The organism is Rhodococcus sp. NPDC058532 (assembly GCF_042719255.1).
Classification (GTDB): domain Bacteria; phylum Actinomycetota; class Actinomycetes; order Mycobacteriales; family Mycobacteriaceae; genus Rhodococcus_G.
This window is the reverse complement of record NZ_JBHXNU010000005.1, coordinates 1-57,671: the sequence shown is the minus strand read 5'-3', so window position 1 is coordinate 57,671 and position 57,671 is coordinate 1. Positions and strand designations below refer to the sequence as shown.

The 57,671-nt window shown below is 70.6% G+C and carries 46 protein-coding genes, 1 tRNA gene and 2 pseudogenes (1 of these 49 running past the window's edge); 25 read left to right on the top strand and 24 right to left on the bottom strand.

What is annotated here, in order from left to right; translation table 11 throughout:
• Positions 1 to 376 carry the 3' portion of a nuclear transport factor 2 family protein gene (locus tag ACFWQG_RS08160; RefSeq protein WP_378507093.1) on the top strand. The gene continues 122 nt to the left of window position 1, outside the view, so only the last 376 of its 498 coding nucleotides appear in the window; the start codon falls outside the window, past its left edge; the stop codon is at positions 374 to 376.
• 80 nt (positions 377 to 456) lie between these two features.
• Here the strand turns inward: ACFWQG_RS08160 and ACFWQG_RS08155 are convergent, their stop codons facing one another.
• Positions 457 to 1,308, bottom strand: coding sequence for a tRNA (adenine-N1)-methyltransferase (locus ACFWQG_RS08155; RefSeq protein WP_378507092.1), 852 nt, complete (start codon positions 1,306 to 1,308; stop codon positions 457 to 459).
• Between the two features lie 99 nt (positions 1,309 to 1,407).
• On the opposite strand from ACFWQG_RS08155, the gene ACFWQG_RS08150 reads away from it, so the two are divergent.
• Both ACFWQG_RS08150 and ACFWQG_RS08145 read left to right on the top strand, forming a co-directional pair.
• Positions 1,408 to 2,268 (top strand): RecB family exonuclease, encoded by an 861-nt coding sequence (locus ACFWQG_RS08150; RefSeq protein WP_378507277.1) that lies wholly within the window; start codon positions 1,408 to 1,410, stop codon positions 2,266 to 2,268.
• 11 nt (positions 2,269 to 2,279) lie between these two features.
• A complete protein-coding gene (locus ACFWQG_RS08145) occupies positions 2,280 to 3,098 on the top strand; it encodes a thioesterase family protein (RefSeq protein ID WP_378507091.1) in 819 nt (272 codons plus the stop codon).
• Between the two features lie 49 nt (positions 3,099 to 3,147).
• Here ACFWQG_RS08145 and hisG read toward each other — a convergent pair whose 3' ends face one another.
• The 12 genes and pseudogenes from hisG to metH all read right to left on the bottom strand — a co-directional run bounded on the left by hisG (position 3,148) and on the right by metH (position 17,320).
• Positions 3,148 to 3,999, bottom strand: coding sequence for an ATP phosphoribosyltransferase (gene hisG, locus ACFWQG_RS08140; RefSeq protein ID WP_378507090.1), 852 nt, complete (start codon positions 3,997 to 3,999; stop codon positions 3,148 to 3,150).
• An 81-nt stretch (positions 4,000 to 4,080) separates the two neighbouring features.
• Positions 4,081 to 4,344, bottom strand: a complete 264-nt coding sequence (locus tag ACFWQG_RS08135) for a phosphoribosyl-ATP diphosphatase (protein ID WP_142100658.1) — start codon at positions 4,342 to 4,344, stop codon at positions 4,081 to 4,083.
• Between the two features lie 45 nt (positions 4,345 to 4,389).
• A complete protein-coding gene (locus ACFWQG_RS08130; RefSeq protein ID WP_378507089.1) occupies positions 4,390 to 6,042 on the bottom strand; it encodes a dipeptide ABC transporter ATP-binding protein in 1,653 nt (550 codons plus the stop codon).
• Positions 6,039 to 6,850: pseudogene (locus tag ACFWQG_RS08125) on the bottom strand (ABC transporter permease). The gene ACFWQG_RS08130 and the pseudogene ACFWQG_RS08125 overlap by 4 nt, the downstream one beginning before the upstream one ends.
• A 43-nt stretch (positions 6,851 to 6,893) precedes the next feature.
• Positions 6,894 to 7,841: an ABC transporter permease gene (locus tag ACFWQG_RS08120; protein WP_378507088.1), complete on the bottom strand. Its 948-nt coding sequence runs from the start codon at positions 7,839 to 7,841 to the stop codon at positions 6,894 to 6,896.
• A 3-nt stretch (positions 7,842 to 7,844) separates the two neighbouring features.
• A complete protein-coding gene (locus ACFWQG_RS08115; RefSeq protein WP_378507087.1) occupies positions 7,845 to 9,344 on the bottom strand; it encodes an ABC transporter substrate-binding protein in 1,500 nt (499 codons plus the stop codon).
• On the bottom strand, positions 9,341 to 10,267 hold the full coding sequence (locus ACFWQG_RS08110; RefSeq protein WP_378507086.1) for a pseudouridine synthase: 927 nt from the start codon (positions 10,265 to 10,267) through the stop codon (positions 9,341 to 9,343). The genes ACFWQG_RS08115 and ACFWQG_RS08110 overlap by 4 nt, the downstream gene beginning before the upstream one ends.
• Positions 10,268 to 10,269: 2 nt before the next feature.
• Positions 10,270 to 11,121 carry a rhodanese-related sulfurtransferase gene (locus tag ACFWQG_RS08105; protein WP_378507085.1) on the bottom strand — a complete coding sequence of 284 codons (852 nt, stop codon included), beginning with the start codon at positions 11,119 to 11,121 and terminating at the stop codon, positions 10,270 to 10,272.
• A gap of 8 nt (positions 11,122 to 11,129) precedes the next feature.
• Positions 11,130 to 11,822 (bottom strand): HAD family hydrolase, encoded by a 693-nt coding sequence (locus ACFWQG_RS08100; RefSeq protein WP_378507084.1) that lies wholly within the window; start codon positions 11,820 to 11,822, stop codon positions 11,130 to 11,132.
• Between the two features lie 30 nt (positions 11,823 to 11,852).
• The gene (locus ACFWQG_RS08095; protein WP_378507083.1) at positions 11,853 to 12,326 is read right to left on the bottom strand and encodes a hypothetical protein; all 474 of its coding nucleotides are present in this window, start codon (positions 12,324 to 12,326) and stop codon (positions 11,853 to 11,855) included.
• Positions 12,326 to 13,645 (bottom strand): AAA family ATPase, encoded by a 1,320-nt coding sequence (locus tag ACFWQG_RS08090; protein WP_378507082.1) that lies wholly within the window; start codon positions 13,643 to 13,645, stop codon positions 12,326 to 12,328. Before ACFWQG_RS08090 ends, ACFWQG_RS08095 begins: the two co-directional genes overlap by 1 nt.
• A gap of 105 nt (positions 13,646 to 13,750) precedes the next feature.
• Entirely contained in the window at positions 13,751 to 17,320 is a 3,570-nt protein-coding gene (gene metH / locus ACFWQG_RS08085; protein ID WP_378507081.1) for a methionine synthase, read from the bottom strand.
• Between the two features lie 87 nt (positions 17,321 to 17,407).
• On the opposite strand from metH, the gene ACFWQG_RS08080 reads away from it, so the two are divergent.
• Positions 17,408 to 18,280 carry a PAC2 family protein gene (locus ACFWQG_RS08080; RefSeq protein WP_378507276.1) on the top strand — a complete coding sequence of 291 codons (873 nt, stop codon included), beginning with the start codon at positions 17,408 to 17,410 and terminating at the stop codon, positions 18,278 to 18,280.
• 13 nt (positions 18,281 to 18,293) lie between these two features.
• On the opposite strand, the gene ACFWQG_RS08075 is transcribed toward ACFWQG_RS08080, so the two are convergent.
• Entirely contained in the window at positions 18,294 to 19,841 is a 1,548-nt protein-coding gene (locus ACFWQG_RS08075) for a DUF222 domain-containing protein (protein WP_378507080.1), read from the bottom strand.
• A 311-nt stretch (positions 19,842 to 20,152) separates the two neighbouring features.
• Between ACFWQG_RS08075 and nirB the strand changes: the two genes are divergently transcribed.
• The 7 genes from nirB (at position 20,153) to ACFWQG_RS08040 (ending at position 30,700) form a co-directional block, all read left to right on the top strand.
• Positions 20,153 to 22,651: a nitrite reductase large subunit NirB gene (nirB, locus tag ACFWQG_RS08070; protein WP_378507079.1), complete on the top strand. Its 2,499-nt coding sequence runs from the start codon at positions 20,153 to 20,155 to the stop codon at positions 22,649 to 22,651.
• A complete protein-coding gene (gene nirD / locus ACFWQG_RS08065) occupies positions 22,648 to 22,965 on the top strand; it encodes a nitrite reductase small subunit NirD (protein WP_378507078.1) in 318 nt (105 codons plus the stop codon). Before nirB ends, nirD begins: the two co-directional genes overlap by 4 nt.
• 113 nt (positions 22,966 to 23,078) lie before the next feature.
• On the top strand, positions 23,079 to 26,753 hold the full coding sequence (locus ACFWQG_RS08060) for a nitrate reductase subunit alpha (protein ID WP_378507077.1): 3,675 nt from the start codon (positions 23,079 to 23,081) through the stop codon (positions 26,751 to 26,753).
• Positions 26,754 to 26,795: 42 nt separating this feature from the next.
• A complete protein-coding gene (gene narH, locus ACFWQG_RS08055) occupies positions 26,796 to 28,433 on the top strand; it encodes a nitrate reductase subunit beta (RefSeq protein WP_378507275.1) in 1,638 nt (545 codons plus the stop codon).
• On the top strand, positions 28,433 to 29,158 hold the full coding sequence (narJ, locus tag ACFWQG_RS08050) for a nitrate reductase molybdenum cofactor assembly chaperone (RefSeq protein WP_378507076.1): 726 nt from the start codon (positions 28,433 to 28,435) through the stop codon (positions 29,156 to 29,158). The genes narH and narJ overlap by 1 nt, the downstream gene beginning before the upstream one ends.
• Entirely contained in the window at positions 29,155 to 29,889 is a 735-nt protein-coding gene (gene narI / locus ACFWQG_RS08045) for a respiratory nitrate reductase subunit gamma (RefSeq protein ID WP_378507075.1), read from the top strand. Before narJ ends, narI begins: the two co-directional genes overlap by 4 nt.
• Positions 29,890 to 30,058: 169 nt before the next feature.
• Entirely contained in the window at positions 30,059 to 30,700 is a 642-nt protein-coding gene (locus ACFWQG_RS08040; RefSeq protein ID WP_378507074.1) for an MspA family porin, read from the top strand.
• A gap of 60 nt (positions 30,701 to 30,760) precedes the next feature.
• Here the strand turns inward: ACFWQG_RS08040 and ACFWQG_RS08035 are convergent, their stop codons facing one another.
• The 3 genes and pseudogenes from ACFWQG_RS08035 to ACFWQG_RS08025 all read right to left on the bottom strand — a co-directional run.
• A complete protein-coding gene (locus tag ACFWQG_RS08035; protein ID WP_378507073.1) occupies positions 30,761 to 32,557 on the bottom strand; it encodes a molybdopterin-dependent oxidoreductase in 1,797 nt (598 codons plus the stop codon).
• A gap of 31 nt (positions 32,558 to 32,588) precedes the next feature.
• Positions 32,589 to 32,888 carry a hypothetical protein gene (locus ACFWQG_RS08030; protein ID WP_378507289.1) on the bottom strand — a complete coding sequence of 100 codons (300 nt, stop codon included), beginning with the start codon at positions 32,886 to 32,888 and terminating at the stop codon, positions 32,589 to 32,591.
• Positions 32,889 to 32,931: 43 nt separating this feature from the next.
• Positions 32,932 to 33,108, bottom strand: a pseudogene (locus ACFWQG_RS08025) (MgtC/SapB family protein); the annotation flags it as partial.
• A 203-nt stretch (positions 33,109 to 33,311) separates the two neighbouring features.
• On the opposite strand from ACFWQG_RS08025, the gene ACFWQG_RS08020 reads away from it, so the two are divergent.
• Genes ACFWQG_RS08020 through ACFWQG_RS08010 form a run of 3 tightly spaced genes read left to right on the top strand, consistent with a single transcriptional unit; the run spans position 33,312 to position 40,361 of the window.
• Positions 33,312 to 34,769: a TIGR02677 family protein gene (locus tag ACFWQG_RS08020; RefSeq protein ID WP_378507274.1), complete on the top strand. Its 1,458-nt coding sequence runs from the start codon at positions 33,312 to 33,314 to the stop codon at positions 34,767 to 34,769.
• A gap of 11 nt (positions 34,770 to 34,780) precedes the next feature.
• Positions 34,781 to 36,160, top strand: coding sequence for a TIGR02678 family protein (locus tag ACFWQG_RS08015; protein ID WP_378507273.1), 1,380 nt, complete (start codon positions 34,781 to 34,783; stop codon positions 36,158 to 36,160).
• Positions 36,161 to 36,173: 13 nt separating this feature from the next.
• Positions 36,174 to 40,361, top strand: coding sequence for a TIGR02680 family protein (locus tag ACFWQG_RS08010; protein ID WP_378507072.1), 4,188 nt, complete (start codon positions 36,174 to 36,176; stop codon positions 40,359 to 40,361).
• Positions 40,362 to 40,377: 16 nt separating this feature from the next.
• Here the strand turns inward: ACFWQG_RS08010 and mshC are convergent, their stop codons facing one another.
• The 5 genes from mshC to ACFWQG_RS07985 form a co-directional block, all read right to left on the bottom strand.
• Positions 40,378 to 41,619, bottom strand: coding sequence for a cysteine--1-D-myo-inosityl 2-amino-2-deoxy-alpha-D-glucopyranoside ligase (mshC, locus tag ACFWQG_RS08005; RefSeq protein WP_378507071.1), 1,242 nt, complete (start codon positions 41,617 to 41,619; stop codon positions 40,378 to 40,380).
• 47 nt (positions 41,620 to 41,666) lie between these two features.
• The gene (locus ACFWQG_RS08000) at positions 41,667 to 42,494 is read right to left on the bottom strand and encodes an SCO1664 family protein (RefSeq protein ID WP_378507070.1); all 828 of its coding nucleotides are present in this window, start codon (positions 42,492 to 42,494) and stop codon (positions 41,667 to 41,669) included.
• A gap of 3 nt (positions 42,495 to 42,497) precedes the next feature.
• Entirely contained in the window at positions 42,498 to 43,082 is a 585-nt protein-coding gene (locus ACFWQG_RS07995) for a DUF3090 domain-containing protein (protein WP_378507069.1), read from the bottom strand.
• Positions 43,083 to 43,147: 65 nt separating this feature from the next.
• Positions 43,148 to 43,858: a histidine phosphatase family protein gene (locus tag ACFWQG_RS07990; protein WP_378507068.1), complete on the bottom strand. Its 711-nt coding sequence runs from the start codon at positions 43,856 to 43,858 to the stop codon at positions 43,148 to 43,150.
• 52 nt (positions 43,859 to 43,910) lie between these two features.
• On the bottom strand, positions 43,911 to 44,753 hold the full coding sequence (locus ACFWQG_RS07985; protein ID WP_378507272.1) for an undecaprenyl-diphosphate phosphatase: 843 nt from the start codon (positions 44,751 to 44,753) through the stop codon (positions 43,911 to 43,913).
• Between the two features lie 173 nt (positions 44,754 to 44,926).
• On the opposite strand from ACFWQG_RS07985, the gene ACFWQG_RS07980 reads away from it, so the two are divergent.
• The 8 genes from ACFWQG_RS07980 to ACFWQG_RS07945 all read left to right on the top strand — a co-directional run bounded on the left by ACFWQG_RS07980 (position 44,927) and on the right by ACFWQG_RS07945 (position 52,312).
• On the top strand, positions 44,927 to 45,844 hold the full coding sequence (locus tag ACFWQG_RS07980; protein ID WP_378507067.1) for an aldo/keto reductase: 918 nt from the start codon (positions 44,927 to 44,929) through the stop codon (positions 45,842 to 45,844).
• Positions 45,845 to 45,876: 32 nt separating this feature from the next.
• Complete coding sequence (locus ACFWQG_RS07975) at positions 45,877 to 46,314, top strand: TIGR03668 family PPOX class F420-dependent oxidoreductase (RefSeq protein WP_378507066.1); 438 nt, start codon at positions 45,877 to 45,879, stop codon at positions 46,312 to 46,314.
• A gap of 73 nt (positions 46,315 to 46,387) precedes the next feature.
• Positions 46,388 to 47,065, top strand: a complete 678-nt coding sequence (locus ACFWQG_RS07970; RefSeq protein ID WP_378507065.1) for a heme oxygenase (biliverdin-producing) — start codon at positions 46,388 to 46,390, stop codon at positions 47,063 to 47,065.
• Positions 47,062 to 48,096, top strand: coding sequence for a hemin ABC transporter substrate-binding protein (locus tag ACFWQG_RS07965; RefSeq protein ID WP_378507064.1), 1,035 nt, complete (start codon positions 47,062 to 47,064; stop codon positions 48,094 to 48,096). Before ACFWQG_RS07970 ends, ACFWQG_RS07965 begins: the two co-directional genes overlap by 4 nt.
• Complete coding sequence (locus ACFWQG_RS07960; RefSeq protein ID WP_378507063.1) at positions 48,093 to 49,172, top strand: FecCD family ABC transporter permease; 1,080 nt, start codon at positions 48,093 to 48,095, stop codon at positions 49,170 to 49,172. The genes ACFWQG_RS07965 and ACFWQG_RS07960 overlap by 4 nt, the downstream gene beginning before the upstream one ends.
• Entirely contained in the window at positions 49,169 to 50,017 is an 849-nt protein-coding gene (locus ACFWQG_RS07955; RefSeq protein WP_378507062.1) for a heme ABC transporter ATP-binding protein, read from the top strand. Before ACFWQG_RS07960 ends, ACFWQG_RS07955 begins: the two co-directional genes overlap by 4 nt.
• Before the next feature lie 88 nt (positions 50,018 to 50,105).
• On the top strand, positions 50,106 to 51,206 hold the full coding sequence (locus ACFWQG_RS07950; RefSeq protein WP_378507061.1) for a hypothetical protein: 1,101 nt from the start codon (positions 50,106 to 50,108) through the stop codon (positions 51,204 to 51,206).
• A gap of 32 nt (positions 51,207 to 51,238) precedes the next feature.
• Complete coding sequence (locus ACFWQG_RS07945; protein ID WP_378507060.1) at positions 51,239 to 52,312, top strand: quinone-dependent dihydroorotate dehydrogenase; 1,074 nt, start codon at positions 51,239 to 51,241, stop codon at positions 52,310 to 52,312.
• A gap of 51 nt (positions 52,313 to 52,363) precedes the next feature.
• Here ACFWQG_RS07945 and ACFWQG_RS07940 read toward each other — a convergent pair whose 3' ends face one another.
• Positions 52,364 to 52,897 carry a YbhB/YbcL family Raf kinase inhibitor-like protein gene (locus tag ACFWQG_RS07940; RefSeq protein WP_378507059.1) on the bottom strand — a complete coding sequence of 178 codons (534 nt, stop codon included), beginning with the start codon at positions 52,895 to 52,897 and terminating at the stop codon, positions 52,364 to 52,366.
• Between the two features lie 31 nt (positions 52,898 to 52,928).
• Positions 52,929 to 54,275 (bottom strand): M20/M25/M40 family metallo-hydrolase, encoded by a 1,347-nt coding sequence (locus tag ACFWQG_RS07935; protein ID WP_378507271.1) that lies wholly within the window; start codon positions 54,273 to 54,275, stop codon positions 52,929 to 52,931.
• A gap of 167 nt (positions 54,276 to 54,442) precedes the next feature.
• On the opposite strand from ACFWQG_RS07935, the gene ACFWQG_RS07930 reads away from it, so the two are divergent.
• From ACFWQG_RS07930 to ACFWQG_RS07920, 3 genes are all read left to right on the top strand, one after another.
• Positions 54,443 to 54,528: transfer RNA gene (locus ACFWQG_RS07930), tRNA-Leu, on the top strand.
• 152 nt (positions 54,529 to 54,680) lie between these two features.
• On the top strand, positions 54,681 to 56,147 hold the full coding sequence (locus ACFWQG_RS07925; RefSeq protein ID WP_378507058.1) for an SDR family NAD(P)-dependent oxidoreductase: 1,467 nt from the start codon (positions 54,681 to 54,683) through the stop codon (positions 56,145 to 56,147).
• A 127-nt stretch (positions 56,148 to 56,274) separates the two neighbouring features.
• Positions 56,275 to 57,513, top strand: coding sequence for a saccharopine dehydrogenase family protein (locus tag ACFWQG_RS07920; protein WP_378507057.1), 1,239 nt, complete (start codon positions 56,275 to 56,277; stop codon positions 57,511 to 57,513).
• Positions 57,514 to 57,671 lie beyond the last annotated feature (158 nt).

The window sequence follows — 57,671 nt, the reverse complement described above, 5'->3', positions numbered from 1 at the left end:
CGACGCGACCACCAGCGCGAACACCGCAGCCGCAGCGGCCGCTCCCGGCGCCGAGACGCTGAACGCGACGCTGGCGACCTTCTTCGACCCCGCGGTTCCCGCTGCCGACAAGGTCGTGCTGATCGAGGACGGCGAGAAGCAGGCCGCGGTCCTCGAACAGTTCAACGGCGTGCTGCAGGGCTACCCCCTGACCGCCGACGTCACCAAGGTGGTCGCGGTCGACGACGACACCATCACCGCGACGACCACCATCGCGGGTCCGCACGGCGGCGCCCCCGTCGAGGTCACCTTCGACGAGCACGACGGCGCCTGGATCATCTCCGACGACGCGGTCTGCACGATCCTCGGCATGGGCCAGCTGACCTGCGTGAAGTAGTCGCCTTCGGCAACTGTGCGTGAGTTTTACCCCGACCGGGGTAAAACTCACGCACGGGCGCGCAGCGCAGCGCAGCGCAGCTAGCCCTTGCTGGGGCGGCGCTGCGGCTTCGGGGTCACCGTGCCCTCGGCGAGTCGCCGGGCGCTGACGAGGAAGGCTGTGTGCCCCTGCATCCGGTGTTCGGGGCGCACCGCGAGGCCGACGACGTGCCAGCCGCGCACGATCGACTCCCAGGACCGCGGCTCGGTCCAGCACTCCTGTTCCCGCATCGCCTCGACCACCTTCGACAGCTGCGTCGTGGTCGCGACGTAGACAATCAGGACCCCGCCGGGGACCAGCGCCTTCGACACCGCGGGCAGCACGTCCCATGGCGCGAGCATGTCCAGCACCACCCGGTCGACCTGCCCGTGCACGTCGGCGTCATAGTCGGCGAGATCGCCGATGGCCAGCTCCCAGTTGTCGGGGCGGCCACCGAAGAAGGTTTCGACGTTGCGGACCGCGTGTTCGGCATGATCCTCGCGGACCTCCCACGAGGTGACCTTGCCCTCGGGCCCGACGGCGCGGAGCAGCGAGCAGGTGAGCGCACCGGAACCCGCGCCCGCCTCGAGCACTCGGGCACCGGGGAACACGTCCCCCTCGTGCACGATCTGCGCGGCATCCTTCGGGTAGATGACCTGGGCTCCTCGCGGCATCGACAGCACATAGTCGACGAGCAGCGGGCGCAACGCCAGGTACGGGGTGCCGTTGGTGGAGGTGACGACGCTGCCCTCGGGCGTGCCGATCAGGTCGTCGTGCAGGATGCCGCCGCGATGTGTGTGGAACTCCTTGCCCGCCTCGAGCACGACGGTGTACTTGCGCGCCTTCGCATCGGTGAGTTGGACCCGGTCCCCGACCCGGAACGGTCCGGTCGGTCGACCCTGCAACGCTGACATCTCGCTTGCTCCTCTGCGGTTGTTCCCGGCGACCCGTGCACCGGCCCCGACGGCGTGTCGGACCCCGCGCATACCCTGCCAGGTGTGAGCAGCCCCCCGATGACGCACCCCACCGAACCAGCGCCCGCGCCCGCACGCTCACGGCCCGCGCTGTCCCCGTCACGCGCAGGCGACTTCAAGCAGTGCCCCCTGCTGTACCGCTTCCGGGCCATCGATCGGCTTCCCGAGAAGCTGACGACCGCGCAGGTCAGGGGCACGCTCGTGCACGCGGCCCTGGAGTCGCTCTACGGATTGCCTGCTGCCGGGCGCGGTCGGGAGACGGCGGTGACGCTCGTCGAGCCTGCCTGGGACCGGATGCTCGAGCAGTCCCCGGAACTCGCCGAGGTGGTCCCTGCCGACGACCGCGACCGGTTCCTTGGTGACGCCCGGCGCATCGTCGAGGACTACTACCGACTCGAGGATCCGACGGCGTTCGACCCCGAGGCCTGTGAGCTGCGGATCGAGACCGCTCTCGCGGACGGGGTCCCGCTCCGCGGCTTCGTCGATCGGGTCGATGTCGCACCAACCGGCGAGGTCCGGGTGGTGGACTACAAGACCGGTCGGGCCCCGCGGGAGGGGTTCGAGCGGACCGCCCTGTTCCAGATGAAGTTCTACGCGCTGATGCTGCTGCAGACCCGCGGCGTCGTCCCGACCCAGTTGCGCCTGCTGTACCTCACGGAGGGCGAGGTCCTCACCTACACACCGGATCACGACGAGCTGCGTCGGTTCGAGCGCACGTTGAGCGCGATCTGGCGGGCCATCCTCGACGCCGGGCGCACCGGCGATTTCGAGCCGAGTCCCGGACGCATGTGCGGGTTCTGCGACCATAGGGACCGCTGCCCCGCGTTCGGTGGTTCACCGCCGCCCTATCCGGGTTGGCCCGATCCGGGCGACGGCGGGGTGGTCGACACGGCAGAGTGAGGAGTCCCCCTGTGAATGACACCGCCCCCGGTGCCTATTTCGTTCCGCTGGAACCGCTTCCGGACGGCACGGCGCGGTTCCGGCCGACCGGGCACACGCTGAGCACCTGGTCCGGCGACATGCAGCACGGCTCGCCGCCGTCGGCCCTGCTCGTGCACGCGCTGCGCCGCCACCAGGCGCGACCGGACACGCGGCTGACCCGCGTGGTCGTGGAGATCCTCGGGCCGGTGCCGTTGACCGAAATCCGGGTGCGGGCGTGGACCGAACGCCCCGGACGCCGAATCGAACTCGTGGTCGCCGAGCTGTCCGCGGAGGGGCCGGACGGCAGCTGGCGCGCCGTTGCCCGCGGCACCGGGTGGCGGCTGCAGACGGCCGACACCGCGGCGATCGCGCATGCCGCCGACCCGGCGATCCCGCCGCGGACGGCGGACCCGTCACCGCTGCCCGACAACAGCTTCTGGCACACCGGGTTCATCGACTCGGTCGACTGGAACTGGCTGACCCCGCTCGGTGCGTCGGGCCTCTCCCACGCCTGGGGCAGGCCGACCCCCGTCCTGGTGGAGGGACTCCCGCTCGACCCGATCGAGCGGCTGTTCCTGATCGCCGACACCGCGAACGGCGTCGGCAGCAAGCTGGACCCGGCAGCGTGGACGTTCCTCAACACCGATGTGACGGTGCACCTGTTCCGGATCCCGGACGGGGACTGGATCGGGGTGTCCGCCGAAACCTCCTACGGCCCGGACGGGGTCGCGATGTCCTCGGGTGTCCTGCACGACGATGCGGGTCCGGTGGCCCGGGTGACGCAGACGGTGCAGGTACGCGCCCGCTGAACCCGCCGACGGCCCGCACCGGTAGCGGTGCGGGTCGTCGAGGGCGCCGTCAGAATCCGCGGCAGGTGCGGATGTCGGTGGCGAGGATCGCCTTGGCTCCGATGTCGGCGAGCCGGTCCATCATGTCGTTGCTGCCCTTGCGCGGCACCATCGACCGGATTGCCACCCACTGCTCGTCGGCGAGCGGGGCGACGGTCGGCGATTCCAGGCCGGGGGTGATGGCGACGGCCTCGGCGAGCCGGTCCCGCGGGCAGTCGTAGTCGAGCATCACGTACTGCTGGGCGCGGACCACACCCTTGACGCGGGCGATCAGCTGGTTGCGAGCCTTGTGGTCCTGGTCGGAGCCCGCCCGCTCGATCAGCACCCCCTCGGAGTCGCACAGCGATTCGCCGAACGCCGCCAGGTTGTGCTGACGCAGGGTGCGGCCGGAGCCGACGACGTCGGCGATCGCGTCGGCGACACCGAGCTGGATGGAGATCTCGACGGCACCGTCGAGCCGGATCACGGTGGCCTCGATGCCGCGGCGGGCCAGGTCGGCGCGCACCAGGTTCGGGTAGGAGGTGGCGATGCGCAGGCCCGCCAGATCCTGCGGCGTCCAGTCCTTCCCAGCAGGGGCGGCGTATCGGAAGCTGGAGCGGCCGAATCCGAGCGACAGCCGCTCGGCGACCGGCGCACCCGAGTCGAGCGCGAGGTCGCGGCCGGTGATACCGAGGTCCAGTTCACCGGATCCGACGTAGATCGCGATGTCCTTCGGGCGGAGGAAGAAGAACTCCACCTGGTTGGACGGGTCGAGCACGGTCAGGTCGCGGGAGTCGGTGCGCCGCCGGTAGCCGGCCTCGCTGAGGATCTCGGCGGCCGATTCGGACAGGGAGCCCTTGTTGGGCACTGCAACGCGCAGCATGATGGTCCTTCCTTCGAAGGCGAGAGGTGTGATGCGGGGAGTCGCGGCGGTGCCGCGCACGAACAACAGCGGCGGTGCCGCTCACAGATGTCGGTAGACGTCCTCGAGCTTCAGTCCGCGGCCGACCATCAGGACCTGCACCCAGTACAGCAGCTGCGAGATCTCCTCCGAGAGTTCCTCGTCGCTCTGGTACTCGGCGGCGATCCACACCTCGCCGGCCTCCTCGATCACCTTCTTGCCCTGGGCATGGACGCCGGCGTCCAGTGCGGCCACGGTGCCGGAACCCTCGGGGCGAGTGGCGGCACGGTCGGACAGCTCGGCGAACAGCGAATCGAAGGTCTTCACGGGTCGCCATTGTTTCACAGCGTCACCGGGTCGCCGCTGCCGCACTCAGCGTTCGGGACGGGTCAGCGTCGGTGCGCTGTCGATCAGCGTCCGCGTGTACGGCTCGAGTGGTCGCTCGTAGACGTCGGAGGTGGGCCCGCACTCGACGATCCGGCCGCGGTGCATCACCGCGACGACGTCGCAGACGTGCCGGATCACCGCGAGATCGTGGGAGACGAGCAGCAGGGTCAGGTCGTGCTCGGTGACCAGCCTCGCCAGCAGGTCGAGGACCTGCGCGCGCACCGACACGTCGAGGGCGCTGACCGGCTCGTCGGCGATCAGGAGCCGGGGCCGGGTGATCAGGGCCCGGGCGATGGAGATCCGCTGGCGCTGACCGCCGGAGAACTGGTGCGGGTAGCGCTGCGCGGCGTCGGGGTCGAGTCCGACGTCCGCGAGCATCGTCGCGACCAGTGCGGCGACGTCCGCGGCGGGCCTGCCGCGTCCGCTCATCGGCTCCGCGACGATGTCGCCGACCCGCATCCGGGGGTCCAGGGAACCCATCGGGTCCTGGAACACGATGGACACGTCGCGGCGCAGGCCGCTCAGGTCGCGTTCGGCCGCGCCGACGAGTTCGGTGCCTGCCACCCGGATCGACCCCGATGTCGCGGTATCCAGCGCGCACAACAACCGAACCAGCGTCGACTTGCCGCTGCCGGACTCGCCGACGATGCCGAACCGTTGACCGGCGGCGACGTCGAACGAGACGTCGACGAGGGCGGGCACCGGCGCGGGCCGACGCACCAGCGACGCCCGGGTGCCGCGGTAGGTGCGGCTCACCGCGCGGGCCGCGATCAACGGGACGGCCTGCTCGTTGAACACCGGCGCCGACGACGCGTGGACGGTTGCCGCGGACTCACCGTGCTGCAGCGTCGACGCGTCGAGCAGGGACCGCGTGTACGGGTGGGCCGGGTCCGCGAACACCCCGGCAACCGGACCCGACTCGACGACGACGCCGTCCCGCATCACCAGCACCCGCTCGCACAGGTGCGCGACGACCGCCAGGTCGTGGGTGATCATCAGCAACGCGGTGCGGTGCTCGCGGACCGTGCTGTCGATCAGGTCAAGGATCTGCGCCGCCGTGGTCACGTCGAGTGCGGTGGACGGTTCGTCGCAGATCAGCAGCCGCGGCGTGTTCGCCATCGCGATCGCGATCAGCACCCGCTGCCGCTGCCCGCCGGACAGCTCGTGCGGGTACGACCGCGCGATCCGTTCCGGATCCGGCAGGTTCACCGACACGAGCAGGTCGTGGACCGCGACGCGGCGGTCCACCCGACGCAGACCGTCCCGGTGCAGCGCCAACACCTCGCCGACCTGGTTGCCGATCCGCATCAGGGGATTAAGCGCACTCATCGGTTCCTGGAACACCATCGCCACGTCGTCGCCGCGCAGTCGCGTCCACCCGCGTTCGGGCCGGTCGAGGAGATTGCCATCCACCCCACCCAGGCGCACCGACCCCGTCGCGGTCAGCTGGTCCGGCAGCAGACCCATCAGGCTCAGCGCGGTCAGCGACTTGCCCGACCCCGACTCCCCGATCAGCCCGACCCGCTCCCCCGCGTCGAGCCGGAACCCCACCCCGGACAGCAGGTCCCGATCGTCGATGCGGACCCCCAGCCCGGACACCTCCAGCAGCGGTGCACCGGCTCCGCTGGCCCCGTTCATCGCGCCACCTTCGGATCGAACCGGTCCCGCAGACCGTCACCGAGCAGATTGAACCCGAGCACGGTCAGCGCGATCGCCAGTCCCGGCCACAGCATCACCATCGGCTGTTGGTACAGGTACGGCTGCGTCTCCTGCAGCATCCGCCCCCACGACGGGGTCGGCGGCGGGGTGCCGAAACCGAGATACGACAGTGCCGCCTCGGCGAGCACCGCCAGCGCGAACGTCACCGACGCCTGCACGATCAGGTCACTGGAGATGTTCGGCAGCACGTGCCGCCGCGCGATCGCGCCGCGGCCGAGACCGCTCGCGCGGGCCGCGAGAACGTAGTCCTGCGCCATCACCTGCCTGGTCCCGGCGCGGGTGATCCGCGCGAACGCCGGCGCCGACCCGATGCCAAGGGCCACCATCGCCGTCACCGTCGACCCGCCCGCGATTGCCGCGAACACGATCGCGAGCAGCAGCGCGGGAAACGCGAGCAGGACGTCGACCCCGCGCATCAGCACCTCGTCCGCCGCACCGGGACGCATCCCCGCCGCAACCCCGATCGGGATGCCGATCACCGCGGCCACCGCCACCGCGACACGCCGACGAGCAACGTCGTGCGGGCACCGACCAGCAGGATGCTGGCGATGTCGCGGCCGAAATCGTCGGTGCCCAGCCAGTGCGCCGCGCTCGGCGCCGCCAGGCGCGCGGACGGATCCACCACGGTCGGGTCGAACGGCGTCCACACCATCGACACCAGCGCGGCGAGCAGCACCACGCCGACGAGTAGGCCGCCGACGACGAGCGTTCCGGGCGGCCGTCTCATGCATTGCTCCGCAATCGCCTCATGCATTGCTCCGCAATCCGTCTCATGCATTGCTCCGCAATCGTGGATCCACCAGGGTGTGGACGACGTCGACGACCAGGTTCACCACGAGCACCAACAGCACCAATACCAGCACGATCGACTGCACCGCGCCCATGTCCCGCTGCCCCACCTTGTCCAGCAGCAGGCTGCCGAGCCCCGGCACCACGAACACCCGCTCGATCACCACCGCCCCGATCAGCAGCGTGCTCAACTGCACACCCGCGACGGTGATCACCGGGACCGCCGCGTTCCGCACCCCGTGCCGGAGCAGCGCCCGGGTGCGGGTCAGGCCCTTCGCCCGTGCCGTCCGGAGGTAGTCCTCCCCCAGTTCGTCGAGGACCGCGGACCGCACGTACCGCGTCAACACCGACCCCTGCACCAGCCCCAACGCCAGCGCGGGCAGCGCCAGGTACGACAGGAATCCGCCGACCCCCTCGATCGGGGCCTGCCAGCCGCTGGACGGCAGCCAGCCGAGCTCGACCGCGAACACCGTCGACAGCAGCACCCCGGCGAGGAAGGCGGGAATCGCGATGCCCACCTGGCTGATGCCGCCGATCGCGACCCCGTCCGGCTTCCCGGCCCGCACCGCCGACACGACCCCGAGGGGCAGCGCGATCGCCAACGCGACCACCATGCCCGCGCCGACCAGCCACAGCGTGACCTGCAGGCGGTCCAGGACCTCGGGCCCGACCGGCTGCCTGGTCAGATAGGAGTCGCCCATGTCGCCGCGCAGCATCGCCCACATCCACATCGCATACCGCTGCGGGAGGGACACATCCAGACCCATCGCCGCCCGCTCCCTGGCGACCGCCTCCTCGGATGCCTGCACCCCCAACGCGATCCGCGCGGGATCGCCGGGGAGGACGGCGAGCAACGCGAAGACGAGTACCGATGCTGCGGCGGCGGTCACCGCGAAGATGCCCAGCCTGCGGGCGATCGTCACCAGCATGCGCTACCCCCGCCGCACCCGGGTCAGGTCCATCGCGAGACCCGTCGCGTTCCGCGGCAGACCGGTCAGGTCCGAATCCGCCACCACCAGCAGCGGAAACAGGAACAGCCAGTCCGCGGCCGCGTCGTCGGTGATCGTCCGGGCCACCTCCCGCATCCGGGTGAGGTACCCCGCGTTGTCGGCGGCGTCCGCCTCCGCGAGCAGCGTGGTCACCGCGGGGTTGTCGTAACCCCAGTAGTACTTCGGGTTCCCGAACGTGGCGATGTCGTGCGGTTCGACGTGCTGCATCACCGACATCTGGTAGTCGTGCCGGGTAAACACCCGATCCAGCCACACCGCGGGAAACTCGACCGGATCGATCCGGACCCGGAATCCGACCTGCTGCAGTTGCGACGCGACGACCTGGGCGGCGGCGCTCGCGTACGGCAGATTCGGAACGTCGAAGCGCACCACCGGGTTCGGGGTTCCCGCCTCGGCGAGCAGGGCCCGAGCCCGGTCCGGGTCGAACGGGTACGCCCCGGTCAGGTCCTCGAACCACGGATCGGTCGGCGGCACCATCGACCCGATCAGCTCCCCGTAGCCGGCGTACGCGGTGGCGCGTACCGCGTTCCGGTCAACGGCGTGCAGGACGGCGCGGCGGACCCGGATGTCGTCGAACGGGGCGACGGCACCGTTCATCGACAGCACCACCTCCCCGTTGGTGGTTCCCTCGGTGACGGTGAACCGGGGATCGCCGGTGAACTGGCCGAGCAGTTGCGGCGCCCCGAGGCTGAAGATGGCGTCGACGCCGCCGCTGCGCAGCGCGTTCGCCTGCGCGGTCGCATCCGCGAAGTAGCGCAGTCGGACCGTCGTCATCGCAGGCGGTCTGCCCCAGTAGCGGGGATTGGCCCGCAACTGCAGCTCGGACCCCGGGTTCCAGCGGGCCACCGTGTACGGGCCGGTGCCGATCGCGGTGGATGCCAACTGGGTGACGCCGGTCGGGCTGAACATCGCCCCGATCGGTCCGGTCATCGCGAACAGCCACTCGTTGCTCGGCCTGGTCAGCACCACCCGGGCAAGATCCGGGCGCGGCGTCTCGACCCGATCCACCACGGCCATCGCGGCCGGCGAGTTCGCGGTCCAGTCCGTCTGCACCCGCTCGATGCTGAACTTCACGTCGTCGGAGGTGAACGAGGCGCCGTTGCTGAACGTGACGTCGCGGTGCAGCGTGAACTCGTAGACGGTCCGGTCCGGGCTCACCGTCCACGATGACGCGAGCAGCGGAACGATCGCGCCTGCATCGTCGACCCGGACGAGACCCTCGTACACGTTGCCCAGCAATGCCTGTGGGATCGCGGCGCCCGCGGTGCGGGTGAAGTCGAGGTTGTCGGGCTTGGCGGTCAACGCCACCGTCAACGTGTCCGGACCGCCGCTGCCCGACAGCCCGGCCCCCGCCGCGCACCCGGCGACCACCAGCACGGTGACCGCGCCGAGCGCGGCGGCCCTGCCGAGGCGGGAGATCATGACCGCGATCCTGCCACGGCCGGGCCGTCGGTCAGGGTTCTGCGGCTGGTGAACACGCGGGGCGCGCCGGTGACCGGGTCGGTGAACCGGATGCTGCGGGCGAGCAGCCGCAACGGGTCGGTGAAGTCGTCGGGCGCACGGTCCCGCAGCGTCGGGTAAAAGTCGTCGCCGACGATCGGTGCCCCCAACGAGGACAGGTGCAGGCGCAGTTGGTGGGTGCGCCCGGTCGTCGGCACCAGCCGATACCTGGCGTGGTCGCCGACCCGCTCGATCACCTCGATGTCGGTGTGCGCGTTGGGATCTCCGGCGACCTCCCGCGCCGTCGGCTCGCCGTGCCGCTTGTCGATGCGGCTGCGGACCGTCATCGGGAAGTCGTGTCCCGGCAGGAACGGGGCGAGCGCCTCGTACTCCTTGACCACCCGGCGCTGCTCGAACAGCTGCTGGTACGGCCCGCGCAGTCGAGGGTCGTAGGTGCAGACCAGGACCCCCGCCGTCATCCGGTCCAGTCGATGGACCGGCACCACGTCGGGCAGGTCCAGTGCACGACGCAGCCGCACCACCACCGATTCCCGGATGTGCCGCCCCCGCGGGATGGTGGCGAGAAAATGCGGCTTGTCCACGACGAGCAGCCCGTCGCCGTGATGCAGGATGTCCACCGCGAACGGCACCGGCACCTCGGCGGGCGGCTCCCGATAGAAGTACGCCAGCAGTCCGGGCCGAGCCGGGGCCGAGGGCGGTAGCGGCCTGCCGGTCCGGTCAACGACCTCCCCTGCGACGAACCGGGCGTCCCAGTCGTCGTCGGGGGCGAGCGCACGCAGGTGGTCACCGACCGTCGGGTACGCACCGGTCAGCCGAATCCGGTCGGGGCCGAGGCCGTCCCGCAGCGGCAGGGGTGGCGGTGCCGCCGTCCGCCGACGTCCCATCGTCAGGCGTCCGGGGCGCAGACCGCGCAGAGCAGCGTCTGCGCGCGGCCCTCGGCGGTGGCATGGTCGACGTGCCGTGCGGTGGGTGCGCCGCACCCCGTGCACCGGCCGAGAACCGCGGCATGGTCGGAGAAGTCGACCGTCTTGCGGCCGTCGAACACGTACAGGGAGCCGTCCCACAGCCCGTCGTCGCCGAAGGCCTCGCCGTACCGCACGATGCCGCCATCGAGTTGGTACACCTCCTCGAATCCGCGCCTGCGCATCAGCGCGGACAGCACCTCGCAGCGGACCCCGCCGGTGCAGTAGGTGACGACCGGGCTGGACTTGAGATGGTCGTAGCGTCCGCTGTCGAGTTCCGACACGAAGTCGCGGGTGGTGGCGACGTCCGGAACGACGGCGCCGCGGAACCTGCCGATCTCGGCCTCGAACGCGTTGCGACCATCGAAGAACACCACCTCGTCGCCGCGGCGCTCCACCAGGTCGTGCACCTGCTGCGGCGACAGGTGAGTGCCGCCGCCGACAACACCGTTCTCGTCGACGGTCAGCTCATCCGGGGCACCGAACGTGACGATCTCCGGACGCACCCGCACCGACAGCCGCGGGAAGTCGTTGCCCTGCCCGTCCGACCACTTGACGTCGGTGTCGGCGAACGCCGCGTACTCGCGGGTGCCGCGGACGTACCGCTTGACCGCGGCAACGTCGCCCCCGACGACACCGTTGATGCCGTGCTCCGACACCAGGATTCGTCCGGTCAGCCCGTTGGCCGACGCCAGCGCGTGCTGCCACAACCGGATCGCGTCCGGGTCCGGCAGCGGCGTGAACCGGTAGAACAAAACAATCTTCGGGATCGCCACGTGCGCCCCTACACCGGGGCGAGGGCGTGCAGCGCGGTCAAGTCCGCGGCGGTGAGCCCGACCAGCGTCTCCCGGAAGACCCGCCGCGGACCGGCGGGCACCGCGACCAGCGACGGCACCACCAGCACGGCGCACCCCGCCGCCTCGGCGGCCGCCGCGCCGGTCGGCGAGTCCTCCACCGCAAGGCAGTCCCGGGGCCGGAGCCCGAGCAACTCCGCCGCCCGCAGGTACGGTGCCGGATCCGGCTTGCCCGCCGCGACCTCGTCGCCGCAGACGGAGTGGTCGAAATGCTCGCGTCCGAGGGTGTCGAGCGCGTACTCGCACAGCACCCGCTCGGTGTTGGTGACCAGCACCGAACCCAGCCCGCTCGCGCGGACCAGGCCGAGCGCTTCCCGCGCCCCGGGCCGCCACGGCAGCCCGTCCGCGAACATTCCCGCCATCCGGGCGTACAGCCAGGACTTGGCCTCCGCCAACGCTTCCGGACTCCGGTCGAGTCCGAGCGAGTCGAAGATCGTCGCCAGCGCGAACGGTGTCGACGAGCCGATCGTCGCGATCCGGGTCTCCTCCGACATCGGGCCACCGAGGTGCTCGGACAGTTCCCGGACCCCGATGTCCCAGAGGTTCTCCGACTCGAGCAGCGTGCCGTCCATGTCCCACAGGACGGCACGCAATGCCGATCCCGTCACCGTCTCAGTCACCATCGTTCGAACTTCACCTTCTGATGTTCCATCTCAGCCATACGCGCCCAGCTGTGTGTCCCGTGTCCAGATTCCGACGTCATCGACCTGCCAGTTCATCCGCCTGCAGTAGATGCGTCGTTCCGTGAGGATCAGGCTGTCACCGGTTCCCATTCCCCGCGACAGTCGGTCGAGCAAGGATTCGTCGGCACCACCGACCAGCTCGCTGATCAGGCGGGAATTCCAATCGATCTCATGTGGAATCCAGGGCGTCGCGCCGTCGGCGACCTTCCGAAGCGTGTCGACGAACCGTTCCGCCGTCGTGCGGCGGTCACCACCGCTCTGCGCAATGAAGTTTCCCGTCTCGACAACGGTGGTGACCGGGAGCAGCATCGGGACCTCTGCCTCGACCAACTCTCGAAACTCAGCCGTCACGACTGCTCGATCCTGATCCCGACCGGGCACCGCCAACAGGTTGCAGAACACCGACGTGTCCACGAACACCGCACGTGCAGAGGTACGCACCATCAGTTGAGTCCGAAGAGTTCGTCGAAGGCCGAGGCGTCGACCGCGTCACGCTCGGGCCGGGTCAGCCGCCCTTGCGTCACGTTGTCACCGATCGAACCGGTGGCCATCGCCCGCAGATAACCAGGCAGATCCGGTAACGCAGCGAGGCGACTGTTTCCCGAATCCCGGTCTCGGAAGCATACGACGATCGCGTCGTTGAGGTCACCTTCCGCGGCGTCGAGCAGCGCCGGACTGTGGGTCGTCACAAGCACCCGCTTACCGCGCTGCTCCCCCGCCGTTCGCAACAGATCGAGGACCCGACCGGCCTGTGACGGGTGGAGCCCATTCTCAACTTCCTCGACGATGAGCAGTGGTGTCCCGGCCGTTTCGTCAGGAGAGGGCGCACCGGCGATGTCCAGTCCACCCCGGTCCGACAGGAGCGCTGTTCCGACCGCCAGCACGCGCAGCAGGCCGTCACTCATTACGCGTGCCGGAGTCTTCTCGACGCGACCGCTGTCGGGATGACCCCGCCGTTCCACCAACGCGATCATGACGTCGTCGAGATCACTGCTCACCGAGTCGATGTCGAGGACCCACTCGTCCACGACCTTCTGCGCCAAGTCGACGAGCGCGGCGAAGTCGCCGGGCTGATCCGCCTGCAACTCGACGAGACTCGCCGACAGGTTCTCTGCATGTCTCCGCAGCTGAACATCCTTGCGGGGCACGAACTCCCGCATACGAGACGGCACCGGGTCGAGGTGGTAGACCCCGGCCAGAGCGGCACGCACCGCGTCGACGGCCGCACGAACACCCCGGTGGGTCTGGTTGTCCTTGAGCACGGATGGAACCTGGGTCAGCACCGCCCGGTCGCGCCACAGGACGGTCGGCGGATCGATGCCACGCTTGCCGCTCATGATGCGCGCGGTGATGCTCGGGCCGACACCGTCGTCGGTCACGAACAGCGTCTGCACCTTGCGGGCGGACCGCAGCACGAGGCTCTCACCGTGGATGTGGAGATGGTCGCCGGTCTGCACGTCGACGTCCCACCGGATTTCATCGCCGCCCACCGCCACCGTGCAGCCGAGCGCGAAGCGTTCGGCGCCGTGAGGCGGGCACCCGGCGGACCCGCCCCGCACCGGGCCCTCCGCCTGCCTCGTCGTGTCGAGGGCATTCGCGAGGTTGTCCCCCGTCGCGATGCGTGCCAGGACGCCGATCGCGTCAAGTGCGTTCGACTTGCCCGCACTGTTCAGCCCCGTCAGCAGAGTCACCGGCCGGATCGGCAACACCTCGCCCGCGAAGGACTTGAACGAGGTCAGCCGGATCTCGACCAGCGTGGGCACCCGATCCGTCATGGAGTGCACGCTACCAGCGCATACGACGGCATCCGCCGCACCGCATCAGACACAGCGGCGGTGCCGATCTCAGACACATCGGCGGTGCCGATCTCAGACATTGAAATACTTCGCCTCGGGGTGGGTGAGGACGAACGCGTCGGTGGACTGCTCCGGGTGCAGCTGCAGTTCCTCGGACAGCGTCACCCCGATCCGCTCCGGTTCGAGCAGCTCGACCATCTTGCGGCGGTCCTCGAGTTCCGGGCACGCGCCGTAGCCGAACGAGTAGCGGGCGCCTCGGTAGCCGAGCTTGAAGTACTCCTCCACATCGGTCGGGTCCTCGGTCGCGACCGCGGCACCGCCCGGCATCGTCAACTCCTCGCGGACCCGGCGGTGCCAGTACTCGGCGAGGGCCTCGGTCAGCTGCACGCCGATGCCGTGCACCTCAAGGTAGTCGCGATAGTTGTTGGCCGCGAACAGCTCGTTGGCGAAGTCGGCGATCGGCTGCCCCATCGTGACCAGCTGGAACGGCAGCACGTCCACCTGCCCGGACGCGCGGGCGTCCTCGCGGGAGCGGATGAAGTCGGCGATGCACAGGAAGCGGTCCCGCTGCTGGCGCGGGAACGTGAACCGGTAGCGCTCGTTCGCGTCGGCGTCCGGTGCGTCGAGGACGACGACGTCGTCGCCCTCGGAGACGGCAGGGAAGTACCCGTACACGACCGCCGAGTGCGCGAGGATCCCCTCGGCGGTGAGCCGATCCAGCCAGTGCCGCAGCCGCGGCTTGCCCTCGGCCTCGACCAGTTCTTCGTAGGTCGGCCCGTCGCCGGCCCGCTGCCCGCGCAGACCCCACTGCCCGAGGAAGAGTGCCCGCTCGTCGAGCAGGCCCGAGTACTCGGCCAAGGCGACGCCCTTGACGATCCGGGTGCCCCAGAACGGCGGCGTCGGCACCGGCAGATCGGCCGCCACATCGGAGCGCTCGGGCACCTCGATCGGCACCTCCGCGGCCTTGCGGGCCTCCGCGATCCGCTTGGACCGCTCGTGCCTGGCCTTGCGTTCGGCGGCCTTCTCCCTCGCCGCGATCGCTTCCGGGCTGTCCGGGTCGGGGCCCTCGCCGCGCTTGGTGGCCATGATGGTGTCCATCAGGTGCAAGCCCTCGAACGCATCGCGTGCGTAGCTGACCTCGCCCTGGTAGACGTCGGCGAGGTCGTTCTCCACGTATGCCCTGGTCAGGGCCGCGCCGCCGAGGAGCACCGGGAACTGGTCCGCGACTCCCTTCGCGTTGAGTTCCTCCAGGTTCTCCTTCATCACCACCGTCGACTTCACCAGCAGCCCGGACATGCCGATGACGTCGGCCTTCTTGTCGACGGCCGCGTCGAGGATCGTGGCGATCGGCTGCTTGATGCCGAGGTTGACGACCTCGTAGCCGTTGTTGGACAGGATGATGTCGACGAGGTTCTTGCCGATGTCGTGGACGTCGCCCTTGACGGTGGCGAGCACGATCCGGCCCTTACCGGCCTCGTCGGTGGCCTCCATGTGCGGTTCCAGGTGCGCGACCGCCGCCTTCATCACCTCGGCGGACTGCAGCACGAACGGCAGCTGCATCTGCCCCGACCCGAACAGCTCACCGACCGTCTTCATGCCGGACAGCAGGGTGTCGTTGATGATCTCCAGCGGCGGCCGGACCGTCATCGCCTCGTCCAGGTCGGCCTCGAGACCCGCCCGTTCCCCATCGACGATGCGCCGGGCGAGCCGCTCGAACAGCGGCAGCGCCGCCAGCTCCGCGGCCCGCGACTCGCGTGCGGACGCCGCCGAGACGCCCTCGAACAGTTCCATCAGCTTCTGCAGCGGGTCGTAGCCGTCATGGCGGCGGTCGTAGACCAGATCGAGGGCGGTCTCCCGCTGCTCGTCGGGGATCCGCGCCATCGGCAGGATCTTCGAGGCGTGCACGATCGCGGTGTCCAGGCCGGCCTGCACGCACTCGTGCAGGAACACCGAGTTCAGCACCTGCCGCGCGGCCGGGTTCAGGCCGAACGAGATGTTCGAGATGCCGAGGGTGAAGTGGATGTCGGGGTGCCCCGCCTTGAGCTGCCGGATCGCCTCGATCGTCTCGATGCCGTCGCGGCGCACCTCCTCCTGCCCGGTGGAGATCGGGAAGGTGAGCGCGTCGATGATGATGTCTTCCTCGCGCAGGCCCCAGTTGCCGGTGATGTCCGCGATCAGCCGCTCCGCGATCCGCACCTTGTGCTCGGCGGTGCGGGCCTGACCCTCCTCGTCGATGGTGAGCGCGACGACGGCCGCGCCGTGCTCCTTGACCAGCCGCATGATCCGCTGGAACCGGGAGTTCTCGCCGTCGCCGTCCTCGTAGTTCACCGAGTTGACGGCGCTGCGGCCGCCGAGGTGCTCGAGGCCCGCGCGGATGACCTCCGGTTCGGTGGAGTCGATCATGATCGGCAGCGTCGACGCCGTCGCGAAACGGCTTGCCAGCGCGGCCATGTCGAGCGCACCGTCGCGGCCGACGTAGTCGACGTTGAGGTCGAGCATGTGCGCACCGTCGCGGGTCTGGTCCTTCGCGGTGTCGATGCACTTCTGGTAGTCCTCGGCGATCATCGCCTCGCGGAACGCCTTGCTGCCGTTGGAGTTCGTGCGCTCGCCGATCACCAGGAAGCTCGCGTCCTGCTCGAACGGCACCGCCGCGTACAGCGACGACGTGCCCGGCTCCGGGGCCGGGGTGCGCGCACCGCGTTCGACGAGCCGCACGGCCTCCGCGACCGCCGAAATGTGTTCGGGCGTGGTGCCGCAGCAGCCGCCGACCATCGACAGGCCGAACTCGGCGACGAAGGTGCTCAGCGCCCGCGCCAACTCCTCGGCGGTGAGCGGGTATTCGGCGCCGTTCGCGCCGAGTACCGGCAGACCGGCGTTCGGCATGACCGACACCGGCAGCCGCGAATGCTTCGACAGGTGCCGGAGATGCTCGCTCATCTCGTCCGGACCGGTCGCACAGTTGAGGCCGATCATGTCGATGCCGAGCGGTTCCAGCGCGGTCAGCGCGGCGCCGATCTCGGAGCCGAGCAGCATGGTTCCTGTGGTTTCGACGGTGACGTGGGTGATGATCGGGATCCGGCGGCCCGCGCGGTCCATCGCGTGCTGGCTGCCGATGATCGCGGCCTTCACCTGCAGCAGGTCCTGACAGGTCTCGACGAGGATCGCGTCGGCACCGCCGTCGATCATGCCGAGAGCCGACTCGGTGTACGCATCGCGCAGCACCGCGAACGGCGCGTGCCCGAGGGTGGGCAACTTCGTTCCCGGACCCATCGACCCGAACACGAACCGGGCCATGCCGTCGCGGCCCGGCCCCATCTCGTCGGCGACGTCACGGGCGATGCGGGTGCCGCGCTCGGACAGGTCCCGGATCCGGTGCGCGATGTCGTAGTCGGCGAGGTTCGGCAGGTTACAGCCGAACGTGTTGGTCTCGACGGCGTCGGCACCGGCCTCGAAGTACGCGGCATGAATGTCGCGAAGCACGTCGGGACGGGTCTCGTTCAGGATCTCGTTGCAGCCCTCGAGGCCGAGAAAGTCGTCGAGGGTGAGGTTCGCGGCTTGCAGCATCGTCCCCATGGCACCGTCGCCGATGACAACGCGCTCGGTGAGCGCATCCAACAGGGCGGAATGGAATGGGGCAGACATGCCGTCCAGAGTAGTGGGCGCCCCGGACCGCCCTGGCCGTAGGCTGGGCAGGTGAGTCCAACCGAACGCTCCGGGGTTCCCGACGACATGCCGGACGACGACGTCCCCACCCTCCGCGACCCCATCCTGGTGGCCGCGTTCGAGGGCTGGAACGACGCGGGCGACGCCGCCAGCGGGGCGGTCGAACACCTCGAACTGATCTGGGACGCCCGACCTCTCGCGGAACTCGATTCCGAGGACTACTACGACTATCAGGTGAACCGGCCGCAGGTGCGGCAGGTGGACGGCGTCACCCGGGAGATCCAGTGGCCCGCGACCCGCATCTCGGTGTGCTCACCGCCCGGCAGCAAGCGTGACGTACTGCTGCTGCGCGGCATCGAACCGAACATGCGCTGGCGCAGCTTCTGCGACGACCTGCTTGAGATCATCGAGGACCTCGGCGTGACCACCGTGGTGATCCTCGGCGCCCTGCTCGCCGACACCCCGCACACCCGCCCGGTCCCGGTGACGGGCACCGCATACAGCACCGAGTCCGCGCAGGCATTCAACCTCGAGCAGACCCGCTACGAGGGCCCGACCGGGATCACCGGGGTCCTGCAGGACGAGTGCGTCAAGGCGGGTGTCCCCGCGATCTCGTTCTGGGCGGCCGTCCCGCACTACGTCTCGCAGCCTCCCAACCCGAAGGCGACGGTTGCGTTGCTCCGCCGCGTCGAGGACGTCCTCGACGTCGAGGTCCCGCTCGGGGAGCTGCCCGGGCAGGCCGAGGACTGGGAGGAATCCGTCACCGAGATGACCGAGGAGGACGAGGAGGTCGCCGAGTACGTCCGCTCCCTCGAGGAGCGCGGCGACGCGGAGGTCGACATCTCCGACGCCATCTCCAAGATCGACGGTGACGCGATCGCCGCCGAGTTCGAGCGGTACCTGCGCCGACGCGGCCCCGGCGGCTTCGGTGGCATCTGAGCGGCGGCGGTCGTCACGGCACGTCCTCACCCAACGCCGGGTCACCCCCACCGCGACCCCCGCTCTCGGTACGACGGTGCCGATACCCCTCGAAGGTCGGATCCCACTCCGCCCGCCACTCCTCCAGCTCCCGCACGTCCCTGGCCACGATCATCCCGTGCAGGATGCCGAACAGCTCGTGCAGGTGATGTCGATGGTTGACCCGCGGGGTGCGCGCCGGATCCACCTGCGCCGGTGGCGTCCACTCGGTGCGGCCAGGGTGATCCGATCCCTCCCGCGCGACATTGGTTCGCCAGCCGCCCGGCCCGTCATGGACCAGCGCATGACATGCATCGCAGACCAGGTCGAGGTTGTCTATGTCGGTGCGGCCGTTTTTGTCCCACTCCTGCAGGTGATGCACCACGGTCATCGATGCAGGCGCATCACAGCCCGGCCGAGTGCAGCCCCTCGATGATGCGATCAACGCCAGCCGCTGATCCGCCAAGGCGAGGCGTTTTCCTCGCCCGAGATGCAGCGGCCGACCGTTGCGGCCGAGAACCAGCAACACCGGATGGGCGCGTTCCGCCAACCTGAGGGCGTCGCGGATCGGGACGATCCCGCCCGACGCCGTCGTCACCACCCCCGACGCCTCCTCGACCTGCTGCAATGTCATGGTGATGATCGCGGTCACCGGCAACCCCCGATGACGACCAAGGGCGCCGGATCCGAGGAGCTGTCGCAGGCCGACCTTGAGTGCGTCGTGGTTGCGTTGGGCTGTCGTGCGAGTGTCCCGGGACGCCGCCTTCGCCAACGCCGTCTGGTCGAGCCCATCGGCGGTCACGTCCCCGGACGGGGAATCGGGATCGTCCGGATTGTTCATGCCCTTACGGGCCATCTTCGCCAACAGCGGTTCGAGCAACGCCCGGGCCTCCGGATCCAACAACCCCGAGATCGGCGTCATGAGGTCTGCCCGCTGCTTCCCGACCCGCACCCCACGCTGCCGCGCCCGATCCGCATCGGAGAAGTTGCCGTCCGGATTCGGGTACGCCAACAGTTCCATCCCGGCAGCGAGGACATACTTCGGGTCCGCTTCCCGCGCCACCATCGCCAGGGTCGCCTCCGCGGCCTCTCGTTTCGTGGTGTCGACGGCAGCGGGGACCTGTCGCATGATCTCCCGCACCGCCTCCACATGCGACAGCCCGACCGCTCCCTCACGCAACGCCCGCGCGGTGTGCGGCAGCGTCGGCCGCTGGACGTCACCGCGCATCCCGTGCCAGGTGCCGGTGCAGCGCGCCGACCGCAACCGTGCCTGCGCCTCACCCGCGGAGACCCGCAGCGTCTTCACCAGGAACTCGACCGGCTTCAGGTCGACGTCGCCGGGCAGCGCCCGCTCGACCGCCTCGACCAGCACCCGCTGCCCCACCGCCGTGAGCCCGCGTGCCGACCCCTCCACCCGCTGCAGCACCTCGACGACCTCGTCGTTCGACAGGCCCGCCAACCCCTCCCCGAACAGTGCTTCGACGGCAGCGTCGAGGGCCGACAGGTGCGCCCCGACCTGGTCCATCGCTGCCGTCGGACTCATCCCGTCACCCCCTGTCTCATCCTCGGCCACCGTCATCCTCAGCGACCGTCATCCTCAGCCACCCCTGCTTCGAATGTCTGTTCTACGTTACGCCGCCCCGCCGACACGTTTCCGCGACCAACCCCGAACCCTCAGGTCACCCCGGAACTGTGCGTGATGTTCACCCCTATCGGGGTGCACATCGCGCACCGGCGGCGAAGCCGCAGGTGACAGAACCCTGACAACACCGCATCCACGCGGGTGAGCACTTCCTGATTGCTGCGTAACGTCCCGGCAGCCACCTCGTCACCACCGCGCCGCACGCTCGTGTCATGGCGAGCACAGGTGAGGTGAAGCGGCGACTGCTGGTGGTCGGCAACGGCATGGCCGGCGCCCGCACGGTCGAGGAGATCCTCGCCCGCGGCGGCCGGGACATGTTCGACATCACGATGATCGGCGACGAGCCCTACGGCAACTACAACCGCATCATGCTCTCCCACGTGCTGGCAGGCGAGACCGCCGCGGACGGCGAGGAGATCGTCCTCAACTCGATGAGCTGGTACCGCGACAATGGGGTCGCGCTGTACGCCGGGGACCGCGCGGTCCGGCTGGACCGGTTCGCCAAGACCGTCACCTGCGAGTCCGAGCGGGTCGTCGACTACGACGTGCTGATCGTCGCGACCGGCTCGAACACCTTCTTCCCGAACATGGACGGCCTGCGCGAGGCGGACGGCAGGCTCGGCCGCGGCGTGTTCGGCTTCCGCACCATCGCCGACACCAACGGGATGCTGCAGCTCGCCCAGTCCAGGGACGGGGTGGCCGCGGTCGTGATCGGCGGCGGACTGCTCGGCCTCGAGGCCGCGTACGGCCTGCGCACCCAGGGATTGAGCGTCGACGTGGTGCACTCCCCCGGCCACCTGATGAACCAGCAGCTCGACGAGCGCGGCGGTCAGATGCTGCGCGCGAAGATCGAGGACCTCGGCGTCGGCGTGCACACCGCGACGCGCACCACCGCGGTGCTGCGGGACGACGCCGGGAACGTGACCGGGGTCGGGTTCACCGACGGCAGCACCCTGCCCGCCGACATGGTCGTCGTCACCGCCGGGATCCGCCCCAACACCGAATTGGCCCGCGCGGGCGGACTCGTCGTCGAACGCGGCATCGTCGTCGACGACCAGATGCGCTGCGAGGACGAGGGTTCGGTGTACGCGGTCGGCGAGTGCGCCCAGCACCGCGGCGAGCTGTACGGCCTCGTCGCCCCCGTGTGGGAGCAGGCCGTCGTGCTCGCCGAACACCTGACCGGATCGAATCCGGCGGCCGCGTACCAGGGTTCGACGTCGACGACGAAGCTGAAGGTCGCCGGGCTGGACGTCGCGGCAATGGGCGCAAAGGGTCCCGAGCAGGGCGGCGACGAGTTCGTCGAGTTCTACGATTCGCGCACCGGCGTCTACAAGAACGTCGTCGTCCGGGACGGCAGGCTGGTCGGCGCGACGCTGATGGGCGAGACCGGCAAGGCCGCGCTGCTCACCCAGGTGTTCGACGGCAAGGTGGACCTGCCCGAGGACCGGCTGTCGCTGCTGTTCGACCTTGCGGGCGAGGCCGCCGCCGCCTCGGCCGCGGACCTGCCGGACGACACCCAGGTGTGCAACTGCAACGGCGTCACCAAGGGCGACCTCGTCGCCTGCGTGCACGGCGGCGCGCAGACGCTGGCCGAGGTGTGCGCGAAGACCCGAGCGGGCAAGGGCTGCGGCTCCTGCAAGTCCCTCGTCGCGGACATCGTCACCTGCGCCGCAGGCGGTGCGCTGGCCGCCGATCCGGCCGCCGACTGGTACGTGCCGTGCATCCCGATGACCAAGGCGGAGCTGATCGCCGCGATCCGCGAGCGCGACCTGCGCGCCGTCTCGCAGGTGTTCGCCGCGCTCGCCGAGGGCGGCACCGAGGTGGCGGCGGCGAAGATGCCGCTCGCGTCGCTGCTCCGCACGATCTGGGGTCCGGACTGGGTGGACGAGCGCGGCGCCCTGTTCATCAACGACCGCGTGCACGCGAACATCCAGCGGGACGGCACCTTCTCGGTGGTCCCGCAGATGAAGGGCGGCGTTACCACCCCGGATCAGCTGCGCCGCATCGCGGACGTCGCCGACAGGTACCACGTGCCGCTGGTGAAGGTGACCGGCGGCCAGCGCATCGACCTGCTCGGCATCAAGAAGGAAGACCTGCCGAAGGTGTGGGGCGAGCTGGACATGCCGTCCGGCTACGCATACGGCAAGAGCATGCGGACCGTGAAAACGTGTGTCGGCAGCGACTTCTGCCGCTACGGACTCGGCGACTCGACGAACCTCGGCATCGCGCTCGAGGAACGACTCCAGGGGCTGGAGACCCCCGCCAAGCTCAAGCTCGCCGTCGCCGGCTGTCCCCGGAACTGCTCGGAGGCGCTGTGCAAGGACTTCGGCGTCGTTGCCGTCGGGGACGGCCGCTGGGAGATCTACGTCGGCGGCGCCGCGGGTGCACACATCCGCAAGGGCGACCTGCTGGCCACCGTCGACTCCGGGCAGGCGGTGATCGACCTGGCGGGCCGGTTCGTCCAGCACTACCGCGAGGACGCGAAGTGGCTCGAACGCACCTACGACTGGGTGCCGCGGGTCGGCCTGGAGCGGTTGCAGGCGTTGCTGGTTCGAGACGAGGAGGGCATCGTGGCCGGACTGGACGAGAGGCTGGCGACCGCGGTCGCCGGGTACCGCGACCCGTGGCGCGAGCGCAGCGCACCGAAGTCGCCCGCGCAGTTCACGCCGGCGCTGCCGCTGCTGCCGCTGCCGCAGGTGCCGGTCCGATGACCGCGCTCACCAGCGGCATCGCGGTCGGGCAGGTGTCGGACCTGACGCCCGGCGAGGGCCGCACCTACGTCGTCGACGGGCGTCAGGTCGCGGTGTTCCGCCTAGCGGACGGCACCGTGCGCGCAACGGACGCGGTGTGCCCGCACCGGGCGGGCCCCCTCGCCGACGGGCAGATCGACGGCGAGCAGGTGGTGTGCCCGCTGCACCAGTACGGCTTCCGATTCGACACCGGCGCCTGCAGCAGCGATGACGTCCCCGCCGTCCGGGTGTACCCCGCGGAAATCCGAGACGGCGTCGTGGTCGTCGAACTCTGACCCGCCCGGTCCCCCACCCCTTCTCCGGGAGTTCCCTAATGTCACATCGGGTCACGTGACGACACCCAATGTGACATTAGGGAACCCGCTCGGCAGCTACTCGAGAGGTTTCCATGTCCCAGAACACCGGCAAGCTGGACGCAGACGCGCTGCTCCGGTTCGGTAGGCACTTCCAGCGCGGGGAGGCCTCCTCCGACCTGCGCACCCTGCACCAGGTCGGCGGCCGCACCTCCGACGACTTCTACCGCGACCGCATGTCCTACGACAAGGTGGTCCGCTCGACGCACGGCGTGAACTGCACCGGGTCCTGCTCGTGGAAGATCTACGTCAAGGACGGCGTCATTACCTGGGAGGCGCAGCAGACCGACTACCCGTCGATCGGCCCCGACAAGCCCGAGTACGAGCCGCGGGGCTGCCCGCGCGGGGCGTCGTTCTCCTGGTACACGTACTCGCCGTCGCGGGTCCGCTACCCGTACGTGCGTGGGGTGCTGCTGGAGATGTACCGCGAGGCGAAGGCCCGGCTGAAGGATCCGGTATTGGCCTGGGCGGACATCGCCGACGATCCGGAGAAGTCGACGACGTACAAGGCGGCCCGCGGGAAGGGCGGGCTGGTGCGCGCCGAGTGGTGGGAGGCCGCGGAGATCGTCGCCGCCGCGCACGTGCACACCATCAAGCGGTACGGGCCGGACCGGGTAGCGGGGTTCTCGCCGATCCCGGCGATGTCGATGGTCAGCCACGCGATCGGCGCCCGGTTCATCTCGCTGCTCGGCGGGGCGATGCTCTCCTTCTACGACTGGTACGCCGACCTGCCGGAGGCCTCCCCGCAGGTGTTCGGCGACCAGACCGACGTCCCCGAATCGGCGGACTGGTTCGACGCCGGCTACCTGATCATGTGGGGCTCGAACGTCCCCGTCACCCGAACCCCGGACGCGCACTACATGACCGAGGCCCGGTACCGCGGGCAGAAGGTCGTCGTGGTCTCCCCCGACTACGCCGACAACACCAAGTTCGCCGACCAGTGGCTGCCCGCGCGACCGGGCACCGACGGGGCGCTGGCAATGGCGATGGGGCACGTCATCCTGCGGGAGTTCTTCGTCGACAAGCAGGTTCCCCGGTTCGTCGAGTATGTCAAGCAGTACACCGACCTGCCGTACCTGATCGCCCTCGACCCCCGCGGCGACGGCTACGTGCCCGGAAAGTTCCTCACCGCAGCCGATCTCGGCGACACCGGAGAGGGTGCGCTGCACCAGACGGTGCTGCTCGACTCGGCGACCGGGCGGCCGGTCGTGCCGAACGGGTCACTCGGCGACCGGTTCACCGAGTCCGGGAAGGGCAGGTGGAATCTCGACCTCCAGGGCGTGGACCCGCAGCTCAGCCTGTACGGGTCCCCGGACACCGTGGCGGTCGACCTACCCCGCTACGACACCGCGAGCCCCGGCGTGCTGCGGCGCGGTGTCCCGGTGTGCACGGTCGCCGGACGCCTCGTGACGACCGTGTTCGACCTGATGCTCGCCCAGTACGGCGTGCACCGGGACGACCTGCCCGGCACCTGGCCGACCGGCTACGACGACGCCGACGAGCCGTACACCCCGGCCTGGCAGGAGGGCATCACCGGCGTCCCCGCGGCCTCGGCGGCGCGGGTGGCCCGCGAGTTCGCCGACAACGCCGACCGCTCCGGCGGCCGGTCGATGATCCTGATGGGCGCGGGCACCAACCACTGGTTCCACTCCGACCAGATCTACCGATCCTTCCTGACGTTGACGCTGCTCACCGGCTGCCAGGGCGTCAACGGCGGCGGCTGGGCGCACTACGTCGGGCAGGAGAAGTGCCGCCCGGTGACCGGCTGGGCGACACTGGCATTCGGTTCCGACTGGGTGCGGCCCGCGCGGCAGATGCAGGGCACCATCTTCTGGTACCTGGCCACCGACCAGTGGCGGTACGACCCGTTCACCTCCGAGGCGATGGCGTCGCCGCTCGCCGACGGCGCGTTCGCGGGCCGCACCGCCGCCGACAACATCGCGCTCGCGTCGCGGCTCGGCTGGATGCCGACCTACCCCACCTTCAACCGGAACCCCCTCGACCTCGCGGACGAGGCGGAGCGGCTCGGCAAGGACGCCGCCGAGCACGTCGTCGACGGATTGAAGACGGGGCACCTGCAGTTCGCGGTCGAGGATCCGGATGCGCCGGAGAACTTCCCCCGCACCCTGATCGTGTGGCGCTCGAACCTGCTCGGCTCGTCCGCGAAGGGCAACGAGTACTTCCTGCAGCACCTGCTCGGCGCCGGCTCCAACCTGCGCGCCTCGGACTCGACCGGCGTGCACCCGGAGGAGCTGGTGTGGCGGGACGAGGCCCCGAACGGGAAGCTGGACCTGCTCACCACCCTCGACTTCCGGATGACCAGCACCACGCTGTTCTCGGACGTGGTGCTGCCCGCGGCAACCTGGTACGAGAAGCACGACCTGTCCTCGACCGACATGCACCCGTTCGTCCACGCCTTCTCGCCGGCCATCTCGCCGCCGTGGGAGACGAAAACGGACTTCGAGGCGTTCCACCGGATTGCCCGCGGCTTCAGCTGGCTCGCCGAGAAGCACCTGGGCACCCGCCGCGACATTGTCGCGATGCCGCTGCTGCACGACACCGCCGATGCGACCGCCCAGCCCGGCGGCACGGTCCTGGACTGGAAACGCGGTGAATGCGAACCGATCCCGGGCAAGACGATGCCGAAGCTGGTGGTGGTCGAACGCGACTACACCACGATCGCGGAGAAGATGGCCGCGCTCGGCCCGCTGGTGGAGGAACTCGGCCTGACCACCAAGGGCGTCACCACCTTCCCCACCGAGGAGGTCGAGTACCTGCGCGCCGTCAACGGGACCGCGGTGTCCGGGGTCGCTGCCGGGCGACCGTCACTGGCCAAGGACCGGCACGCCGCCGAGGCCATCCTGTCGCTGTCCGGCACCACCAACGGCAGGCTCGCCACCCAGGGCTTCGAGCACCTGCAGGAACGCACCGGAACGCAGCTGGTGGACCTGGCCGCGGAGAACGAGGGCACCCGGATCCGGTTCTCCGACACCCAGGCCCGCCCGGTGCCGGTCATCACGTCACCGGAGTGGTCGGGCAGCGAGACCGGCGGGCGCCGCTACTCGCCGTTCACGATCAACACCGAACGGCTCAAGCCGTGGCACACCCTGACCGGCAGGCAGCACTTCTACCTCGACCACGACTGGATGGCCGAACTCGGTGAGCAGCTGCCGATCTTCCGGCCGCCGCTGGACATGACCGCACTCTTCTCCGAGCCGGCGGTCGGCGAGACCCACGGCAATGGGGTCGGCGGCACGGTCACCGTCCGCTACCTGACCCCGCATTCGAAGTGGTCGATTCACTCCGCGTACCAGGACAACCTGCACATGCTGACCCTCTCCCGCGGCGGGCAGACGATCTGGATGTCGGACGTGGACGCCGCGAAGATCGGTGTCGCGGACAACGACTGGATCGAGGCAACCAACCGCAACGGCATCGTCGTCGCCCGCGCGATCGTCAGCCACCGGATGCCCGAGGGCACCGTGTTCATGTACCACGCGCAGGACCGGGCCGTGGACGTCCCGCGGACCGAACGCACCGGCAAGCGCGGCGGCATCCACAACGCGCTGACCCGCGTGATGATCAAGCCGTCCCACCTGATCGGCGGCTACGCGCAGCAGTCCTTCGCCCTGAACTACCACGGCCCCACCGGAAACCAGCGCGACGAGGTCACCACGATCCGCCGCCGCGACCAGGAAGTGACGTACTGACATGCCGAGCGGAGCCTGCGGAGTGAGCAAATCATGAGGGTCATGGCACAGATGGCGATGGTGATGAACCTCGACAAGTGCATCGGCTGCCACACCTGCAGCGTCACCTGCAAGCAGGCGTGGACCAACCGCGGCGGCGTCGAGTACGCGTGGTTCAACAACGTCGAAACCCGCCCCGGGCAGGGCTATCCGCGGCGGTACCAGGACCAGGAGCAGTGGAAGGGCGGCTGGACGCTGAACAAGCGCGGCAAGCTGACCCTCAAGTCCGGGTCGCGGTTCAAGCGGCTCCTTGGCATCTTCGCGAACCCGGACCTGCCGACCGTCGAGGACTACTACGAGCCGTGGACCTACGACTACGACAACCTGCTCGCGTCGCCGCCGTCGGACACCGTCCCGGTGGCCCGGCCGAAGTCGCTGCTCACCGGCGAGGACACCAAGGTCACCTGGGGCGCGAACTGGGACGACGACCTCGGCTCCGGGCCGGAGCAGGTGGGCCGGGATCCGCTGCTGGCCAGGGTGTCCGACAAGGTCAAGCTCGAGTTCGAGCAGACGTTCATGTTCTACCTGCCGCGGATCTGCGAGCACTGCCTGAACCCGGCGTGCGCGGCGTCGTGCCCGTCGGGTGCGATCTACAAGCGGTCCGAGGACGGCATCGTGCTCGTCGACCAGGACAAGTGCCGGGGCTGGCGGCAGTGCGTCACCGGCTGCCCCTACAAGAAGATCTACTTCAACCACAAGACCGGCAAGGCCGAGAAGTGCACGTTCTGCTACCCGCGGATCGAGGTCGGCATCCCGACCATCTGCTCGGAGACGTGCGTCGGCAGGCTCCGCTACATCGGCGTGATGCTGTACGACGCCGACGCGGTCCTCGAGGCGGCGTCGGTCACCGACGAGAAGGACCTCTATCCGTCGCAGCTGGGGGTGTTCCTCAACCCGCACGATCCGCGGGTGGTCGCCGAGGCCGAACGGGCAGGCATCTCCGCCGAGTTCATTGAGGCCGCCCAAAACTCGCCGGTCTACAAGCTGATCGTCGACTACCAGGTGGCGCTGCCGCTGCACCCGGAATACCGCACCATGCCGATGGTCTGGTACATCCCGCCGCTGTCGCCGATGGTCGAGGCGCTCTCGGACACCGGGCACGACGGCGAGGAGGCCGACAACCTGTTCGGCGCCATCGACTCGCTGCGCATCCCCGTCGAGTACCTGGCGGAACTGTTCACCGCCGGTGAGGTCGGGCCGGTGCGGGCGTCGCTGCAACGCCTCGCCGCGATGCGCGCGCACATGCGGCAGGTGAACCTCGGCGAGGCACTCAAGCCGGAGGTCGCGGCCGCGGTCCGGCTGACACCGGACGAGCTGACCGCGATGTACCGGCTGCTCGCGCTCGCGAAATACGAGGACCGGTACGTGATCCCGACCGGCGCAGGCTCGGACGCGCACCGACTCGACGCGCTCGCCACCGGCTGCAGCCTCGACGACGACGGCGGCCCGGGCATGGGCGGACCGAGCGCAGGCGGGCCTGGCATGACCGCGTTCGACGTGGTTGCCGACAAGTTCCACCTCGTCGGGGAGGACACCAACACGGCGGCGCCGGAGAACAAGGAACGCCGGATCAACCTGCTGAACTGGGACGGCCGCAGCACCGACGGACTCGTCCCCGCCGGAACTAGGCAGGAGTCCTGATGGCGGGCATCGGACTGCTCCGTGGGCGGCGCACGCGTGCGGCCGTCGGGGAACTCACCGAAACGCAGCAGCGTCTGGTCTGGCGGATCGCCGCGCTCGTCCTGGACTACCCGCACCCGTCGACGCTGGACCTGCTCGACGATCTCCGGTCCGCGGCGGAGCAGATCCCGGCGCCCGCCGGGCCGAGCCTGCTGTCCTGCATCGACCACCTGCGCGGGCAGGAACCGATCGCGCTCGCCGCCCGCTACGTCGAGACGTTCGACCTGCGCCGCCGGTCGAGCCTGCACCTGTCGTACTACGCCTACGGCGACACCCGCGGGCGCGGAATGGCGCTGCTGCGCTTCAAGACCGCGTATCGCAACGCGGGCCTCGAGCTCGGCGACCACGAGCTGCCCGACTTCCTGCCGGTGGTCCTCGAGTTCGCCGCCACCACCGACCCGGCCCGCGGCCGGCGGCTGCTGATCACCCATCGCGCGGTGCTCGAGGTGCTGCGGCTGTCCCTGCGGGACGGCGACTCCCCCTACGCGGCCGTGCTGGACGCGCTGTGCGCGACGCTGCCCGGCCTGGATACGGAGGACCGCGCCCAGGTGGTGAAGCTGGCGGCGGAGGGCCCGCCCGAGGACGCCGTCGGCCTCGACACCTATGCCCTGGATCCCTCGCTGCATCCGCCGGTCGGCGCCGAACCTCAGTTCCTCGACATCCCGCAGATCGGAGTTCCCCGGTGAGCACCCTGCTCTGGCTGACCCTCCCGTACATCGCGCTGACCTCGTTCGTGGTCGGGCATGTGTGGCGGTACCGCAAGGACCAGTTCGGCTGGACCACCCGCTCGTCGCAGATGTACGAGTCGCGGCTGCTGCGCCTCGGCAGCCCGCTGTTCCACTTCGGGATCCTGGCGGTGCTCGCTGGCCATGTCGGCGGTGTGCTGATCCCCGCGAGTTGGACACGCGCGGTCGGCATCTCCGACCACGCGTACCACCTGATGGCCGTCGGCCTCGGCGTCCCCGCCGGGCTCGCGACCGTCGCGGGGCTGTCGATCCTCGTCTACCGCAGGATCGCGGTGCCGAGCGTCCGGAAGGCGAGCAGCACCAGCGACAGGATCATGTATGTGCTGTTCGTCGCGGTGATCGCGACCGGCATGGTCAACACGCTCGGCGAAAACCTGATCCTCGGCAGCTACGACTACCGGTCAACGGTATCGCCGTGGTTCCGCAGCCTGTTCTCGCTGCAGCCGATGCCGGAGCTGATGGTCGGGGTGCCGTTGAGTTTCCAACTGCACGGGCTGACGGTGCTTGCCCTGCTCGCGATCTGGCCGTACACCCGCCTCGTGCACGTGTTCAGCGCGCCGCTCGGCTACCTGGGCCGGCCGTATGTGGTGTACCGCAGCAAGGACCCGAAGCGCCCGGGCGGCAACCGCTACGACCGGGCCTGGGAGACGGCGAACCGGACGCGCGCGTGAAGTTCGGTGCGACGGGGATGCGCAGGCGATAGAGTCCATCCCGAACTGCAGTGCGTCAGGACACACTCTCCTCAACGAGCGGACGGGCCACCTCATGAAGCTGCCTGCTGTTACTCCCCGACGACACCCCACTCCCCGCCGTCACCGCGGTCGCATCGCCTCCGGCGCGATGGCGCTGGCGGTGACCGGCCTGCTGCTCGGTTCCGGCACCGCGGCCGCCGAGGTCGACAATGTCAGCTCGATGATGTCCGGGGCGGGCCAGAACATCGAGGTGCTCCAGGGCGACACCCGGTTCACCTCGGTGCCGCCGCTCGACGGGTCCCCGCTGTCGCGGGAGTTCTTCCACAGCGGATACGCCGGGGTCAACATCACCGGGCCCGGCGCGGACGCCCTCGAGGGCAGCCTGCTCACCGTCGGCTACCAGATCGGCTACCCGATCGCGCTGGCGGGCGCCACCATCGGCCTCAACACCCCCGCCCTCGGTTTCGTCACCGGAAGCGACTTCAACATCGGCTTCGCCGACCTGCTTGGCGAGCCGATCATCGGGATCGACTTCGGCGGCGGCACCGACCTCGTCGGCGACATCATCCCGTCCCAGTCCCTCGACATCGACCTCGAGCCCGGCGGGATCACGGACGTGCCGATCCTGCTGGACAAGCCGTTCGACGGCGCCAGCGCACTGGTCCGGATGTCCGGGGTGCACGGGTCCGTCGCCGGCGCCATCGGCGCGGTGTCGATCCGGCCCTACGCCCGCGTGCAGTTGGCGAGCGGCGACATCGTGGTCACCTACGGGGTCCCGTTCCAGGTCTGACGCCAACGGCAGCACCACGACCGTGCCCGGGGCGATTGCCCCGGGCACGGTTGTCCGTCCTCACAGCGACTGCCGGTAGCCGTAGTACTCGTGGTCCTCGTTGTAGCCGCCGTGCCCGCCGCCCACATCGGAGAAGCGGGTGACGAACTCGATGCCGCGGATCCACTTGACGTGCTTGAACCCGTGTTGCACCTCGTTGCGCAGCCGCAGCGGGGCACCGTGCCCGTAGGTCAGCGGGGCATCGTTCATGTTGTAGGCGAGCATCGTCAGGTGGTGGCTCATCTGGTCGATCGCGTGCGCGTCGTAGTAGGTGCCGCCGTTCGCCCCCTCTGCCAGCGAGTAGAACACCACCCACCGCGCCTCGGGCAGCGGCGTGACCAGGTCGAGGATCGTCTGCATCGACACGCCGCCCCATTTCGCGACACCCGACCAGCCCTGGATGCAGAAGTGCTGGGTGATCTGCTCGTGGTACGGCAGCGCACGCAGATCCGCCAGCGACAGCTCAACGGGATGATCGACGAGCCCGTGGATCCGGAGCCGGTAGTCCGCGAAATCGGTGTCGTACAGGTGCCGGTACTCGGCGCTGTCCGGGTAGGTGCCGTTGTGCCACAGGTACGGGGAGATGTCCTGTTCGGTCAGCGCGCCCGGCCGGGCGTCGGCGTGCTCAAACAGCCGCTGCGCGGGCCCGATCAGGGCGTACCCGACCCGCTGCACGATCCGCGGGTGCCGCAGCGTGACCGGGGTGGCCGCGACCCAGCCGAGCAGCACGATCACCAGGGCGACGGAGAACACCCCGAAGCCGACCCAGCTGTCGTCGTCGCGGGCGCCGAACATGTGGTTGAGGTTGCGCAGCACCCCGGTGGTCACCACGAAGGTGACATGGATCGTGATGAACAGCAGGAACCAGACCAGCACCAGGAAGTGCACCGAGCGCGCCACCTGAATGTTGACCACGTTGCTGATCCGGGTGAACCGGGTCGACAGCGCGGGCGACATGCACAGCCCGGACAGCACCGCGAGCGGTGCCGCGACGAACACGGTCAGGAAGTAGGTGAGCAGTTGCAGGCTGTTGTACGCGACCCATCCGTTGGTGTCGGGCCAGTTCAGCGACAGGTATTCGATGGTGACGGTGACGGCGTTGGGGAACACCTCCCAGCTCGTCGGCACCAGGTGCCGCCACTGGCCGGTGGTGAACAGCAGCACGTAGAAGACGAGCCCGTTGACCAGCCACAGTACGTCCACCCCGAGGTGCCACCAGCGGGCGAGGCCGATGGTGTGCCGGACCCCGGGCAGCCCGACCTGGGCGGGCAGCCCCACCGAGTCGTCCTTGGCCGTCCACAGCGGATCGTCGGGCACCGGCTTCTGCACCCGGAACCATTCCCGTCCCGGGGTGCTGCCGCGGGTCCAGTACAGCCGCGGATGGTCGACGAGGATCTGCAGCCCGGACCGGATGATGAACATCATCATGAAGAGATTGAAGAAGTGCAGCACCCCGACCCAGGCCGGGATCCCCGGATCGGCCGCCGACTCCGGCGGCACATGAGTGCCGGGGTGCCGGGTCATGAACGCCTGCACCGAGGCGTTGTCGTACAACCCCTTCGCGACCGCGACCGCGACGAGCAGGACGATGAATCCGAGTGGAAGTAACCACAGCAGGTTGAACCAGGTGCCGCGTCCGAGCCGCACCCGCGGGGCGAGCGCTCGGGTGTTCGACAGTCCACCGGCCCAGGTGTCGAGATTCAGCGCATCCTCGCCGGGCTGCAGGTCGGTTCGATAGGCGGCGACCGCGGTGTCGGGTCGCCCGGACCGAGTGGAAGTGGTTGACCTGTCTGGGTTATGTCCTTCGACATTCCCCATACCCGGATGCTACGCCTGACCCGCGGATCGGTCATTCGTCGTCGATCTCGTCCCGATCGCCTGCCGACACGTCAAAGACTCCGTCGATCGCGGCGAGCCGATCGGCGAGCCGAACCGGATCGCCGCGGCCCTCCACGTCCATGACGAGGCGTACGAAACCCGCGTCGCCCGAGTGGGTGGTATCGATGTGGGTCACGGAGAAGCCCATCTCGGTCGCCGTCTTGAGAACCTGACGCAGCAGTCCACGGCCGTCGAGGTAGCGCAGCCGGATCGGCTCCCGGGGCGATCGGATTCCCGGGATTCTCTGCAGAATCGGTGGATACAGGTACATCACGACGAAGTAGCCCGCGCTGGAGGACGTCGCCGAACCCGAACTTGCTGATCAGCACGAACAACGCCGATCCCGTTCCCACGATCGCGTACGTCCGCACACCCGCGCTCTTGTGGCGGACCTCGCGCTCGAACCCGATCGCGGAGCACAACACGAGTGCATAGCCGAGCGCAAGAAGCTGCGGCCAGCCCTGCCCGGTTGTCTGTCCCCACCACTGCACGTCCACCGGCTTCCCATTGTGCTCCGGTCCGGCGGCGCCGGTCGGGGTTCCCGGGGTTCGGACCGCCCGCACGGCCGGGGCTGCTCGATGGACCGCCCCTGCTCCCCTACCCTGTCACGGTGACCGATTCCGCCCCAGCGACCGCTCCCGACGCCTGTGTCACGGGCGGCGGCCACGCCGACGCCTATGTCACGGGTGACCGGCTGCGCCTGTTCGCGTTCGCGACCGCGGAGAAGCGCACCGACTACCTGTCCGTGCTCCGCGCGTTCGACCACGCCCGCGCGAACTACGTGGTGCTGCTGCACGCCGGTGAGGTCGCCGCGACCCTCGACCGGACGGCGGGCCCGGGCCGGCCCGGCGATCGGACGCTCACCGCCGCGGAGGTCACTCCCCTGCTCGACCAGCTGCACGTGTGGGGTGTGCTCGAGCGCAGCTACGACGGAACCCGCGCCGCGACCCTCGCCGAGTACCGCAACCGGCACTTCGTCTACCAGTTCAGCCAGCTCGGCTACCAGGCGTTCCTGGCGGTGGAGGAGGTGCTCGGCGCCCGCCTCGACGAGGCGGCGCTGTCCCGGTTGGCGCTGCCCGACCTGCTCGCCGACCTGCACGGACTCGCCGCGGCGAACCGTGCGGGGGACGGTGAACTGATCTACCGCACGCTGCGCCGCCTCGACGACACCCTGTCCGGCCTGGCATCGCGGGCCGCGCAGTTCTACCTCACCCTCGGAAACCTGGTCCGCACCACCGAGGTCACCCCGGAGGCATTCCTCACCCACAAGGACGCGCTGCTCACCCACATGCGAGAGTTCGGTTCCGACCTCGCCCGGTACACGCCCAAGCTGGCTTCGGCAATCACCGCGGTCGAGGACACCGGCATGCCCGCGCTGCTGGCCAGGGCCGCCGTCGCCGACGAACGCGTGTTCCTCCCGGCGGTGGAGCGCGAGGCCGACTGGGCGGCGCGGTGGGCGGGGGTGCGGCAGTGGTTCGTGCCCGTTCCCGGGACCGTCAGCGAATCGGAGCGGCTGCGGGAGGGCACGATGAGCGCGATCGCCGCGGTGCTGTCGCTGCTGCGGCGCGTCACCGAGACCCGCCGCGGCGGCGTCAGCAGGGAGAGTCAGCTCCGGCACCTCGCCGGGTGGTTCGCCGCCGCCCCCACCGAGGACGCGGCGCACGCCCTGTTCCAGGCGGTGTTCGACCTCGGCCGTCCGCGGCACCTGTCGACGGTGCATCCCGACGCGGACGTCATCCCCGACACCCGGTCCTGGTGGGACGCACCGCCGGTGGAGATCTCCCGCACCCTCGCCGAAACCGGCCGACCCGCCGCGGCCGGGGCACCGAGCCGGGTGCAGCGCAACGACGCCGGTATCCGCCGGTTGCGTGCGGCTCAACTCGCCGCGCAACGCGCCCGGGCCGAGGCCGCGCGTTCGCTCGCCGCGGGCGGCGCCTACGAGCGGGTCCTCGACGATCAGGAGACCGAGGTGCTGCTGAGCCTGCTCACCACCGCCCTGTCCGCGCGGGTCGCGGTCAGCGGCACCGTCCGCGGGTCCACCGGATCGGAGCACGGTGTGCAGTTGACCCTCGAGCCGCACGACACGTCGACGACGGTGCAGACGACGCGCGGGCGACTGCACCTGGACCGGCTGCGGGTGAGGGTGCAGTGAGGGCCGCACAGTTGTCGGCGCGGGAGATCTCGCCGCTGATGCTCGAGTCCTACCAGCGGGCCGCGCGGGTGATCCTGGCCAATCACCTGGTCACCGCGACCTATCCGGACGCTGCCGCGCTGCCGCTGCTGCGGCGCTGGACCACCGAACTGCGGGACGATCTGCTGGAACTGTTCGGCTACCGGCTCGAGGTGACCGAGACGACGGCGCGGTTGTTCACCGCGGCCGACCGGCTCGATCCGACGGCGCCCGCCCGTACCGCCGGGGACCGCACCTTCGACCGGCGCCGGTACGCGTACCTGGCGCTGGTTCTCGCTGCGCTCGGGCGGGCTGGCAACCAGATCACCCTCTCCGAGCTCGCCGAGCACGTCGCCGCCGAGGCGTCGCAGGTGCCGGCGGTGGAGTTGTCCACGGAGCGCGCCGCGGACCGGGACGCATTCGTCGATGCCGTCGGGTGGCTGGCGGCCCGCGGCGCGATCACCCTCGCGGACGGCGATGCGGGCGGTTGGGCGTCGAATCCCGAAGCGGGCGAAGCGCTTTACGACATCGACCGCTCCGTGGTGATCGCACTGTTCCGTCCGCCCAAGGCACTGCAGCACCTGTCGTCGGTGCGCGGGCTGCTCGCCGCGCCCGCCGAGGACACCGCCACCCCGGACACCGCAGCGCGGGAGACCGCGCGCCGGGTGCGGCGCGCCCTGGTGCAGCAGCCGGTGGTGTACGCGGACGACTTGGACGACGACGAACGGCTCCAGCTCGCGCTGCCCCGGACCGCCGCCGATGTGGAACTGCTGACCGGACTGGTCGCCGAACGCCGCGCCGAGGGCGTCGCGCTGATCGACCCGTCCGGACGACTGTCCGACGTCCGGTTCCCCGGCACCGGCACCATCGCGCAGGTGGCGCTGCTGCTGTGCGGGGAGATCGCCGACCGGATCGGTGACCCCGACGCCCCCGAACCGGTGCTGCTGCCGCTGCCCACGACGCCGACCTCGGACCTGGTCGGGCAGCTCGATGCCGCGATCCCGCAGGCGAGCGTGCTGCACGACCTCCTCGACCGGCCCGCGGACACGGTCGACCCGGACGCGCCGTCGACGCGGTACCCGTTCATCGAGCACAGCTGGATCGAGACACGGGTCGCCGACCTCGTCGACAGGTTCGGCCGGACGTTCGCCGCGCAGTGGCAGGCCGACCCGGCCGGCCTGCAGCGGCGGGCCGTCGACCTATTGGACGGGCAGCGGCTGCTGCGCCGCATCGACGGCGGCGTGCTGGCGCTGCCCGCGCTGGCGCGATACCGCGGGGTGGTGGTGACGATCCGCGAGCGGGCACCCGAACCGGACCTGCTGTCCGTCGGCGCCACCCCGACCGATCCCGACCTCCCCACCGACGAGAAGTAGAGGCTGACTTCACATGGCCAGTGCGCGTTTTCGCCCCACCCGCGCGGGAATCGTCAACCTGTGGGACTACCGGGACCAGGAGTTCTCGTTCGCGGACGGTCGTCTGGTGCTGCGCGGCCCGAACGGCTCCGGCAAGACGAAGGCCCTCGAGGTGCTGTTCCCGTTCGTCCTGGACGGCCGCATCGAGCCGCGGCGGCTGAACCCGTTCGCCGGTGAGGAGCGGACGATGAAGTCGAACCTGCTCTACCGCGGCGAAGACAGCGTGCACGCCTACGTGTGGATGGAGTTCGCCCGCGGCGACGCCGCGGACCCGGAGGCCGTCACCGTCGGCATCGGCATGCGGGCGAGCAGGCAGAACGACAAGGTGACGCGGTGGCATTTCGTCGCCGACGGCCGGGTCGGCGTCGACTTTTCCCTGCTGGCCGCCGGGGACCAGCCGGTGACCAAGAAGCAGCTTGCCGAGCAGATCGGCGGGGACGCGATCTGTGACCGGCCGGTGGACTATCGGGCGGCGATCGACGCACGGCTGTTCGGGCTCGGTGCGCAGCGCTACGACCAGCTCATCACGCTGATCCTGACGCTGCGCCGACCGCAGCTCGCGAAGAACCTGGACCCGAAGGGGCTGTCGCAGGCATTGACCGACGGCCTGCGTCCGCTCGACGAGCACCTGGTGCTGGAGGCGGCGCGCTCGTTCAGCGACATGGAGGAGGTGGGCCGCGCGCTCGAGGGGCTCACCGCCGCCGATCAGGCCACCGGGTCGTTCATCGGCGTGTACACGAAGTACCTGCGCCAGCAGGCACGAACCGACGTCGAACAGGTTGCCCGCCGCATCGAGGCGGTGACCGCCGCGACCGCCGCGCTGGAGGCGGCCGTCGCCGACCGGACCCGCAGGCAGACCGAGCGGGCCGAGTCGGAGCAGCGGGTCGCGGCGGCCGACCGCGCCCTCGACCTGGCCCGCGGCGAGTTGGAGACGCTGCAGCGGTCGACTGCCTACGAGGGCAAGCAACAACTCGATGATCTCGCCGCGGTGGTCGCGGACCTACACCGGTCGACCGAGGCGCAGTCCGACAAGGCCCGCAAGGCGCAGTCGAGTCTCGCGCAGCGCGCGGAGGAGGCGGCGCAGTCGCAGGCCAGGGTGACCCGGGCCGTCGACGCGCTGGCCCGCGCCGAGGACGAGCTGCAGTCCGCGGCGACGGACGCCGGGATCGACTGGGCGGCACTGCCGGACGAGGCCCGCGGCGACCAGCTCACCACCACGGTCCGCGGGCACGCGGAGGAACGGACCGGCGACGTGCGCGTGGTCCGCGAGGCGGTGGCCGCGGCGCAGCGCGCAGGAGCCGAACGGGAGCGGGCGCAGCGGGCCACGGACCGCGGCCGGGAATTGCTCGAGGCAGCCATCGTCGCCGTCAAGGAGGCGGAGGCGCGGACCGCGCTGGCCCGCTCCGAAACGTCGACCGCGGTCCGCCGCTGGTGGACCACGCACTCGTCGCTGTACGCGCGGGTCGGCATCTCCAGCGACCTGTTCGTGGAGCTGCACGAGTCGGTCGCCACGATCGGCGACGACGAGGCGCCGACGTTCACCGAGATCCTCGACGGCCACACCACCGACCCGATCGACACGGTGCGCGCCGGGCGGGCCAGGGCCGAAACCGATGCCGCGCAGGCCACCGCCGAGATCACGGCGCTGACCGCCGATCGGGCGCGGATCGCGGCCGAACACGACGACGCCCCGCCCCCGATCCCGTTCCGGACCGATGACCGGTCGACGCTGTCCGGGGCGCCGCTGTGGCGGCTGGTCCGGTTCGCCGACCACGTCGATGCCGCCGACGCGGCCGGGATCGAGGCCGCGCTGACCGCCGCACAGCTGCTCGACGGCTGGGTGCCCGCCGCCGACGGCCCCCTGCCCGACCACGAGTCGGAGCAGTTCCTGGTGCCGCTGCCCGCCGCGGATCGGCCGGACGGGGCCACCCTGGCGGACGTGCTCGTCGCCGAGCCCGACACGGGTGTGCCTGCCGAGCGCGTCGGCGCATTGCTGAGTTCGATTGCGCTGCACACCGGGTCGGGCGACGGTCCGGGTGTTGGCGTGACCGGCCGGTTCCGCCAGGGGATCCAGGTGGGCAGGCACACCAAGGCCGCGGCGGAGTTCATCGGGGTCACCGCCCGGCAACGCCGCCGCGAGCAGCGGCTGCGCGACCTCGACGCCGCACTCGAGCAGGCTCAGCGGCGCCGCGACCGGGCCCTCGACGAGCAGTCCGCGGCCGCCGACCTGGTCACCGCGCTGACCGCCGCGGGCCGGGCCCTGCCGCGCCCGTCCACCGTGCAGTCGGCGCTGCGTGCCGTGTCCGAGGCGGCGGGCGCGCTGCGCAGCCGCGACGAGGCCGCGTCGGCGACGCAGCAGGAACTGGACCAGGCGATCGCCGAGCTCGCGGTCCGGGACCGCGCGCTGCGGGAGGCCGCGGCCCGGCACCGGGTGCCGTCCGCCAGCCCCGGCGCCGATGCCGCGTGGGGACCGGCGCTGGACGCCCTCGCCGCCGCGATCCGGCACTTCGAGACCCGCGGCGACCTGGTGGTGCGCTGTCGCCGGGACCGGGAGAAGGAGAACGAGCATCGCCGCGAGGCCGCCGACCGGCACGCGGAGGCTCGGGACGTCGCGGAGGAGTTCACCGAGGAAGCCGAGCTTGCCGTGGCCAAGCTTGAGCACCAGGAGCAGAACCTGCAGACGCTGCGGGACTCGCTCGGCGCGGGTGCCGACGAGATCGACGCCGAGATCGCGAGGGCCCGGGACCACATCGACGCGGCGACGACCGAGCAGCGGGCCGCCCGCAGGGCCTATGACAGCGCCGTCGAGTGGATCGGCAAGACCGAGGGCGCGCACGGCGCCGCCGCCCTTGCCCTGCGCGGGGCGATCACCGAAACCCGTTCCGACGCTCAGCGTCTCGCCCCCTACGCCCGGCGCGATCTGCTTGAGTTGCTCGGCGTCGACACCGCGCACGGGTGGCCGGCGTCGGATGCGGCCTGGCTGACCACCGACCAGCTGGTGTACCGGATCGACACCGAACCGGGAGCACCCGTCGCGGTGGTCCCGGACGAGGTCGCGGCGCTGCAGGCGGCGCTCGAGTCCGCGACGGCCAGCGTGAAGGTGTCCGAGGCGGCGGGCAAGTCCACCCGGTCCGCCCTCACCGGTGCCCTGCAGGACTTCGACGCCCGACTCGCGGCAGCGGGCCAGGACTACCGGCTGCGGTGGGACGCCGCGGACGGCCTGACCACCGTGACGGTCCAGCACGACCAGGGGCTGTCCTCGATCGGCGACTTCGCCGCGCTGATCTCCGCGCGCCGCGCCGACCAGCAGTTGCTACTCACCGACTCGGAACGGCGCATCCTTGAGGACGCGCTGCTGACCGGTCTCGCCCACCAGATCCACGAGCGCACCGTCGACGCCCGCGACCTGATCGCGCAGATGTCGTCGGAGATGCGGGAACGCCGCATGTCGTCGGGGACCACGATCGGCGTGCACTGGGTGCTGGCGGACAGCCTCGACGAGCCGACCCGCGCCGTCTCGAAGCTGCTCGACCGCGACGCCTCCGCACTCGGCCCGGACGAACTGGCCACCATCCGAGCGCATTTCGCGACCCGGATTCGCGCGCTGCGGGCCGCGCACCCGGAGCGCGCGTACCCCGAGATCCTCACCGAAGCGCTGGACTACCGGCGCTGGCGGGTGTTCTCACTGTCCCTGGTCTCCGGGGACGGCACCGAGGAGCGGCTCACCGCGGCCCGGCACGGGGCCCTGTCCGGCGGTGAGCAGTCGGTGTCGCTGCACCTGCCGCTGTTCGCGGCCGCGCACGCCATGCTCTCCTCCGCTGATCCGCACGCGCCGCGACTGCTCGGCCTCGACGAGGCGTTCGCCGGGGTCGACGACAACGGCCGCAGCGAGCTGCTCGGGCTGAGCGTGCAGTTCGACCTTGACCTGTTCATGACCGGCTACGACCTGTGGGTCACATACCCCGACGTGCCCGGGTGCGCGCACTACGACCTGTCCCATTCGACGCCGGAGCACACGGTCAGCGCGACGCTGATGGTGTGGGACGGCGGCATGCTGATGTCGGAGCACGACGGCACCAACCTGGCCAGGGCGCTCGGGTCGCCGCTGCGCAGGCGGGTTCCGACCTCGATCGACGGCAGCCTCGCCCTCCTGGAAGTGTGACGCTGCGCGGGCCGGGTCAGCGCAGCGAGACTCCCAGCAGCGCGTCGACCGCATCGGAGAACAGTCCGGGCGCGGCCGCGTCGGAGCCGCCGTGGTCGACGGCCCTGCGGGCCCAGCCGTCGAGCGCATCGAGGGCCTTCGGGGTATCGAGGTCGTCGGCGAGATGCTGACGCAGCCGCGCGACCGTGTCGTCGGCGTTCTGCCCGGTCGGCAGGGCCGCCGCCCGCCGCCACAGCGCGAGCCGCTGCTCGGCGGCCGCGAGCACGTCACCGGTCCAGGCCCGGTCCTCGCGGTAGTGCCCGGACAGCAGGCCAAGGCGGATCGCCATCGGATCCACGCCCTCGCCGCGCAGCTTGGAGACGAACACCAGGTTGCCCCGACTCTTCGACATCTTCTCGCCGTCCAGGCCGATCATCCCGGTGTGCACATAGTGACGAGCGAAACGCCGTTCGCACACAACGGATTCCGCGTGCGCGGCGGAGAACTCGTGGTGTGGGAAGATCAGGTCGCTGCCGCCGCCCTGGACGTCGAAGCCGGACCCGATGCGGTTCAGCGCGATCGCGGAGCACTCGACGTGCCAACCCGGCCGCCCCTCCCCGAACGGCGACGGCCAGGACGGCTCACCCGGCCTGCGGGCCCGCCACACCAGCGCGTCGAGCGGGTCCTGCTTCCCGGGGCGGCCCGGGTCGCCGCCGCGTTCGGCGAAGAAGCGCTCCATCGTCGGCCGGTCGTAGCCGGATTCGTAGCCGAACTGCTCGGTGGCATCAACGCGGAAGTACACGTCCGGGTACTCGGCGTCGTCGACGACGTATGCGGCGCCCGCGGCGAGCATCTTGCCGACCATCTCGACGACCTCGTTCACCGACTCAACGGCGCCGATGTAGTCGCGGGGCGGCAGCACCCGCAGCGCCTCCATGTCCTCCCGGAACAGCGCGGTCTCGCGCATGCCGAGCACCACCCAGTCCTCGCCGTCCCGCTCGGCGCGCTCGAACAGCGGGTCGTCGACGTCGGTGACGTTCTGCACGTAGTGCACGTCGTGGCCCGCGTCGCGCCAGAGCCGGTTCACCAGGTCGAACGCCAGATAGGTCGCGGCATGACCGAGATGCGTCGCGTCGTAGGGAGTGATCCCGCACACGTACATCGTCGCCGTCGGCCCCGGGGTGACGGGTCGCACGCGGCGGTCCGCGGTGTCGTGGAGCCGCAGCGGCGGCCCCTGACCAGGTACGGGGGGAACGGCGATGTCGGACCAGGACTGCATGTCGTCGAGCCTATCGGACCGTCCGGTCACCCGACCGAAGGGACGGATCAGAAGGCGGGCCAGGGAATCGGGCGGTGACTGCTCGGCAGCGGCATCACCGGATCCGTCAGCACGGCGCGGGTGCGGCGCCGCAACGCCGCAACCTCCACGTCGGTGACGTGCTCGGACAACCGGTCGCCGAGGTCACCACCGAGGGCCCCCTCAAGCACGTCGATGTCGGCGAGCAGTTCCCCACCGATCGGCTGTCCGGCCCACCCCCACAACACCGTTCGCAGCTTGTCCTCGGAATGCAGGCAGATGCCGTGGTCCACCCCGTACACGGACCCGTCGATGCCCTCGAGCGCGTGGCCGCCCTTGCGGTCGGCGTTGTTCAGGATCACGTCAAGCACCGCCATCCGCCGCAACCGCGGATCGTCGGCGTGGATCAACGCCACCTCCTCGCCGTCGCCGTCGTAGGCGTGGAGCACCGGAAACCACCCGTCGGGGACCCGGTCCGGCGGGCAGATGTCGACCAGGTCGAGGCGTTCGCCGCGCTCCCCGGCGGTCTCGGGTGTCGGAACCCACCGCTGCACCATCCCCGGACCGTAGGGGCCGTCACGCAGGATGGTGCGCGGGATCACGCCCCACCCGAGCGCCTCGGACACCAGGTACGAGGCGACCTCCCGTCCGGCGAGGGTGCCGTCGGGGAAGTCCCACAGCGGGCGCTCCCCGCGGATCGGCTTGTAGACGCAGCGCTGGGTGCGTCCCTCCGCGGTCGCCTCGCACACCAGCGTCGTGTTGCTTGCCGACACGATCCGGCCGAGGACCGTCAGGTCGCCGGTGGCAAGCAGGTCCGCGCCGGTGGCGCCTGGGGTGTCGGGATCGGGCGTGCGCAACGGTCAGCTCTCGCCGTCGGGTCGGGCGAAGGTCGCGCCGCGCCGGTAGCCGTTGGTCCGCACACACACGTGCCCCTCCGGCGACAGCGGCTCCCCGCACAGCGGGCACGGCGCCCGCCCGGCCGAGATGACCCGCTCGGACCGCACCGCGAACTCCCGGGCCTGCAGCGGAGTGAGGAACACCCGGACCGCATCCGGGCCCTCGTCCACGTCGTCGAGGACCACCGACTCGTCGACCTCCGACTCGGACACCGCCAGCAGTTCGACGACGACCGCCCCGGCATCGGAATCCCAGCCCAGTCCCATCGTCCCGACCCGGAACTCGGCATCGATCGGCGTCACCAGCGGATTGGTGTCGCTGGGTTCGGCCTCGTGCGGCGGCACCGCGGTGCCGAACCGCCGGTGCACCTCGTCGAGCAGCAGCCCCATCCGGTCCGCGAGCACCTGCACCTGCTGCTTCTCCAGGAGCACGCTGACCACCCGCGTGTCGTGCACCGCCTGCAGATAAAACGCGCGGTCACCCGGCTCACCGACGGTGCCCGCGACGAACCGGTCCGGGGTGCGAAAGACGTGAATCGCTCGGGACATTCAGCACCTCCACCTGATCGGGCCGTCACACGGTCGGGTTGCGTTCGGGTGTCCACCCGATCCCATTATCCGCCCTTCCCCGAGGTTCCCGCCGCACCGCCGGGGACCGCGTCGGACGCGCCGACCCCGGCAGGGGACGCGGCGGCGGACGCGTTCAGTCCGCTCAGGTCGGCGCCGGTGTCGTTCATCCGCAGCACGAACGGCCGGGTCGGGGTGTACCGGACGACGCTGACCGACGCCGGTTCGACGACGATCCGTTGGAAGCCGTCGAGGTGGTTGCCGAGCGCGTCGGCGAGGACGGACTTGATCACGTCACCGTGGCTGCACGCGATCCACACGACGTCCCGATCGTGCTCGGCGGCCAGTCGGGTGTCGTGCCTGCGGATCGCGGCGACGGCGCGGGCCTGCACCTGCGCCAACCCCTCCCCGTCGGGGAACACCGCCGCGGAGGGGTGCTGCTGCACCACCTTCCACAGCGGCTCGGCGAGCAGGTCCTTGATCGGCCTGCCGGTCCACCGCCCGTAGTCGACCTCGGCGAGTCCCTCGTCCACGACCGGCGTCAGGCCCAGCTTCTCGGCGAGCGGCGCGACCGTGCGCTCGCAGCGCAGCAGCGGGGACCGCACGATCTCGGCGACGTCGAGCCCGGCGAGGCGCCCGACGAGGGACTCCGCCTGGTCGCGGCCGAGGTCGTCGAGGTCGATGCCGGGGCTGCGTCCCGCGAGCACACCGGACGTGTTCGCCGTCGAGCGGCCGTGCCGCACCAGGATCACCGTCATGGATTCAGACTAGGTCGGATCTGTGGACGGGGTCGGATCGACTCGGCCCACGTCAGGTCGCGGCGACGACGCCGGTGCCGAGCAGGACCAGCAGCACGACACCGAGGATGATCCGGTAGCCGACGAACCAGTACATGGAGTGGTTGACCACGAACCGCAGCAGCCACGCGATCGTCGCGTACCCGATCACGAAGGCGATGATCGTCGCGACGATCAGCTGGGGGCCGCTCGCGTTGAGCCCCTCCCCCGCCGGCTCGAAGGCGTCGGGCAGCGAGAACAGGCCGGCCGCCGTCACCGCGGGGATGGCGAGCAGGAACGAGTACCGCGCCGCGGCCTCACGGGTCAGTCCGAGAAACAGGCCCGCGCTGATCGTGCCGCCGGAGCGGGAGACGCCGGGGATCAGCGCCAGCGCCTGCGCCGACCCCATCAGCACGCCGTCCTTGAGGGTCAGTTGCTCGATCGGGCGCTGCTTGCGCCCGTAGTGTTCGGCGGCGGCGATCACCAGCGCGAACACGATGAGCATCGTCGCCACCAGCCACAGGTTCCTGGCGCCGGTGCGGACCTGATCCTTGAACAGGAACCCGAGCACCCCGACCGGGATGGTGCCGATGATGACGTACCAGCCCATCTTGTAGTCGTGGTCGCGGCGGTCCGGGTCGCGCAGGCCCCGCAGCCACGCCATCACGATCCGTCCAATGTCGCGCGCGAAGTACACCAGGACGGCCGCCTCGGTGCCGAGCTGGGTGACGGCAGTGAAGGACGCGCCCGCGTCCGCACCGAAGAAGAGTTCGGAGACGATCCGCAGGTGTCCGGACGACGAGATCGGCAGGAACTCGGTCAATCCCTGCACGACGCCGAGCACGATCGCCTGCACCCAGGTCATCGACTCCCCGATCACCGGGTGGCCCGATCGGGCAGGCGCGGATCGGGTCGGTGGGCCATCGACGTGGCCGGGCGGCGCATCACGGACAGCACCGTACCCGCCCGCGTCACCGCGGCCGCTCGGCGCGTCCGGCTGCCACGCACCTGGCCGCGGCACTACGCTTCCGGAGTTGTGGTGAGCGAACGATGAAGCAGCGGACGGTCGGACGCAGCGGGCTGCGGGTGTCCCGGATCGGTCTCGGCACCCTGCCGTGGGGTCGGGACACCGAGGGCGACGAGGCCGCGGCGCAGCTGGTCGGGTTCGTGGAAGCCGGTGGCACGCTGGTCGATTCGTCGCCGTTCTACGGCGGCGGCGCCGCTCAGCGGGTGCTGGCCGAACTCCTCGACGACGTGGTGCCGCGCACCGAGCTGGTGCTCTCGAGCAGTGGCGGAATCCATCCGGGACGGGACGGCGTCGACTGTTCCCGCCGGGCGCTGCTCACCCAACTCGACGCGACCCTGCGCGATCTCGGCACCGACCACCTCGACCTGTGGCAGGTCGCGGCGTGGGATCCGCGGACTCCCGTCGACGAGGTCGCCGCGGTGCTCGAGTACGCCGTCACCAGCGGCCGGGTCCGGTATGTCGGGGCCCGCGGCCACCTGGGCTGGCAGTTGGCGACTACGACGGCCGCGGCCCCGCTGGCCGCGACGCAGGCGGAGTACTCGCTGCTGGCCCGCGGCGCCGAGGATGAGTTGCTGCCCGCGGCCGACTTTCACGGGGTCGGGTTGCTCGCGGCGGTGCCGCTCGCCGGTGGGGTGCTCACCGGCAAGTATCGGGACGGGATCCCCGCCGATTCGCGCGGTGCGTCGGAGTCGGGCACGGAGTCGGTGGCCGGGTACCTGACGCCGGCAACCTCCCGGGTGGTCGACGCCGTCGTCACCGCCGCGGACGGGCTCGGCGCGTCGCCGTTGGCGGTCGCGCTGGCGTGGGTGCGGGACCGGCCGGGGGTGGCCAGCGCGATCGTGGGGGCGCGGGACTACGCCCAGCACACCGGCGTGCTCGCCGCGGAGGAGCTGGAGCTGCCCGACGCCATCGCTGCGGCCCTGGACGACGTCAGCGCCTGACGCCGCGGCGCCCGATCCCTACCCTGGGTGGCATGCGGGAGCGGGAGGCGCGGCGGCGATTCGAGCGGGCCCGGGTGGCGACACTGGGCACGGTGTCGGCCGCGGGTGAGCCGCATCTGGTCCCGGTGGTGTTCGCGGTCGACGGCGACGCGGTGGTCACGGCCGTCGACGGGAAGCCGAAGTCGACGCGGCGGCTGCGTCGCCTCGACCATGTGCGGGCGACGGGTCGGGTGTCCCTGCTCGTCGACGAGTACGACGAGGACTGGACCCGGCTGTGGTGGGTTCGGATGGACGGCGCGGCGGACGTGGTGGACGCCACGTCACCGTCCGGCGAACGCGGAATCTGGGCGCTCGTCCAGAAGTATCCGCAGTACACGGACGCGCTGCCCGCCGGGCCGGTGATCGTCGTGCGTCCGCGGCGCTGGGTGGGGTGGGTATCCCGCGCACACGCTGAGCCAAGGCCAGGCTAACCTGGTGCCGAAACGTTTTCTCGACACCGTGTTTCCAACCGCACACCTTCGCGTTTTCCAGACAGGGGAAGTGATGACAGCGCTCGATTCGGCGACCACGACGGCGCCCGGCCTCGCCGAGCGGATCAAGGCGGAGACCGACGCCGCCCACCGCCGGACCGAACAGTCCCGGTTCGTCGGCGACCTGCTCGGCGGCAAGCTCAACGCCGCAGCGCACGCGGCGCTGATCGCGCAGACCTACCTCGTCTACCGCACCCTGGAGGAGGCCGGGCACGCGCACGCCGACCACCCCGTCGTCGCACCGTTCCTCGGCGACGAGCTGCTCCGCACCGAGGCCCTCGAGGCCGACCTCGAGTTCCTGCTCGGCGCGAACTGGCGCGACGAGATCAGCGCGACGCCCGCCACCCAGCGCTACATCGACCGGCTCAACGAGGTCGCGTTCTCCTGGCCTGCCGGCTTCGTCGCGCATCATTACATCCGGTACCTCGGCGACCTGTCCGGCGGCCAGATCATCCGCCGGATGCTCGAACGCGCCTACGGCTACACCACCGACGGCCTCCGGTTCTACATCTTCGACCAGATCGAGAAGCCGAAGGTGTACAAGGACGAGTACCGGGCCAAGCTCGACGACGCGCCCCTGTCCGCCGAGGATCAGCAGCGGCTGATCGACGAGGTGAACCTCGCATACGAGCTGAACGGGGCGCTGTTCGCGGACCTCGAGGCCGACATCGACACCTACCTGGTCAAGTGATCGGGGTGCGTGCCCGCGGCGGCGTCCTGCGCGCGGCCGCGGTACTGGCCGCCGCCGCCCTGGTCGCGGTCGGCTGCGGGACCGGAGACGGCGACGTGTCCGCGTCGGGGCAGTCCGGCCGGACCACCGCAACCCTCGACGGCCTCGACCCGACCCCGATCGCGCAGTCGCCCGCCGCGACGCTGCCCGTGACGGTCCGCGGGTTCGACGGCGTCGACGTCACGATCACCGACACCAGCCGGATCGTCGCCGCCGACCAGTACGGCACGCTCACCGAGACGGTGTACGCCCTCGGACTTGGCGATCGGCTCGTCGGCCGGGACGGGGCCGCGCAGTTCCCGGCGGTCGCGTCGGTGCCGAACGTCACCCCGTCCGGGCACTCGATGTCCGCGGAGGCGATCCTGAACCTGCACCCGACCGTGGTACTGACCGACACCAGCATCGGGCCGAGGTCGGTGCAGGATCAGCTGCGGGACGCGGGCATCCCGGTCGTCTTCTTCGATCCGACCCGCACCCTCGACGGCGTCCCCGGCCAGATCGAGGCGGTCGCGGCGGCCCTCGGCGTCCCCGCGGAGGGCAAGGCGCTCGCTGACCGCACCTCCGCCCGGATCGACGAGGCGGCGGCGCTGGCCCCGACCGACGGCACCGCCCCGACGGTCGCGTTCCTCTACATGCGCGGCACGTCGATCACGATGCTCGCCGGGCCCGGCTCCGGCGCCGACTCGCTGATCGAGGCGCTCGGCGGCGTCGACGCAGGCACCGCATCCGGCCTGACCGCGAAGTTCACGCCGATCACCAGCGAGGCGATGATCGCAGCGGCCCCGGACGTCTTCCTGATGATGACGAAGGGACTCGACTCGATCGGCGGCATCAACGGCCTCGAGCGGATCCCGGGCATCGCGCAGACCCCGGCCGGGCGCAACCAGCGGGTGGTGGACATGCAGGACGGCGCGCTGCTCAGCTTCGGTCCCCGCACCGGCGAGGTGCTGCACGCCCTCGCCGTCGCGCTCTACGGCCCCGACTCGCAGTGACCGCCGAGCCAACCGCGACCGCGCCCACCACCGCGGCGCCCCGGCGCCCCGGCGCCGCGGTCGTGCTGATCGCGCTCGCGCTCGGGCTGCTGGTCCTCGCGGTGGCCTCCGCGTGCATCGGCCAGGTGCCGACCTCACCGGCGGAGGTGCTCGGTTCACTCGCCCACCGGATCGGTCTCGACCTCGGTCCGATGCCTGCCCACCCCAGCGGCGAGGTCACCCTGTGGCAGGTCCGGTTCCCCCGGGTGGTCCTGGCGATTGTTGTCGGCGCGGGCCTGGCCTGCGCGGGCGCGCTGCTGCAGGGTGTCTTCGCGAATCCGCTCGCCGAACCCGGCGTCATCGGTGTGTCCTCCGGTGCTGCGGTCGGCGCGTGCGCGGTGATCCTCACCGGGGGCGCGTTCGTCGCGGGCACCGCGGTGGCCGCCGCCGCGTTCGTCACCGGGCTGATCACCACGATCCTGGTGTACCTGCTCGCCCGCTCCGACGGTCGCACCGAGGTGGTCACGCTGGTGCTCACCGGCGTCGCGATCAACGCGTTCGCGGGCGGCCTTATCGCCTTCTTCACCTTCGCCGCCGACCCGGCAGCCCGCGACCAGATCGTCTTCTGGCAACTGGGCAGCCTCAACGGCGCCACCTGGGAGGCGGTCGCGGTGGTGACGCCGATGGCGATCGTGGGCATCGCGGTCACGATGATGCTCGCCAACAAGCTGGACCTGCTCTCGCTCGGCGAATCCGCGGCCGCCCACCTCGGCGTGAACGTCGAGCGGCTGCGCCAGGTCGCGGTGCTCGTCGTCGCGGTTCTGGTGTCCGCGTCGGTCGCGTTCACCGGGATCATCCTGTTCGTCGGCCTCGTCGTCCCGCACCTGATGCGCATGGTGGTCGGCCCGGCGCACCGGCTGCTGATCCCCGCCAGCGTGCTGTGCGGCGCGATCGTGCTGCTCGCCGCCGACCTCGGGGCGCGCACCCTGGTCCCGAACGCCGACCTGCCGCTCGGCATGCTGACGTCGCTGATCGGCGGACCGTTCTTCTTCTGGATGCTGCGTCGCACCCGTAAGCAGCAGGGAGGCTGGGCATGACCGTCACCGCCCGGGTGCGCGACCTGTTCGCGCGCGACCTGCCCGCACCGCACCGACCCGAACCGGGGACGGTGACGATGCGCGCCGTCGACGTCAGCGTCGACCGCGGCGGCCGCCGCGTCCTCGACTCGGTGTCCCTCGACGTCCGGGCCGCGGAGGTGCTTGCACTCGTCGGCCCCAACGGCGCAGGAAAGTCCACTCTGCTCGCGGCCCTGTCCGGGGACACCGCCGTCGCCGCGGGGCGGGTCGACCTCGACGGACGACCGCTCGGGGACTGGACCGGCGCCGAGATGGCCCGCCGCCGCGCGGTGCTGCCGCAGCAGCACACCGTCGGCTTCTCCTTCACCGCCCGCGAGGTGGTTCGGATGGGCCGCACCCCGTGGGCTCGCACCGCCCTGCGGGACGAGGACGACGCCGCCGTCGCCGAGGCAATGACCGCCTGCGACGTGGAACGGTTCGCGCAGCGCCCCTTCGCTGCCCTGTCCGGCGGCGAGAAGGCCCGGGTCGCACTGGCCAGGGTCCTCGCCCAGCGCACCACCACGCTGCTGCTCGACGAACCGACCGCGGCGCTCGATCTCGGGCATCAGGAGGCGGTGATGCGGCTCGCGGCCGGGCGGGCCGGGGACGGCGCCGCCGTCGTGGTGGTGCTGCACGATCTGGCGTTGGCCGCCGCCTACGCGGACACCGTCGCGGTGCTCGCCGACGGCGGGCTCGCCGCGCTGGGTCCGCCGCGGGAGGTCCTCGCCGAGGACCTGCTCGGCCGCGTGTACGGCCACCCCGTCGAGGTGCTCACCCACCCGCGGACCGGTGCACAGCTGGTGCTGCCGCGCCGCGACATGCCCTAGCCGCCCCCGATCGCCGGTCTGCGGGCGACCGCAGTGACGTGGACCGCACCGCGGAGGGGCGGATTCGGTGCACCGGCCGGGATCGGGAATGCTGGACGCCGAACCGTGTCCGCCCGCCGAGGGCGCGACGCTGCCGCATCGTGAGGAGACGTACATGCCGAGGCAACGCGCACGCGCCGCGACCGTTCTGTCGGGGGCGCTGTTACTGCTGGTCACCGGCTGCGCCTCGGACAACGACACCGACAAGGTCAAGACGATCGAACCCGCGACCGCCGCCGCGTCACCCGCGGTGTCGAACCCGCCCGCAGGCGGCGTGGTCACCCTCGGCGGCCCGGTCTCGGCGACGGTGTTCGACGACGACACCGACACCGTGGTCATGCTGACCCCCGACGCCCGCGGCCTGCTCCTGCTGCCCGGATCGGTGTCCGGTATGCCGCCGGGAGCACTGTCGGACGTCCCGCTGCGCACCGTGACGCTGCCCGGCGGTGTCGCTGCGCTGTCCGCCCCGCGCGACGGCGTCGTCGCGGTTCCCGCGGGCCGGGCGGTGGTGCGGGTGGACCTGGCGACCGGGGACACCACCAGCACCGCGGTCGACGGCGACGTGCAGGCGGTCGCGCTGCTCGCGGACGGCCGGATGGCGGTCGGCACCGCGGCGGGCGAGGTCCTCGAGATTGAGGCCGACGGGACCAGCAGCGACACGGTCTCCGGCCTGGTGTCCGTCGACGCGCTCGGCGAGCACGACGGCCGGGTCACCGCACTGGACCGGCGGCAGAGTTCGGTCACCGAGATCAACTTCGACGACGACCGGCTCGGCCTCGCGCTGCGCGCCGGCGACGGCGCAACGAACCTCGTCGCCGACCGGTTCGGCCGGGTCATCATCACCGACACCAACGACGGTGAACTGCTCTCGCACACCACGGACCCGCTGATGCTGCATCAGCGCTACCCGGTGCCGAACTCGCCGTACGGGGTCGCGGTCGACGAGAAGACCGGCATGGTGTGGGTGACGGTCACCGGAACGAACGAGGTCGTCGGGTACGACCTGTCCACCGGAATCCCGGTCGAGAAGCATCGTTACCCCACTGTCCGGCAACCCAATTCGGTGGCCGTCGACTCCGAGTCGGGGACGGTGTTCATCGCGTCGGCCACCGGCGACGGGCTGCAACGCATCGACGTCACCGGTCACTGATCCGCGGCACGACAATCGAGAGAGGCTCTTTCGTGTACACCCTGCTGCTGCGCCTGATGTTCCTGCTGTCCCCGGAACGCGTGCACCACCTCGCCTTCGGGGCGATGCGACTGGTCACCGTCGTCGGGCCGCTGCGCGCCCTGGTCGCGCGGGTGCTCACCGTTCCGGACCCGGTGCTGCGCACCAGGGTGTTCGGCGTCGACTTCCCCGCGCCGCTCGGTCTCGCCGCCGGCTTCGACAAGAACGCCACCGGCGTGAACGTCTGGGGCGCCATGGGATTCGGGTATGCCGAGGTGGGCACCGTCACCGCGCAGGCACAGCCAGGCAACCCGGCGCCGCGACTGTTCCGGCTGCCCGCGGACCGCGGGCTGCTCAACCGCATGGGCTTCAACAACCACGGCGCAGGCCATGCCGCGAACCAGCTGCGGCAGCGCAAGACGGCGCTGCCGATCGGCGCGAACATCGGCAAGACGAAGGTGGTCGCCGCGGCGGACGCCGCCGAGGACTACGCCGCCAGCGCCCGGCTGCTCGGGCCGCTCGCCGACTTCCTCGTCGTCAACGTCAGCTCCCCCAACACGCCGGGGCTGCGGGACCTGCAGGCCGTGGAGTCGCTGCGCCCGATCCTCGCCGCCGTCCTCGAGGTGGTGGAGATGCCGGTGCTGGTGAAGATCGCACCGGATCTGTCCGACCAGGACGTGGACGCGGTCGCGGACCTGGCCGTCGAACTCGGCCTCGCGGGCATCGTCGCCACCAACACCACGATCTCCCGGGACGGTCTGCTGACCCCAGCGGGCGAGGTGTCCGCGATGGGTGCGGGCGGCGTCTCCGGCCCACCGGTCGCGGACCGGTCGGTGGAGGTGCTGCGCCGGCTGTACGCGCGGGTCGGCAACCGCCTGGCGCTGATCTCCGTCGGCGGCATCGAGACCGTCGACCAGGCGTGGGAGCGGATCCTGGCCGGCGCGTCCCTGATCCAGGGCTACACCGGGTTCATCTACGGCGGACCGTTCTGGATGAAGAAGATCCACCGGGGCCTCGCGCGCAAGGTCCGGGACGGCGGCTACGCCTCGCTCGCCGACGCGGTCGGCCAAGGCGCTTCGCGCCCGTGAGTCCTTTTGGTCCCCCTGCGGGCCAGAAGGACTCACGGGCGGCGGAGCCGCCTAGCGCCCGAAGGCGGCCGTCAGGGTGGCGCGGGCGATCGCGTGGCCGAACAGGTTGAAGCCGAGGAACGCGGGCGTCGCATCGGCGGTCAGCCCCTCGACGCTCTCGACGTCCAGCGCGTGCACGGCGAAGATGTAGCGGTGCGGACCGTGGCCCACCGGCGGGGCGGAGCCGAGATAGCGGTGTCCGCCGCCATCGTTCTTCAGGGTGATCGCGTCGGCAGGCAGCCCGGCACCCCCCTCGTCGCCCGCGTTCAGGGCGAGGGAGGTGACCGACGCCGGGACGTTCGCCACCGCCCAGTGCCAGAACCCGGACGCGGTCGGCGCGTCCGGGTCGAACATCGTGACCGCGAAACTCTTGGTCTCGGCGGGGAACCCGGACCAGGACAGCTGCGGGGAGATGTCCTTGCCGCCGGGGACCCCGAAGATCCCGCTGCGCTGGTCGGCGGGCACCTCGCCGCCCTCGGTGACCTGGTCCGAGGTCAGGGTGAAGGTCGGCAGGTCCGGCAGTGGGCCGTACGGATCGTGCGCCATGGGGGTCCTCTCGTGGGTGCGGTGACGATGGTCAGCTGTGCAGCAGGAAGTGCTCGAGCACGCGTGTGCCGAACTCTAGTGCGTCCACCGGCACCCGCTCGTCGACGCCGTGGAAGAGCGCGGTGAAGTCGAGTTCCGACGGAAGCTGCAATGGAGCGAACCCGAAGCAACGAATCCCCAGCGTGGCGAACGCCTTTGCGTCGGTCCCCCCGGAGAGCATGTACGGCACGGTGCGTCCGTTCGGGTCGTGCGCGAGGATCGCCGCGTTCATCGCGTCGACCAGCGCACCATCGAACGTGGTCTCGTAGGAGTCCAGCTTGGTGATCCACTCCCGGGTGACGTCGGGTCCGATCAGCTCGTCGACCTCCCGCTCGAACGCCGCCTGCCTACCGGGGAGCACCCGGCAGTCCACGACCGCGGTTGCGGTCTGCGGGATGACGTTCGCCTTGTAGCCGGCGTCGAGCATCGTCGGGTTTGCGGTGTCCCGGAGGGTGGCGCCGATGATTCGGGAGATGGTCCCGAGCTTCTCCAGCGCGGTGTCGATGTCGGGGGCGGACGGGTCGAAGTCCAGTCCCGTCTCGGCGCCGACGGCACCGAGGAACTCGGCGACCGAGTCCGGCACCACCAGCGGGAAGGTGTGCCGTCCGAGCCGCGCGACCGCCTCGGCGAGGAGGGTGACCGCGTTGTCCTCATGCAGGAACGAGCCGTGCCCGGCTCGGGCCTTCGCGGTCAACCGCATCCAGCCGAGCCCCTTCTCCGCGGTCTCGACCAGGTACAGGCGCGCATCGGAGCCGTCGGGGCGCGGCACGGACAGGGAGAACCCGCCGACCTCGCCGACCGCCTCGGTGATGCCGTCGAACAGGTCGGGCCGGTGCTGCACGAGCCACTGCGACCCCCAGGTCCCGCCCGCCTCCTCGTCGGCGAGGAAGGCAAACACCAGGTCCCGCGGCGGCACCGTGCCCTCGGCCTTGAACTGGCGCGCCAGCGCCAGCGTCATTCCGACCATGTCCTTCATGTCGACGGCGCCGCGCCCCCACACGTAGCCATCCTCGACGGCCCCCGAGAAGGGGTGGACACTCCAGTCCGCGGGTTCGGCGGGCACCACATCGAGGTGGCCGTGGATCATCAGCGCGCCGCGACTGCGGTCGGCGCCGGGCAGTCGCGCGAAGACGTTGCCACGTCCGGGCTGACCCGACTCGACGTACACCGTCTCGTAGCCGACTTCCTCGAGCTTGCCTGCCACCCATTCGGCGCATTCCCGTTCGCCCCTGGTGGTGGCGAGGTCGCCGGTGTTGGACGTGTCGAAACGGATCAGCGCACTGACGAGGTCGACGACCTCGGATTCGGCACTGCTGCGGATTGTGGGTGAGGAATCGATGTGCGGCACCTCCCTTTCCTACACCGTGCACCACCGGAATTCGTGCGAACACCCCCGCCGCACCGGCGTTGACCTGCGACAACGAGACGATTTTGGTTCTCGGGGTGTGCTGGGTTAATCTTTTCCAGCACGCAGCGAGAGCGGCGAGCGAAACAAAGAGTGTGCAAGCGCGAGTGGCGGAATGGCAGACGCGCTAGCTTGAGGTGCTAGTGTCCTACTAATGGACGTGGGGGTTCAAGTCCCCCCTCGCGCACTCTGAGTTGAGACAGACGACGAAAGCCCCGAACTTCGGTTCGGGGCTTTCGTCGTCTCGCGACCACCATCACCGAATCGGTGTCCGGCGCCGCCGCCGGTAGACTCGACCGACGACAGCAGCGACGAGATCAGGACTGAGCACCAGCACCGATGGCACAACCGACGACAGGCATCGACCCCGCCGACCTGCAGAGCATCGACCCGACGGATCTGGAGACCTGCCTGAGGGTCCTCGCCGCGGCAGGAGAACTCGACGCCGACCATCCCGATTCCGTTGCCCTGCAGCGCGCCAGCGGCAAGATGTTCAAGCGGCTCAAGCGGCGCAAGCGGATCGAGGTCCGTGACGCGAAGAACGCGGCCGACCGCGCCGTCGTTGCCGCGACCGCGACCGGGTCACCCAACCGCATTGACGACGAGACCGCCGGTGTGCTGATCTCCTCGCCGACCGTCGGGGACACCGCGGGCACCCTGATCCGGCCGCGGCCCTGCTACATCTGCAAGCAGCGGTACACCGTCGTCGACGCCTTCTACCATCAGCTGTGCCCGGAGTGCGCGGCGCGCAGTCACGCCAAGCGGGACGCGTCCACCGATCTGACCGGCAGGCGGGCACTACTCACCGGTGGCCGCGCGAAGATCGGCATGTACATCGCGCTGCGCCTGCTCCGCGACGGCGCCCACCTGACGATCACCACCAGATTCCCGAACGACGCCATCCGCCGGTTCAGTGCAATGGAGGACAGCGCCGACTGGATCCACCGACTCCGCGTCGTCGGCATCGACCTGCGCGACCCGGCCCAGGTCGTCGCGCTCGCCGAGGACGTCGCCGCGCAGGGGCCGCTCGACATCTTGATCAACAACGCCGCCCAGACCGTCCGCCGCTCCCCCGGCGCCTACTCCGCGCTCGCCGAGGCGGAGTCGGCTCCGCTGCCCGCGGGCGCGCTGCCCGACGTGGTGACGTTCGGCAAGACCAGCGACGCGCACCCCGCCGCCCTGGCCAGTTCGCTGCCCGCGGCAACCCAGTCGATCGTGCATCAGGTCAGCGAGCTGGCGCTGGTCGCGGGATCGGCCACCCCCGAACGTATTTCGCAGGGGATCGCGATCGACGCGGGCGGCCTAGTGCCCGATCTCGCGCACACCAACAGCTGGGTGCAGGCCGTCGGCGAGGTCGACCCGATCGAGCTCCTCGAGGTGCAGTTGTGCAACTCGGTGGCGCCGTTCATCCTGGTCGACCGACTCCGTCCCGCGATGGCCGCGTCGCAGGCCCGCCGCAAGTACGTGGTCAACGTCTCCGCGATGGAGGGTCAGTTCTCCCGCAAGTACAAGGGGCCCGGACACCCGCACACCAACATGGCGAAGGCGGCGCTGAACATGCTCACCCGCACCAGCGCCAGGGAGATGCTGGAGCAGGACGGCATCCTGATGACCGCCGTCGACACCGGCTGGATCACCGACGAACGCCCGCACTACACGAAGCTGCGCCTGGCGGATGAGGGCTTCCACGCCCCGCTCGACCTGGTCGACGGCGCGGCGCGGGTCTACGACCCGATCGTGCAGGGCGAGGCGGGCGTCGACCTGCACGGCTGCTTCCTCAAGGACTTCGAACCGTCCCCCTGGTGACGGAGAAAACCACCCACTGGTTCCCTAATGTCACATCGAGTGTCGTCTAGTGACCCACTGTGACATTAGGGAACCCGAGGCGGGCGGGCCGTGGACGTGACGGAGGGTCACACTTAGTGTAGTCGGCATGACCCGCACCCGCGACCTCGACATCGTCGTCTACGGAGCCACCGGCTTCGTCGGCCGGCTCGCCGCCGACCACCTGGCCCGACACGCCCCCGGCGGAACCCGCATCGGGTTGGCCGGGCGCAGTCGAGCGAAGCTCGAGCGGGTCCGCGAGAGTCTGCCGGGCGCATCGGACTGGCCGATCCTGATCGCGTCCGCCGACGACGGCGCCTCCCTCACCGCGCTGGCCGAATCCACGCAGGTCGTGGTCAGCACCGTCGGTCCGTACGCGAAGTACGGCATCGACCTGGTGCGGGCGTGCGCCGAGACGGGCACCGACTACGCGGACCTGTCGGGCGAGGTCCTGTTCGCCAGGGAATCCATCGACCGCTACCACGACATCGCGCGGACCACCGGCGCGCGGATCGTGCACGCGTGCGGGTTCGACTCGATTCCATCGGACCTCGGGGTGCACGTTCTGCACGACAGGGTCACCGCGGACGGCGCGGGCACGCTCACGGACACGACCCTGGTGGTGTCCTCGCTGCGCGGCGGTCTCAGCGGCGGCACGATCGACTCGATCCGCACCCTCGTCGACGCCGTCAGGTCGGACAGGGCTGCGCGTTCCCTTGTGCTGCAACCCTATTCGCTGAGCCCGGATGCCTCGAAGGAACCCGATCTGGGGCGCCAGCTCGACGCCGAACTGGTGAAGGGGTCGGACATCGCGCCGGACCTGGCGGGGGTGCTGGCACCGTTTTTGATGGCATCGACAAACACCCGGGTGGTGCGGCGTAGCAACGCTCTGCTGGACTGGGCCTACGGGCGCACGTTCCGGTACCGAGAGGTGATGAGCGTCGGCGCATCGCCCCTGTCACCGCTGCTCGCGGCGGGTGTCGCGGCCGGGCTCGGCGTCCTCGCGGCAGGCCTAGCGCTGCCCCCGACGCGGTGGGCGCTCGACCGGATGCTGCCGAAGCCCGGCGAGGGGCCGAGCGAGAAGACGCGCCGGACCGGGCATTTCACGACGGAGGTCTACACCACCACCAGCACCGGTGCCCGCTACATGTCGCGGATGCGCGCACAGGGCGACCCCGGGTATGCGGCGACCGCCGTGATGCTCGGCGAGTCCGCCCTCGCGCTTGCCCTCGACCGCGCGGTGCTGCCGGAGGCGGCCGGCGTCCTCACCCCGGCGACCGCGATCGGCAACCGGCTGGTCGAGCGGCTCCGCGACGCCGGTGTCGAGATCACCGTCCGCAGCATGTAGGCGCTCTGCAGGATGGACGGGCCGCAGTGCTGCGTCGAGTGAACGGCACATTCGTTCGATCTGACCTGAATCCACCGGTGCGGCTCACGGGTCGGTGCGGGGTTGCGATTGTCGACCGTCACCGCACTGCGGGCACACCTCATCGACTGGCGTGATCC

Bases quoted from the DNA above. Each gene is read 5' to 3' on its own strand.
- ACFWQG_RS08155 (WP_378507092.1), bottom strand. From the start codon at position 1,308: ATGTCAGCGTTGCAGGGTCGACCGACCGGACCGTTCCGGGTCGGGGAC.
- ACFWQG_RS08150 (WP_378507277.1), top strand. From the start codon at position 1,408: ATGACGCACCCCACCGAACCAGCGCCCGCGCCCGCACGCTCACGGCCC.
- hisG (WP_378507090.1), bottom strand. From the start codon at position 3,999: ATGCTGCGCGTTGCAGTGCCCAACAAGGGCTCCCTGTCCGAATCGGCC.
- ACFWQG_RS08130 (WP_378507089.1), bottom strand. From the start codon at position 6,042: ATGAACGGGGCCAGCGGAGCCGGTGCACCGCTGCTGGAGGTGTCCGGG.
- ACFWQG_RS08120 (WP_378507088.1), bottom strand. From the start codon at position 7,841: ATGCTGGTGACGATCGCCCGCAGGCTGGGCATCTTCGCGGTGACCGCC.
- ACFWQG_RS08115 (WP_378507087.1), bottom strand. From the start codon at position 9,344: ATGATCTCCCGCCTCGGCAGGGCCGCCGCGCTCGGCGCGGTCACCGTG.
- ACFWQG_RS08110 (WP_378507086.1), bottom strand. From the start codon at position 10,267: ATGGGACGTCGGCGGACGGCGGCACCGCCACCCCTGCCGCTGCGGGAC.
- ACFWQG_RS08100 (WP_378507084.1), bottom strand. From the start codon at position 11,822: ATGGTGACTGAGACGGTGACGGGATCGGCATTGCGTGCCGTCCTGTGG.
- ACFWQG_RS08095 (WP_378507083.1), bottom strand. From the start codon at position 12,326: ATGGTGCGTACCTCTGCACGTGCGGTGTTCGTGGACACGTCGGTGTTC.
- metH (WP_378507081.1), bottom strand. From the start codon at position 17,320: ATGTCTGCCCCATTCCATTCCGCCCTGTTGGATGCGCTCACCGAGCGC.
- ACFWQG_RS08080 (WP_378507276.1), top strand. From the start codon at position 17,408: ATGCCGGACGACGACGTCCCCACCCTCCGCGACCCCATCCTGGTGGCC.
- ACFWQG_RS08075 (WP_378507080.1), bottom strand. From the start codon at position 19,841: ATGAGTCCGACGGCAGCGATGGACCAGGTCGGGGCGCACCTGTCGGCC.
- nirB (WP_378507079.1), top strand. From the start codon at position 20,153: ATGGCGAGCACAGGTGAGGTGAAGCGGCGACTGCTGGTGGTCGGCAAC.
- nirD (WP_378507078.1), top strand. From the start codon at position 22,648: ATGACCGCGCTCACCAGCGGCATCGCGGTCGGGCAGGTGTCGGACCTG.
- ACFWQG_RS08060 (WP_378507077.1), top strand. From the start codon at position 23,079: ATGTCCCAGAACACCGGCAAGCTGGACGCAGACGCGCTGCTCCGGTTC.
- narH (WP_378507275.1), top strand. From the start codon at position 26,796: ATGGCACAGATGGCGATGGTGATGAACCTCGACAAGTGCATCGGCTGC.
- narJ (WP_378507076.1), top strand. From the start codon at position 28,433: ATGGCGGGCATCGGACTGCTCCGTGGGCGGCGCACGCGTGCGGCCGTC.
- ACFWQG_RS08040 (WP_378507074.1), top strand. From the start codon at position 30,059: ATGGCGCTGGCGGTGACCGGCCTGCTGCTCGGTTCCGGCACCGCGGCC.
- ACFWQG_RS08035 (WP_378507073.1), bottom strand. From the start codon at position 32,557: ATGGGGAATGTCGAAGGACATAACCCAGACAGGTCAACCACTTCCACT.
- ACFWQG_RS08030 (WP_378507289.1), bottom strand. From the start codon at position 32,888: ATGTACCTGTATCCACCGATTCTGCAGAGAATCCCGGGAATCCGATCG.
- ACFWQG_RS08010 (WP_378507072.1), top strand. From the start codon at position 36,174: ATGGCCAGTGCGCGTTTTCGCCCCACCCGCGCGGGAATCGTCAACCTG.
- mshC (WP_378507071.1), bottom strand. From the start codon at position 41,619: ATGCAGTCCTGGTCCGACATCGCCGTTCCCCCCGTACCTGGTCAGGGG.
- ACFWQG_RS07995 (WP_378507069.1), bottom strand. From the start codon at position 43,082: ATGTCCCGAGCGATTCACGTCTTTCGCACCCCGGACCGGTTCGTCGCG.
- ACFWQG_RS07990 (WP_378507068.1), bottom strand. From the start codon at position 43,858: ATGACGGTGATCCTGGTGCGGCACGGCCGCTCGACGGCGAACACGTCC.
- ACFWQG_RS07980 (WP_378507067.1), top strand. From the start codon at position 44,927: ATGAAGCAGCGGACGGTCGGACGCAGCGGGCTGCGGGTGTCCCGGATC.
- ACFWQG_RS07975 (WP_378507066.1), top strand. From the start codon at position 45,877: ATGCGGGAGCGGGAGGCGCGGCGGCGATTCGAGCGGGCCCGGGTGGCG.
- ACFWQG_RS07970 (WP_378507065.1), top strand. From the start codon at position 46,388: ATGACAGCGCTCGATTCGGCGACCACGACGGCGCCCGGCCTCGCCGAG.
- ACFWQG_RS07955 (WP_378507062.1), top strand. From the start codon at position 49,169: ATGACCGTCACCGCCCGGGTGCGCGACCTGTTCGCGCGCGACCTGCCC.
- ACFWQG_RS07950 (WP_378507061.1), top strand. From the start codon at position 50,106: ATGCTGGACGCCGAACCGTGTCCGCCCGCCGAGGGCGCGACGCTGCCG.
- ACFWQG_RS07940 (WP_378507059.1), bottom strand. From the start codon at position 52,897: ATGGCGCACGATCCGTACGGCCCACTGCCGGACCTGCCGACCTTCACC.
- ACFWQG_RS07925 (WP_378507058.1), top strand. From the start codon at position 54,681: ATGGCACAACCGACGACAGGCATCGACCCCGCCGACCTGCAGAGCATC.
- ACFWQG_RS07920 (WP_378507057.1), top strand. From the start codon at position 56,275: ATGACCCGCACCCGCGACCTCGACATCGTCGTCTACGGAGCCACCGGC.